Origin of the sequence: Rhizobium giardinii bv. giardinii H152, assembly GCF_000379605.1 — a bacterium.
In the GTDB taxonomy this organism is placed as follows: domain Bacteria; phylum Pseudomonadota; class Alphaproteobacteria; order Rhizobiales; family Rhizobiaceae; genus Pararhizobium; species Pararhizobium giardinii.
On sequence record NZ_KB902668.1, the window covers coordinates 57264 to 114934 of the forward strand.

General features: G+C 61.8%; 49 protein-coding genes, 1 other RNA gene and 1 pseudogene (1 of these 51 only partly in view). 37 read left to right on the forward strand and 14 right to left on the reverse strand.

From position 1 onward, the window contains the following. The first annotated feature begins 115 nt into the window (after positions 1–115). Complete coding sequence (locus A3AY_RS0114840) at positions 116–808, forward strand: ParA family protein (protein ID WP_018326443.1); 693 nt, start codon at positions 116–118, stop codon at positions 806–808. A 76-nt stretch (positions 809–884) separates the two neighbouring features. On the opposite strand, the gene A3AY_RS0114845 is transcribed toward A3AY_RS0114840, so the two are convergent. The 4 genes from A3AY_RS0114845 to A3AY_RS0114860 form a co-directional block, all read right to left on the reverse strand. Continuing rightward, a complete protein-coding gene (locus A3AY_RS0114845) occupies positions 885–1133 on the reverse strand; it encodes a hypothetical protein (RefSeq protein WP_018326444.1) in 249 nt (82 codons plus the stop codon). Beyond that, positions 1133–1336 carry a hypothetical protein gene (locus A3AY_RS0114850; protein ID WP_018326445.1) on the reverse strand — a complete coding sequence of 68 codons (204 nt, stop codon included), beginning with the start codon at positions 1334–1336 and terminating at the stop codon, positions 1133–1135. The genes A3AY_RS0114845 and A3AY_RS0114850 overlap by 1 nt, the downstream gene beginning before the upstream one ends. A gap of 102 nt (positions 1337–1438) precedes the next feature. Further along, positions 1439–2728 (reverse strand): NAD(P)/FAD-dependent oxidoreductase, encoded by a 1290-nt coding sequence (locus A3AY_RS0114855; RefSeq protein ID WP_026203459.1) that lies wholly within the window; start codon positions 2726–2728, stop codon positions 1439–1441. Positions 2729–3083: 355 nt separating this feature from the next. Then, positions 3084–4490, reverse strand: a complete 1407-nt coding sequence (locus A3AY_RS0114860; RefSeq protein ID WP_051108354.1) for a L,D-transpeptidase family protein — start codon at positions 4488–4490, stop codon at positions 3084–3086. A 174-nt stretch (positions 4491–4664) separates the two neighbouring features. Here A3AY_RS0114860 and A3AY_RS0114865 point away from each other — a divergent pair, with 174 nt between their 5' ends. Next, positions 4665–5519, forward strand: coding sequence for a DUF4432 family protein (locus A3AY_RS0114865; RefSeq protein ID WP_018326448.1), 855 nt, complete (start codon positions 4665–4667; stop codon positions 5517–5519). Between the two features lie 75 nt (positions 5520–5594). Next, positions 5595–5933 (forward strand): protein tyrosine phosphatase family protein, encoded by a 339-nt coding sequence (locus tag A3AY_RS0114870; RefSeq protein ID WP_018326449.1) that lies wholly within the window; start codon positions 5595–5597, stop codon positions 5931–5933. A 57-nt stretch (positions 5934–5990) separates the two neighbouring features. On the opposite strand, the gene A3AY_RS0114875 is transcribed toward A3AY_RS0114870, so the two are convergent. Beyond that, a complete protein-coding gene (locus A3AY_RS0114875; RefSeq protein ID WP_018326450.1) occupies positions 5991–7637 on the reverse strand; it encodes a thiamine pyrophosphate-binding protein in 1647 nt (548 codons plus the stop codon). Positions 7638–7784: 147 nt separating this feature from the next. Next, positions 7785–8720: an alpha/beta fold hydrolase gene (locus A3AY_RS0114880; RefSeq protein ID WP_018326451.1), complete on the reverse strand. Its 936-nt coding sequence runs from the start codon at positions 8718–8720 to the stop codon at positions 7785–7787. Between the two features lie 209 nt (positions 8721–8929). Between A3AY_RS0114880 and A3AY_RS0114885 the strand changes: the two genes are divergently transcribed. From A3AY_RS0114885 to metF, 4 genes are all read left to right on the forward strand, one after another. Then, on the forward strand, positions 8930–9667 hold the full coding sequence (locus A3AY_RS0114885; RefSeq protein ID WP_018326452.1) for a ribonuclease T2: 738 nt from the start codon (positions 8930–8932) through the stop codon (positions 9665–9667). Positions 9668–9759: 92 nt separating this feature from the next. Continuing rightward, positions 9760–11409 (forward strand): energy-dependent translational throttle protein EttA, encoded by a 1650-nt coding sequence (gene ettA, locus A3AY_RS0114890; RefSeq protein WP_018326453.1) that lies wholly within the window; start codon positions 9760–9762, stop codon positions 11407–11409. Between the two features lie 169 nt (positions 11410–11578). Further along, positions 11579–12607, forward strand: a complete 1029-nt coding sequence (locus A3AY_RS35360) for an ArsR/SmtB family transcription factor (RefSeq protein ID WP_051108352.1) — start codon at positions 11579–11581, stop codon at positions 12605–12607. A 1-nt stretch (position 12608) separates the two neighbouring features. Then, a complete protein-coding gene (gene metF, locus A3AY_RS0114900) occupies positions 12609–13535 on the forward strand; it encodes a methylenetetrahydrofolate reductase [NAD(P)H] (RefSeq protein WP_018326455.1) in 927 nt (308 codons plus the stop codon). Positions 13536–14043: 508 nt separating this feature from the next. Here metF and A3AY_RS0114905 read toward each other — a convergent pair. Then, the gene (locus tag A3AY_RS0114905) at positions 14044–14979 is read right to left on the reverse strand and encodes a DMT family transporter (protein ID WP_018326456.1); all 936 of its coding nucleotides are present in this window, start codon (positions 14977–14979) and stop codon (positions 14044–14046) included. Between the two features lie 183 nt (positions 14980–15162). Here A3AY_RS0114905 and A3AY_RS0114910 point away from each other — a divergent pair, with 183 nt between their 5' ends. Further along, entirely contained in the window at positions 15163–16479 is a 1317-nt protein-coding gene (locus A3AY_RS0114910; RefSeq protein WP_018326457.1) for a cation:proton antiporter, read from the forward strand. Here A3AY_RS0114910 and A3AY_RS0114915 read toward each other — a convergent pair. The 4 genes from A3AY_RS0114915 to A3AY_RS0114930 form a co-directional block, all read right to left on the reverse strand. Continuing rightward, positions 16466–17674 (reverse strand): lytic murein transglycosylase, encoded by a 1209-nt coding sequence (locus tag A3AY_RS0114915; protein ID WP_018326458.1) that lies wholly within the window; start codon positions 17672–17674, stop codon positions 16466–16468. The genes A3AY_RS0114910 and A3AY_RS0114915 overlap by 14 nt on opposite strands. A gap of 220 nt (positions 17675–17894) precedes the next feature. Beyond that, positions 17895–18695, reverse strand: coding sequence for a glycoside hydrolase family 25 protein (locus A3AY_RS0114920; RefSeq protein ID WP_018326459.1), 801 nt, complete (start codon positions 18693–18695; stop codon positions 17895–17897). Positions 18696–18903: 208 nt separating this feature from the next. Beyond that, complete coding sequence (locus A3AY_RS0114925) at positions 18904–19566, reverse strand: class I SAM-dependent methyltransferase (protein WP_018326460.1); 663 nt, start codon at positions 19564–19566, stop codon at positions 18904–18906. Further along, positions 19563–20813, reverse strand: coding sequence for a BtaA family protein (locus A3AY_RS0114930; RefSeq protein WP_018326461.1), 1251 nt, complete (start codon positions 20811–20813; stop codon positions 19563–19565). The genes A3AY_RS0114925 and A3AY_RS0114930 overlap by 4 nt, the downstream gene beginning before the upstream one ends. A 323-nt stretch (positions 20814–21136) precedes the next feature. Here A3AY_RS0114930 and A3AY_RS0114935 point away from each other — a divergent pair, with 323 nt between their 5' ends. After that, positions 21137–22486 carry a serine hydrolase domain-containing protein gene (locus A3AY_RS0114935; RefSeq protein ID WP_026203462.1) on the forward strand — a complete coding sequence of 450 codons (1350 nt, stop codon included), beginning with the start codon at positions 21137–21139 and terminating at the stop codon, positions 22484–22486. Positions 22487–22529: 43 nt separating this feature from the next. Here A3AY_RS0114935 and A3AY_RS0114940 read toward each other — a convergent pair whose 3' ends face one another. From A3AY_RS0114940 to A3AY_RS0114950, 3 genes are all read right to left on the reverse strand, one after another. After that, entirely contained in the window at positions 22530–23528 is a 999-nt protein-coding gene (locus A3AY_RS0114940) for a lytic transglycosylase domain-containing protein (protein WP_026203463.1), read from the reverse strand. A 117-nt stretch (positions 23529–23645) separates the two neighbouring features. Further along, the gene (locus A3AY_RS0114945) at positions 23646–24281 is read right to left on the reverse strand and encodes a LysE family translocator (protein ID WP_026203464.1); all 636 of its coding nucleotides are present in this window, start codon (positions 24279–24281) and stop codon (positions 23646–23648) included. An 84-nt stretch (positions 24282–24365) separates the two neighbouring features. Next, complete coding sequence (locus A3AY_RS0114950; protein WP_018326465.1) at positions 24366–25580, reverse strand: pyrophosphate--fructose-6-phosphate 1-phosphotransferase; 1215 nt, start codon at positions 25578–25580, stop codon at positions 24366–24368. A 382-nt stretch (positions 25581–25962) separates the two neighbouring features. Between A3AY_RS0114950 and A3AY_RS0114955 the strand changes: the two genes are divergently transcribed. The 28 genes and pseudogenes from A3AY_RS0114955 to A3AY_RS0115090 all read left to right on the forward strand — a co-directional run. Continuing rightward, on the forward strand, positions 25963–26670 hold the full coding sequence (locus A3AY_RS0114955) for a J domain-containing protein (protein WP_018326466.1): 708 nt from the start codon (positions 25963–25965) through the stop codon (positions 26668–26670). Continuing rightward, a complete protein-coding gene (locus tag A3AY_RS0114960; protein WP_018326467.1) occupies positions 26667–27431 on the forward strand; it encodes an N-acetylmuramoyl-L-alanine amidase in 765 nt (254 codons plus the stop codon). Before A3AY_RS0114955 ends, A3AY_RS0114960 begins: the two co-directional genes overlap by 4 nt. Positions 27432–27661: 230 nt before the next feature. Beyond that, entirely contained in the window at positions 27662–28189 is a 528-nt protein-coding gene (locus A3AY_RS0114970; protein ID WP_018326469.1) for a lytic transglycosylase domain-containing protein, read from the forward strand. Positions 28190–28305: 116 nt separating this feature from the next. Beyond that, the gene (locus tag A3AY_RS0114975; RefSeq protein ID WP_018326470.1) at positions 28306–29496 is read left to right on the forward strand and encodes an NAD(P)/FAD-dependent oxidoreductase; all 1191 of its coding nucleotides are present in this window, start codon (positions 28306–28308) and stop codon (positions 29494–29496) included. Positions 29497–29568: 72 nt separating this feature from the next. Next, positions 29569–29967: RNase P RNA component class A (gene rnpB / locus A3AY_RS37070), an RNA gene on the forward strand. A gap of 422 nt (positions 29968–30389) precedes the next feature. Continuing rightward, on the forward strand, positions 30390–30830 hold the full coding sequence (gene mraZ / locus A3AY_RS0114980) for a division/cell wall cluster transcriptional repressor MraZ (RefSeq protein WP_018326471.1): 441 nt from the start codon (positions 30390–30392) through the stop codon (positions 30828–30830). Positions 30831–30844: 14 nt separating this feature from the next. Continuing rightward, on the forward strand, positions 30845–31876 hold the full coding sequence (gene rsmH, locus A3AY_RS0114985) for a 16S rRNA (cytosine(1402)-N(4))-methyltransferase RsmH (RefSeq protein WP_018326472.1): 1032 nt from the start codon (positions 30845–30847) through the stop codon (positions 31874–31876). A gap of 3 nt (positions 31877–31879) precedes the next feature. Continuing rightward, positions 31880–32278, forward strand: coding sequence for a cell division protein FtsL (gene ftsL / locus A3AY_RS0114990; RefSeq protein ID WP_018326473.1), 399 nt, complete (start codon positions 31880–31882; stop codon positions 32276–32278). Continuing rightward, on the forward strand, positions 32278–34023 hold the full coding sequence (locus A3AY_RS0114995; RefSeq protein WP_018326474.1) for a peptidoglycan D,D-transpeptidase FtsI family protein: 1746 nt from the start codon (positions 32278–32280) through the stop codon (positions 34021–34023). Before ftsL ends, A3AY_RS0114995 begins: the two co-directional genes overlap by 1 nt. 63 nt (positions 34024–34086) lie before the next feature. Beyond that, positions 34087–35547 (forward strand): UDP-N-acetylmuramoyl-L-alanyl-D-glutamate--2,6-diaminopimelate ligase, encoded by a 1461-nt coding sequence (locus A3AY_RS0115000; RefSeq protein WP_018326475.1) that lies wholly within the window; start codon positions 34087–34089, stop codon positions 35545–35547. 1 nt (position 35548) lies between these two features. Beyond that, on the forward strand, positions 35549–36982 hold the full coding sequence (locus A3AY_RS0115005) for a UDP-N-acetylmuramoylalanyl-D-glutamyl-2,6-diaminopimelate--D-alanyl-D-alanine ligase (protein ID WP_026203465.1): 1434 nt from the start codon (positions 35549–35551) through the stop codon (positions 36980–36982). Positions 36983–37104: 122 nt separating this feature from the next. Next, positions 37105–38205 (forward strand): phospho-N-acetylmuramoyl-pentapeptide-transferase, encoded by a 1101-nt coding sequence (mraY, locus tag A3AY_RS0115010; protein ID WP_018326477.1) that lies wholly within the window; start codon positions 37105–37107, stop codon positions 38203–38205. A gap of 6 nt (positions 38206–38211) precedes the next feature. After that, positions 38212–39603, forward strand: a complete 1392-nt coding sequence (gene murD, locus A3AY_RS0115015) for a UDP-N-acetylmuramoyl-L-alanine--D-glutamate ligase (RefSeq protein ID WP_018326478.1) — start codon at positions 38212–38214, stop codon at positions 39601–39603. A gap of 83 nt (positions 39604–39686) precedes the next feature. Further along, a complete protein-coding gene (ftsW, locus tag A3AY_RS0115020; RefSeq protein ID WP_018326479.1) occupies positions 39687–40841 on the forward strand; it encodes a putative lipid II flippase FtsW in 1155 nt (384 codons plus the stop codon). Between the two features lie 9 nt (positions 40842–40850). Beyond that, positions 40851–41975 carry an undecaprenyldiphospho-muramoylpentapeptide beta-N-acetylglucosaminyltransferase gene (gene murG / locus A3AY_RS0115025; protein WP_018326480.1) on the forward strand — a complete coding sequence of 375 codons (1125 nt, stop codon included), beginning with the start codon at positions 40851–40853 and terminating at the stop codon, positions 41973–41975. Then, positions 41972–43387, forward strand: coding sequence for a UDP-N-acetylmuramate--L-alanine ligase (gene murC, locus A3AY_RS0115030; protein WP_018326481.1), 1416 nt, complete (start codon positions 41972–41974; stop codon positions 43385–43387). The genes murG and murC overlap by 4 nt, the downstream gene beginning before the upstream one ends. Beyond that, positions 43384–44358, forward strand: a complete 975-nt coding sequence (gene murB, locus A3AY_RS0115035) for a UDP-N-acetylmuramate dehydrogenase (protein WP_018326482.1) — start codon at positions 43384–43386, stop codon at positions 44356–44358. Before murC ends, murB begins: the two co-directional genes overlap by 4 nt. Before the next feature lie 61 nt (positions 44359–44419). Beyond that, a pseudogene (locus A3AY_RS35365) lies at positions 44420–44773 on the forward strand (aquaporin); the annotation flags it as partial. Between the two features lie 311 nt (positions 44774–45084). After that, positions 45085–46011, forward strand: a complete 927-nt coding sequence (locus tag A3AY_RS0115045) for a D-alanine--D-alanine ligase (protein WP_018326484.1) — start codon at positions 45085–45087, stop codon at positions 46009–46011. Next, positions 45999–46931 carry a cell division protein FtsQ/DivIB gene (locus tag A3AY_RS0115050; protein ID WP_018326485.1) on the forward strand — a complete coding sequence of 311 codons (933 nt, stop codon included), beginning with the start codon at positions 45999–46001 and terminating at the stop codon, positions 46929–46931. Before A3AY_RS0115045 ends, A3AY_RS0115050 begins: the two co-directional genes overlap by 13 nt. Then, positions 46928–48259, forward strand: a complete 1332-nt coding sequence (gene ftsA / locus A3AY_RS0115055; protein ID WP_018326486.1) for a cell division protein FtsA — start codon at positions 46928–46930, stop codon at positions 48257–48259. The genes A3AY_RS0115050 and ftsA overlap by 4 nt, the downstream gene beginning before the upstream one ends. Before the next feature lie 91 nt (positions 48260–48350). Continuing rightward, positions 48351–50147 (forward strand): cell division protein FtsZ, encoded by a 1797-nt coding sequence (ftsZ, locus tag A3AY_RS0115060; RefSeq protein ID WP_018326487.1) that lies wholly within the window; start codon positions 48351–48353, stop codon positions 50145–50147. A 344-nt stretch (positions 50148–50491) separates the two neighbouring features. Next, a complete protein-coding gene (lpxC, locus tag A3AY_RS0115065; RefSeq protein ID WP_026203466.1) occupies positions 50492–51424 on the forward strand; it encodes a UDP-3-O-acyl-N-acetylglucosamine deacetylase in 933 nt (310 codons plus the stop codon). A 232-nt stretch (positions 51425–51656) separates the two neighbouring features. Next, positions 51657–52490, forward strand: a complete 834-nt coding sequence (locus tag A3AY_RS0115070) for an outer membrane protein assembly factor BamD (RefSeq protein ID WP_234913025.1) — start codon at positions 51657–51659, stop codon at positions 52488–52490. Positions 52491–52510: 20 nt separating this feature from the next. Beyond that, a complete protein-coding gene (gene recN, locus A3AY_RS0115075; RefSeq protein WP_018326490.1) occupies positions 52511–54184 on the forward strand; it encodes a DNA repair protein RecN in 1674 nt (557 codons plus the stop codon). 105 nt (positions 54185–54289) lie between these two features. Continuing rightward, on the forward strand, positions 54290–56449 hold the full coding sequence (gene ligA / locus A3AY_RS0115080) for an NAD-dependent DNA ligase LigA (protein ID WP_018326491.1): 2160 nt from the start codon (positions 54290–54292) through the stop codon (positions 56447–56449). Positions 56450–56556: 107 nt separating this feature from the next. Then, positions 56557–57201 (forward strand): DUF47 domain-containing protein, encoded by a 645-nt coding sequence (locus A3AY_RS0115085; RefSeq protein WP_018326492.1) that lies wholly within the window; start codon positions 56557–56559, stop codon positions 57199–57201. Continuing rightward, positions 57201–57671, forward strand: the 5' portion of a protein-coding gene (locus tag A3AY_RS0115090) for an inorganic phosphate transporter (RefSeq protein ID WP_018326493.1). 531 nt of this gene lie beyond the right edge of the window; only the first 471 of its 1002 coding nucleotides appear in the window; its start codon is at positions 57201–57203; the stop codon falls past the right edge of the window. Before A3AY_RS0115085 ends, A3AY_RS0115090 begins: the two co-directional genes overlap by 1 nt.

Genomic DNA, 57671 nt, shown 5'->3' on the forward strand with positions numbered 1-57671 from the left:
GTGTTTAGATTTTTTTAACCACGATCTGAAAGGTTTGATTAACCGGAGCGCGATGGATTTTGCGCTTTTCGGAGAGCCATGCCGGGGCTCGGACGCTCTTGAGACAGGAACAGCAATGCCAGTCATTACATTTGCAAACACCAAGGGCGGCGCGGGCAAGACGACGGCCGCGCTTATCCTCGCGACGGAACTCGCGCGCCATGGCGCGCGCGTCACCATTCTCGACGCCGATCCGCAGCACTGGATCTCCCACTGGCATGAAATTTCGGGAAAAGTCGCCAATATCGACGTCATTTCGAATGTGACGATAGCATCGTTGCAGACGCATATTCGCGAAAACCGGGCCACGACCGACTATTTCGTCATCGATCTCGCCGGCGCCCGCAACACCCTGATGGCTACTGCGATCGGCCTTTCCGATCATGTGATGATCCCGATCCAGGGCTGTGCCATGGATGCCAAGGGAGGCGCACAAGTGCTTGAGCTGCTCTGTCATCTGCAGGAAAGGGCTGGCATCCGGATCAACCATTCCGTCGTGTTGACCCGCGTCAACTCGCTGGTGACGACACGGGCGCTTCAGGTCGTGAAGCAGTTGCTGGCAGAGCGGTCCGTGCCGGTCCTCGATACGCCAATCATCGAACGCGCCGCGTTTCGCGATGTCTTCGACTGCGGAGGCACTCTTCAAACGATGGACCCGGGCCGGGTCAGCAACCTCGACAAGGCCTGCGAAAACGCCCGCGCCTTCGGCGACGAAGTGCGCAAGCTGGTTCCGCTGCGACAGGTCAGCCCGGCACGCCGGGCGGCGTGACTGCCCGACTGCAGTTCAAAACGCGCGGATCGATCTGCGCGGTTTGTCTTGTTGCGCAAGGCTGCGATGACGGATTTTAGCCGCGAAAATCATCGTCCTTCATCTTGCGCGCATCATAGTTCAGGTCCCATTCCTTGCCTGGCTTTTTCTGGCCGGGCGGGTTTTTATGGGCGGTCGCATCGTCCGATCCGGTGATGACACGAGGCTTTGCGCTGATAACGCCATTGTTGTCGCTGCGCCTCTTCGGCTTGGCGAACTGACCTTCGGCATCCTTGCGAATAACGCTTTTCCCGCCGGAGCGCGGCGGATTGTCCCGGGCGACCATCAGCGATCTCCCTTTGTCTTGCCGACGTCCGTAGCCTTGTTGCGGTCGGGATCGTTCAGGTTCTCGCCATGCGCATCGCGCGCCGTCGCGGGATTGTCCTTAGCGGGCAGATAACCGCGCGGCCGGGTCTCTTCGGGCCCTTCCCACCGCGGCGACTGTTCGGTTGTTCCTGCAGGGCCTGGTTTGGGTGTCTTCTGTTCCATATCTGGCTCCTTTCAATCCTCTTCCTCAACAGGACAGCCGGAGAAAGGTTCCATTCGGTTGGAAAAGACGAATAACGGCGTTCGATTTGCCGGATATTCCGATCAGAAACGACGGTCGATGAAGTGCTTGGCCTGGGCGCCGGCGTGGTAGAATGCCGACTTGAGGTTGCGCCATGGATCGGGTGTCACCGGTTTTTCGGCCAGCGGCAGCGCATTCGGCTCTCCGGTGACGTGATCGCCAAGCGCCCGGCCGAAGACCGTGCCCGGGGCGATGCCGCGGCCGTTATAGCCGCTGATCGAAAACACGTTCGGCGCCATCACATGCATCTGCGGCAGGTGGTTGGTGGTCATGCCGATGCGGCCGTCCCACCAGTATTCCAGCCGGAGATCGCCGATCATCGGGAAAAGCTTGCGCAGCGAGCGTTTGACGAAGGCGAGGTGCGTACCTTTCGCCAGCGCGTCCAATCGGCCGATGCTGCCGAAGATCAGCCGGTTCTGCTGGTCCATGCGGAACGACGTCATCACAAGGCCGGTGTCCCAGCAGCCCTGCCGCTCCGGCAGGATGCCGCGGGCAATATTGTCGCTGAGCGGCTCTGTGGCGAACTGGAAATAGGGCAGGATTGTCAGTTCTTCCGTATGGGCGGTCCAGGGTGTGCGCTCAATGAGCTTGCCATAGGCATTGGTGGCAAGGATCACGCTTTTCGCGGTGATCGAGCCGCCCGGCATCGTCAACTTCCAGCTGTCCCCTTTGCGCTCCGCGGCGAGCAGCGGCGTCTCGGTATAGATTTCGGCACCGGCGGCGAGTGCGGCGCGGGCAAGGCCGCGGGCATAGGCGAGCGGCTGGATCGTGCCGGCGCGCCGGTCGAGCAGGGCGCCGGCGAATCCTTCCGCACCCGTCAGCATATTGGCGTGCTCGGCGGACAGCACCTCGACGGGCGCCCCGAATTTCCTCCACTGCGTCTCCCGATCCCTGAGTTCGGCCAGGCCTTCGGCGCCGACCGCCATGTGCAGCGTGCCGTTGCGCACCGCCTCACATTGGATCTCGTGCTTGGCGATCAGGTCGTAGACGACGGACGGCCCGTTGCCGAGTTCTGTGAGCAGACGGGTACCGGCTTCGGCGCCAAGCGTCGCAATGAGATCGTCGGGTTTCGTCCACATGCCGGCATTGACGAGACCGACATTGCGGCCGGAACCGCCGAAGCCGATCATCTTTGCCTCGGCAACGGCGACTTTCACGCCCTTTTCGGTGAGATGAAGGGCTGCCGAAAGACCGGTGAAACCGCCGCCGATCACCGCGACGTCGACGGTGATGTCGCGTGCCAGCGGCCGGGTTTCGGGAGCCGCAGGCGCCGTGGCATGCCAAAGGTTGGGAAGGGAGCGTTCGGCGGCCATCGCGGCATTCCTCGGTCTGTCGAAATTGAACTTACTTTCTTCCGACAGATAGAGCATTGCTGCAATGTTTTTTAATGATGAAACATGATGAGGTCATGAAGCGCAGGGATGTGAAAAAACCGCTCAAACGGCTGGGGCCGCGGTGCTCCAAGCTACGCACCGCGACCCCCTATTCCATCTCCCGAAAGTGTGCCCAATATCTCTCTGGCCGAGTGGCGCGCAGCCCTCAGTGAATGTTTTCGTGCTGAAAACCGTCAGGCGCGCTATTGGATGACCCCAGCGCTCCAGATACCCCTTATTTCTAACAGGTTTTGAGCACCTTTACTCCCCCAAATGGAGGAGGATGTCGATTTTTTTAATCGAGGAATTCGACGGTGGTCCCGACGCTGACCATCTTGGCGAGCTCTGTCGCATCCCAATTGGTCAGGCGTACGCAGCCATGGCTTTGGGTCTTGCCGATCTTCGAGGGTTCCGGCGTTCCGTGAATGCCATAGGTCGGCTTCGACAGGGCGATCCAGACCGTGCCGACAGGGCCATTCGGGCCGGGCTGCAGGGTTAGTACCTTGTCATTCTCACCCTGCTTGAAGTTGATTTTCGGATTGTAGGTATAGCCGGGATCGAACGCGATGCGATCGACCTGCACGGTGCCCGAGGGAGATGGGGTGTCGGACGAACCGATCGTTGCCGGATAAGCGGCAATCAGTGTGCCGGCCTCGTCATAGGCAAAGACCTGCTTGCGGTATTTGTCGGCGACGATGCGGGTAACCTTGCCCTTCTTCATTTCCCCGGGGTTGATCACCTTGATGATCGTGCCGGGAATCGTGAAATCGACGCCGGGGTTCAACTCCCGAAGATAGGCTTCGTCCATGTGGAACTTTTCGCCGAGCATTTCCACCGTAGAGGTGAAGGACAGATGCGGCAGAGCAGCCTTGTGCGCATAGTCTTCCGGAATGGCGGCGACATAGGGGCCGGCGGCATCTGCGGCCGTGATCGTATAGGTCGTGATCGGCAGTCCGCCGGAGAAGCGCAGCCGTTCCATGATGTCGTCGGTATTGTTCGGGTCCAGTGTCTCGCCCGTCGCCTGCTGCCAGGCCTCGATCGCCTTGGTGACGTTCGAGCCGCTCTTGCCGTCGATCACGCCCGGAGAAAATCCTTCGCGGTCGAGAAACACCTGCAGGGCCGTGATTTCGGCGCTGGATTTCTTCGTGATCTGCGCGGCCGGGGGCAGGGTCTGGCGTTCTTCCTGCGGCAGGGCTTCCATGTCGTTCTCGTCCAGAGACGCCGGATACTCGTTCGGCAGTGCCTGACGCTCGACGCTCGGCGGCGTTGCATCGCGATAGTCGGGGATGGAAGCGGTCACGTCGCCGGGCTCGGAAAACCCTTGTTCGGGATATTCCTGCTCGGAAAAACCAAAGCCCTGGTTGGCGTAGGTGTCGCGGCTCATCTCGCGGCGGCGGATTTCGTTGCGTTGCCTTCCGCTGCCCATCACGGTCGCCACGATATTGCCCCAGGAATCGACCAGGACGGTGCGGCCACGCCGGTCGCGCATCATCTGCACGTCGCCTCCGGGCAGATAATCGAGAATGTCGCCCTCCGGCGTGACGAGAACCGCATTGGCCGGCAAACGGCCGAAGCTGTCCTGCGCCTTTGCGGTAGTGGCAAGGGCGAGTATGCTTGCGGCAGCGAGGAGGGCAATTCCGGTTCGGGAAACAAGCGTCACGATGAAACCTATAGTCTGGCGGTTGTGGTCGGGCCTACAAATCAAATGGGACGGTAATATGAATAAACTGAATTCATCATGAACAGTTCCCTAAAATCCATTTAATTCGGTGGGTTGCCGGTTTCAAGCAGAAGATTTGATGCTTTCTTTGCGGTAGATTCGCGGGACTGGATTGCCGGCGGTTCTCGCCGACTCATGCGCCGGGGGAGATGCTCGATGCCGATCACGATGTCCAGGAGGGATCAGGAGGCGGAATTCCAGATCCTGCTCGATCGCCAATCGGCGCTGGATATCGGTGCATTTGTCGTCGACGGCGTCGATATTTCCCCCGGTGCCGCTATTCCCTCGGACGGTGACCGGCGCATCGATCAGGCGCTGCAGGGCTTCTTCTTTACCTGCGGTCCAGATCATATCCGCCATCCGGAACCGGTCGAGGGTTTCGATGACGGGCGAAGGTTTCCGTTGCACGGCTCGCTTTGCGGCACGCCGGTGCGGCGCACGGAAATGCCGGCCCCGGGCGAGCCGCCGGGATGTTTTGCCGAAACCGAAGTTCTGCTCGCCGACGGCGGAACGGCGCTGGTGACACGACGCTGGGCAATCAGCCGGGACGAAGCAGAAGTCTTGCTGTCGGACCGTGTAACCAATACGGGGGCCAAACCGTTCGCTCCGATGCTGATGTACCACATGAACATAAGCGGCTCGATGCTCGGGGAGGACACGCATATCGGCGGGACAATGTTCGGCGACGAGCGGCAACCATGGCGGTTCGGAGAGGGCGATAGCGCGCATTTCTGTCTGCCGGCCGCGAAGACGGCGGATGACGGCTGGGCGCAGGTGAGCCTCGGTCCGTTCGACGCCTTGTCCGGCCGCTCGGTGATTGTCAGGTTTTCGACCGTAACCCTGCCGTTCCTGCAGATGTGGCGATGCCAGCGCGGGACGGCCGACGTCATTAGCATCGAGCCGGTGTCCCACCGGATTGCCAAACGGACCGATCTTGCTGCTGCGGGTGAAATGCCGATGCTCGCACTGGGCGAAACGGTGGATTATGCACTGGCGTTCCAGATCCGGTGAAACCGGCTTTCCGATTGACGCCTTAGGCTGGCGGTCTTACATCAGTCCGGACACCATTTTCAGGAAGGTTTTTCCATGGACATTCGCCAGATCAACGATGAATATTCGGTCACCGGACAGATTTCCGTCGAAGACCTCGATACGATCAAGGCGATGGGATTCAAGTCGATTGTCTGCCACCGCCCGGACTTCGAGCAGCCGGATCAGCCGCAGTTCGAAACCATCGCCGCCCGCGCCAGGGAGCTCGGCCTCGACATCACCCATATCCCGGTCGGCCCGATGGGCGTGACGGCAGATGCGGTGCGCGAGATGGTCGATGCGCTGGATACGTTCGAGAGGCCGATGCTCGGCTATTGCCGCTCCGGCGCCCGCTCGACCAATGTGTATCAGCAGACCCAGCACATTCGCGGCTGACGAAGCCTTGTGAACGGCACGCGTCCTTGCGATCGCACGCCGCTTGCACCTGTGCGGCTAGCCGTTTCTGATCTGGCTCAATGTCCGCGTCGGCGTGATCGCCTCCGGATCGAGCCTGATCTCGATGATCGACGGCTTGCCGCTCCTGCGCGCGCGCTCGAAAGCGCCGGCAAATTCCTGCGTCTTTTCCACGCGCTCGCCATGTCCGCCAAATGTGCGGGCATAGGCTGCAAAATCCGGATTGGTGAGATCGGTTCCACTCACCCGCCCGGGATATTCCCGCTCCTGATGCATGCGAATCGTGCCGTAGATGCCGTTGTTGATGACCAGCGTGATGATCGGCAGGTTATAGCGGACGGCGGTTGCGAATTCCTGTCCGTGCATCAGGAAGCAGCCGTCACCGGCAAAGCAGATCACCTCGCGTTCAGGAAACAGATGTTTTGCCGCGACGGCGGCCGGCAGGCCATAGCCCATCGAGCCCGATGTCGGCGCAGCTTGCGTGTTGAAGCGGCGGAAGCGGTGGAAGCGATGCAGCCACGTCGCGTAATTGCCGGCACCGTTGGTGAAGATCGCATCCTCGGCCGTGTTCGCCTCGATGTATTGCATGATCGGTCCCATCTGCACATCGCCCGGGCCGGTTTCCGGTGGTGTGGACCAGGCCAGGTAAGCCTCATGCATCGCCGTGGTGCGATCGTGCCATGACGGCGGGGCGGCGGGCTTCAGGTCGTCCAAGGCAGCTGTGAAGTCGGCTGGCGCCGCCGCAATCGCCAGGTCCGGACGGTAGACGCGGCCGAGTTCGCCGGCGTCTGGATGGACATGCACCAGCGTCTGGCGCGGGTAGGGCACGTCAAGCAACGTATAGCCGGACGATGGCATTTCGGAGAAGCGGCCACCGATCAAAAGCACAAGGTCCGCCTCGCGGATTTCCTTGGCGAGCGTCGGATTGATGCCGATGCCGACATCGCCGGCATAGTTCGGATGAAGATGGTCAAACAACATCTGGCGGCGGAAGGAGCAGCCGACCGGCAGCGTGTACCGTTCCGCAAATGCCTGGAATTGCCGGATGGCCTGTTCGCTCCAGCGCGTACCGCCGAGAATGGCGATCGGGCGCGCGGCCTTAGCCAGCAAGCCTTCGAGCGTCTTGATCTGGCCGCTGCCGGGATGACTTTCGACAGGCTGATAGGGTTTGGCGGCCGGCGCCTCGGTCTTCTGTGTGAGCATGTCCTCCGGCAAGGTAAGTACCACCGGGCCGGGGCGGCCGGAGGTTGCGATGGCGAAGGCGCGGGTGACGAATTCGGGTATGCGTGCGGGATCGTCGATCTCGCCAACCCATTTGGCGATTTCGGTGAAGGCGCGACGATATTCGACTTCCTGAAAGGCCTCGCGCTCGCGCGCGTCGCGCTGCACCTGGCCGATGAACAGGATCATAGGGATCGAATCCTGGCGGGAGATATGCAGGCCCGCGGATGCATTCATCGCACCCGGTCCGCGGGTAACCATGCAGATGCCCGGTTCGCCGGTAAGACGGCCCCAGGCATCCGCCATCATCGCCGCACCGCCCTCCTGGCGGCAGACCACCACGTCTATGTCGGTATCGTAAAGCGCATCGAGCACCGCCAGATAGCTTTCGCCCGGAACGCAGGAAATCCGCTGGACGCCATTCGCCTTCAGCGCCTCGACGATCAGTTCCCCGCCTGTCTTCATATCCGCTCCTCCCAAAGCTCGTGAAACATGTTTTGTCAATTTGATCGGTTCCGGACCGGCACCGTCGATCCTGCGGTCAGAGGCCGGACGCGATGAACATTGCGCTGACTGTAAATTTTGCCGCAATGTCGGTCATCCACGCCGTCGTTATGTCCGCCGCCCCACCACTGTCAGGCACCAGCCGGCAAAATCCCGCATGGCGCTGTCGCGTTCCGTTTCATTCAGCGTTTCATGGCGCATCGTTGGATAGACCACCATCGTCACGCCCCGAAGGCCCACGGATACCATGCGCCTGGCCAGCCACTTGATTTCCCGGGCGCCATTGGTAGCGGGATCCTCGCCTCCGCCGACAAGATGGATCGGCAGGTTCTGAGGCAGCCGCCGCAACCGCTCCCGCCTTGCGCCGCGGAACGTAAGTTCGAAGAGGTCGATCCACAACGAGACACTGGCGTCGAAACCGCAGAGGGGGTCCTCGACATACTTTGCCACTTCCGCGGCATCGTGCGACAGCCAGTCGAACGCGGTGCTGGGGTTGGCAATAGACCGGCCCCAGGCGCCGAAGGTCAGTTTCGGTAGAACCCCGCTTGGGACATCCGAGCCCTTCAGCATCTTTTCGGCACCGAGAATGACCTGCGCGGCGCGGCCGGCAGGACCCGGATTGAAGTTCGAATTCCACACCGCCAGGCCATCATAGAGGCCAGGATCGGTCTCTGCGGCATTGAGCGCGATCAGTCCGCCCATCGAATGACCGAACAGGATAAGTGGAAGGCCTGGATGATTGGCGGCCGCCATGTCGCGCATTGCCCTAACATCGGTCAAGACCTTGTCGATGCCCTGCCGGTGTGCATAGCGACCGAGCGGCGCATCGCCGGCTTTGGTTGCGCCATGGCCGCGATGGTCGTGCGCATAGACGTGAAAGCCGTGCCCGGCCATGAATTCGGCAAACCGAGCATAGCGGGCGGAATGTTCGGCAAGCCCGTGGCTGATGATCAGCACGCCTTTTTCCGGCGCAACTGCCGGTGAGCGGCGCCAGGCGAGCGCGGCTCCGCTCGGGCTTTGCAACGTTTCGACCTTGGCAAACACGCCAATCCTCCCAGGCGAAGTTCCAGCACGTCCCCGCTATCAACTTGATTTGTCAGCGAAAGGCAATCTCTGCTTGGTGCTCGTTTCGCATCAGGTCAGGAAAGTTCGGGCGGATATAGATTCAGGGTTGCATTTTTCCCGTTTTAGTCACTAAATGATCATGTTTTGTTCTTGTTTTTGGAGGGCTTTCGATGCAGGGGAATATCTTTATGCGCTTTCTCAGCCGTGCGGGACTTGCCGTGCTGGCGGTCATGATAGCATTTCCGGTGCTTGCCGATGACAAGGAGGCGCCGAGCGGAAAAACGCAATATATTCTCGCCGTCAGCTGGCAGCCGGGTTTCTGCGAGACGCGGCCGAAGCGCAAGGAATGCGTCGGGCTGACGGCCGAACGCCACGATGCGACGCATTTCTCCCTGCATGGTCTCTGGCCGATGAAGAAGAGTTATTGCGGTGTCGCGGCAGATATTCGGGCGCGCGACAGGAAAGGTGACTGGCTGGAGCTGCCGCAACTGGCGATGGCTGAGGAAACGCAGGCGAAACTTTTGATCGCCATGCCGGGAACGCAATCGGGCCTCGACCGGCATCAATGGCTGCGCAGCGGCACCTGCCAGGGCGGCACGGCGCAGGACTATTTCGCCATGCAACTGCGTCTTCTCGACGAACTCAACGGCTCGGCGGTGCGAACCCTGTTCACCGCTCGCCTCGGACAAGAGGTGACGGAAGGCGAGATCAAGCAGGCCTTCGACACGAGTTTCGGCAAGGGGGCCGGCGAACGCGTGCGGATGCGCTGCCAGAAGGCGGGTGATCGAAGTGTGATCACCGGATTGACGATCGGGCTTTCCGGCGATGTCTCGGCCGGTGCTGGCCTGTCGCCTCTGATCCTGGCTGCCGCCGATACCGATTTTAAATGCGGCAGGGGGATCGTTGACGCCGCCGGCGTTCAATGAATGGCTGAGGCAAAGCCTGTTTCTTCATTGCTCCGCCGGGATAATTCGCCTACATAGCGGGCAAAATCCCATTCCGTCGGAGCAGTCTCTATATGGCACGTCAATTCATCTATCATATGTCCGGGCTGAATAAGTCCTACGGCACCAAGAAGGTGCTGGAGAACGTCAATCTGTCGTTCTACCCGGATGCCAAGATCGGTATCCTCGGCCCGAACGGCGCCGGTAAGTCGACCGTGCTGCGCATCATGGCCGGCCTCGACAAGGAATTTACCGGCGAAGCCTGGGTCGCCGAAGGCGCCACCGTCGGCTACCTGGCACAGGAGCCGCAGCTCGACCCAACCAAGACGGCGATGGAAAACGTCATGGAAGGCGTTGCCGACAAGACGGCCATCCTCGAGCGCTACAACGAACTGATGATGAACTATTCCGACGAGACCGCGGAAGAGGGCGCCAAGCTCCAGGACATCATCGATGGCCAGAACCTCTGGGATCTGGAAAGCCAGGTCGAAATGGCCATGGACGCGCTGCGCTGCCCGCCCGGCGATGCCGACGTGACGAGCCTTTCGGGTGGTGAGCGCCGCCGCCTGGCGCTCTGCAAGCTGCTGCTGTCGAAGCCGGACCTGCTTCTGCTCGACGAACCGACCAACCATCTGGACGCCGAAACCATTGCCTGGCTGGAAAATCATCTGCGCCAGTATCCGGGCGCCGTGATGATGATCACCCACGACCGCTACTTCCTCGACAACGTCACGGGCTGGATCCTCGAACTCGACCGCGGCCGCAGCATTCCCTACGAAGGCAACTACTCGGCCTACCTGCTCGCCAAGGCCAAGCGCATGGCCCAGGAAAACCGCGAAGAAGCATCCCGCCAGAAGGCGATCAGCCGCGAGCAGGAATGGATCGCTTCCAGCCCGAAAGCCCGTCAGGCCAAATCAAAGGCGCGTATCAAGGCCTATGACGAACTGGTCGATGCCGCCGATAAGATGCGTCTCGGCGATGCGCAGATCATCATTCCGATCGGTGAACGTCTTGGTCAGGTCGTCATTGAAGCGGAGAACATCACCAAGGGTTACGGCGATCGCGTGCTGATCGACAACCTGTCGATCAAGTTGCCGCCGGGTGGCATCGTCGGTGTCATCGGACCGAACGGCGCTGGCAAGACGACCCTGTTCCGGATGATCACCGGTCAGGAGAAGCCGGATAGCGGCACCTTCCGCATCGGCGATTCCGTGAAGCTCGGCTATGTCGACCAGAGCCGCGATGCGCTGGATGGCAACAAGACCGTCTGGGAAGAAATTTCCGGCGGCGCCGAAGTCATCAAGCTCGGCAAGCTCGAAATGAACTCGCGCGCCTATTGCGGCGCCTTCAACTTCAAGGGCACGGACCAGCAGCAGAAGGTCGGCAACCTCTCAGGCGGTCAGCGCAACCGCGTTCACCTGGCCAAGATGCTGAAGGCCGGCGGCAACGTCCTGTTGCTCGACGAACCGACCAACGATCTCGACACCGAGACACTGGCGGCGCTGGAAATCGCGCTGGAAAATTTTGCCGGCTGCGCCGTGATCATCAGCCACGACCGCATGTTCCTCGACCGTCTTGCCACGCATATCCTCGCCTTCGAGGGCGATAGCCATGTCGAATGGTTCGAAGGCAACTTCGAGGATTACGAGAAGGACAAGATCCGCCGCCTCGGCCCGGAATCGGTCAATCCGAGCCGCGTCAGCTACAAGCGTCTGACCCGGTAGGGACAAGCCCACGCGCCGCCTTTTCGGCGTGTTCGGATATGTGAACCGGAAGGCGGCTGCATTTGGCCGCCTTTTCCATTTGTGGACGTTGCGGCATTGCGCCACATTTCATCTTGCGGCACCTGCGAAAATCACATAAACATATCTTTATGTGTTGATGAGGGTCGCAATGGCGAGAGAGCAAGGGCTTGGACTGGACGCGTTGGTGGACGTCCTCAAGGCGGCGGGAGAGCCGACGCGGATGCGTCTGCTCGCCTTGCTGGCTGCCGGCGACCTGACCGTCACCGATCTTACCGAAATTCTCGGACAATCGCAGCCCCGAATTTCCCGCCACCTGAAACTGCTCGCAGAAGTGGCGCTGATCGATCGCTACCAGGAAGGTGCCTGGGCCTATTTCCGCCTAAAAGGCGAGGGGGCGGGGGTCGCCCTGGTGCGCGATCTCCTGGCCGCTTCCAGCGTCTCTGATGCGGTGTTGACGCGCGACGCTGAGCGGCTGGCGGCATTGAAGCAGGCGCGCTCGGAGAAGGCGCAGGCCTATTTCAGCCGCAATGCCGCCGAATGGGACGAATTGCGCCGCCTGCATGTCAGCGAGGCGGATGTCGAGGCGGCGCTGAAAAAGGTCGTCGGCACTGAACCGGTTGATGGGCTGCTCGATCTCGGCACCGGCACGGGGCGCATTCTGCAACTGTTCGAAGGCCTCTACCGGCGCGGCGTCGGCGTCGATGCCAGCCGCGACATGCTGGCCGTTGCCCGCGCCAATCTGGATCGGGCCGGCATCACCAAGGCTTCCATCCGGCATGGTGATATCTTCAACCTGCCGCTGGACGGGCGCCAGTTCGACCTGGTCACAATTCATCAGGTTTTGCACTTTCTGCAGCAGCCGGAAGCGGCGATCGCCGAGGCCGCCCGCATGCTGTCGCCCGGCGGCCGGCTGGCGATCATTGATCTCGCCCCGCACGCGCTAGAATATCTGCGCGACGACCATGCCCATATGCGCCTGGGCTTTTCGCGCCAGACCATGGCGGAATGGCTGGAGAAGGCCGGGCTCAGTGTCGAAGAGGTCGTCGATCTAGCCCCGGAAAAGGACCGCGACCGCCAGTTGACCGTGACCATATGGCTAGCCCGCGACCAGCGGCAGACCACCGTCGCGGATTTATCCGAGGGCGGCAAAGCCCTAGCCTATGCCGGGAGACCATGACATGCCGATACACACCCTTTACCCGGCCGAACGCGGCAATCTGAGGCTCTCCTTCGAATATTTCCCCCCCAAGAATGACGAGATGGAAACGCAGTTGTTCCAGACCGTCGAGAATCTCGCTGCCTTCAATCCGGCATTCGTGACGATGACCTATGGCGCCGGCGGCTCCACAAAGGCGCGTTCCCTGACGGCCGTGCGGCGGATGATCCACGAGGCCGGCTTTCCGAACACGGCCGCCCATCTGACCTGTGTCGGCGCCGCCAAGGATGACGTCGATGCGATCGTCAGCGAGTTCATCGACGGTGGGGTTCGGCATTTCGTCGCCCTGCGCGGTGATCCCCAGGGCGGGATCGGCGCTCGCTACGAGCCCTTTCCCGGTGGTTACGAAAACGCGGCCGCGCTGGTCGCGGCGATCCGGGGCAGAGGCGACTTCGAGATTTCCGTGTCCGCTTATCCGGAAAAGCATCCCGAAAGCCCGGACGTCGCCACCGATATCGATATGCTGAAGCGCAAGGTCGACAGCGGCGCAACCCGCGCACTGACCCAGTTCTTCTTCGACAACAATGATTTCGAGCGCTATCTCGAACGCGTGCGGCGCGCCGGTATTACCATCCCCGTCGTTCCGGGCATCCTGCCGATCAACAATCTGACGCAGGTCAGCAAGTTTGCCGGGCTGTGCGGTGCGCGGATTCCCGAGGTCGTTGTCGCCCGCTTGGCCCATCTCGACGAGAGCCCGGAGGAGCGCTTCAAGGAAGCAACCCATATTGCTGCCGAGCAGATCGTCGATCTCGCCCGTCGTGGTGTCCGCGATTTCCATGTCTATACCATGAACCGGTCGCCGCTCGTCGCTGCGGTTTGCGATCTCGTCGGGTTTGAGCGGGCCGCGCCGGCTGCGGCCGCGTCCCGCGCAGCGGGTGCTGCAGCGTAGGCGGATTGCATCGGCATCCGGACAGAAAAAAGCCCTTGAGACCGGAGGGTTTCAAGGGCTTTGTCGTCTGGCAGCGTTGCTTTGCCGTGCTCGGTGGAGCGATTAGCATGCTGCAATTGGTTTACGGTATTATAGTCCTTCTTTACCGATTGGACTGTTCGCCTGACGTTTTCAGATGAAAAGCATGGTTGCTACGAAAACGAACGCTGCACTTATCATGAGGACATTCAAAGAATGTGTAATTCCCATAACCGGCCCTCCTTGCGTTAACGCACGAAACATAGGGTGAAAATGTCACGGGTGAAAGAAAAAGTTATGCTGCGGTGCGGTACCTAGTGCTTAAAAAACCGTTATGCACAAGGTTAAGCCGCTGAATAACAACGATTTTAGACGTCGCCACATTTTTTTCACAATGTCTTCGATTTGGTTAATGTAACGCACTGAAATGCGCTGTGAGTGACCGAAAAGAGACATTTCCGCTCGGCACGAACGCCGAATCCGGTCCTTTTCAAGGTCGACGCAAAGGCAGGATGCGGCCGTCCAGCACCACCAGTCCGGCGGCGATCAGCAGCATGCCGGCGACGTCCGTCGGCTCGAGCGTTTCCCCGAGGAACAGGAAACCGAGCAGGATCGCGCTGGGCGGCACCAGCAGCGTCACCAGCGAGGTGTTCGTCGCACCCGCACGGCTCATGATGCGAAAGAACAGGATATAGCCGTAGGCCGTGGAGATCAGCGCCAGGGCAAGCACCGCGAGGACGGAGGTGATCGGCGGCGCCGGCAGTTGCCATGGCGTGTCGATGACCAGGGCGAGCGGTAACATGATCAGCGTCGATGCGGTCAGCTGCCCGGCCGCGGTCACGGGCGCCGCCAGTCCCCTGAAGCGCTTGCCGTATGTCGCGGCGAAACCATAGCTGATTGCGGCAATGACCGGGAAAAGCAACGCCCAGAGCGGGATGTTGCTGCCGGACTGCATCAGCCCGGGCAGGGCGCTCGGTCCGATCAGCACGGCCGTTCCGGCAAGGCCAAGCAGGCAGCCGGATATCTTTGCAAGGCTCAGCTTCTCGTCATGCGTCAGCGCATTGGCGATCAAGACGGTCCAGACCGGCGTCGTGGCGTTGAGGATGGCGGCGAGGCCGGCCCCGATCTGCGTCTGGCCAAAGAAGATGAGCGTGTGTGGAATGGCATTGTTGATCAGCCCGAGCATCAGAAATTGCGGCCAGCGGGCTTTGAGTTCGCTGTAGATGTCGTAACGGCCGGACACATAGATGTGCAGCGCCAGGGCCGCGAGCGCCACGCGCAATAGGACGAGCGTCAAGGCCGGCACATGCTGGATGGCGATGCGCGCAAAGAAGAACGAGCCGCCCCAGATCAGCCCCAGCAGCGCCAGAAGGCCCCAGGTGGCCGGTGTCATCCGGTGCTGCAAACCATCCGTTTTTGCGTGCATGCGACTTGACCTTCCCCTGCCTCATTCGGAACATACCGAGGGGTAAGGCTTGAAGCGGGATTTATCCACCCGATTCTTGAGCTTGGCCATCGACGCGAGGACGATCCGCTGGAGCCACTGACGACACAATCCATCGCCGCTGCCGCGCATGAGGGGCAGGGGCTTATTCCCATCGCGATCGTCGTGGCGGTCGCAGCGCTGCTCGGGCTGGGCTTTCTGCGCCTGCGCCAGCCGCCGTTGGTCGGCTTCATCCTGGCGGGCGTTGCGCTTGGGCCGACGGGGTTCGGCTTCATCTCCTCCAGCGGCAACGTCACACTGCTTGCCGAGATGGGCGTCGTCGTCCTGTTGTTCTTCATCGGCATGGAGCTCTCGATCAAGGCCTTCGTGCTCAGCCTGCGGCAGGCGCTGCTTGTCGCCGGCGGCCAGGTTATCGCCGCCATCGCAGCCGCCGGGCTGATTGCCTTGATGATGGGGGCAAGCCTGGCGGAAGGGCTGATCCTCGGCTTCGTCATCGCCATGTCGTCCACCGTCGTTGCCATGAAGATGCTGGAGGATATGGGCGAACTGCGCAGCGAAACCGGGCGAATTGCCGTCGGCGTACTGATCGCCCAGGATATCGCCGTGGTGCCGATGCTGATCCTTGTTTCGAGCCTGGGTGGCGAGGACATGCGGATCGCCACGATCGCAGTGAAGATGCTGATCGCCATTACCATCCTTGCCGCCTTGCTATGGTGGTTCGGCCGGCATGGGAAACTGAGGATTCCGTTCAGCGAGGCGGTCGAGGACAAGGTCGAGATCCTGGCGCTCGGGGCACTTGCCGTCTGTTTCGGCGCGGCGGCGATTTCCGGCCTTGCCGGCATGTCGCCCGCCTACGGCGCCTTTCTGTCCGGCATCGTCATCGGCAATTCCACCTTGCGCAGCCGCGTCATCCCGGTGATCGAGCCGATCCAGAGCGTGCTGCTGGTGGTGTTCTTCCTGTCGATCGGGTTGCTGATAGACCTGACCTTCATCGGCGAAAATTTCTGGTCGGTCCTCAGTGCCGCGCTGATCGTCATTGCCGCCAAGACGGTGCTCAACATCTTCCTGCTGCGAAAGACCGGATCGTCACCCCAGATCGCCTTGATCGCCGGCCTGTCGATGGCGCAGATCGGCGAATTCTCCTTCGTGCTGGCGGCTGCCGGCCTGAGCGCAGGCGTGCTGCAGTTCGATACCTACAAGGTCGCAATCGCCGTTACCGCCGTCACGCTGCTGGTATCGCCGGTGTGGGTCAGCGTGATGCACCGGCTGGAGAACATCGCTTCCGAACATCTTTCGACCTACCGCAAGGCGTTTGCGATCGCCTATGCGCGCGAACTGAGCGAGGTGTCGAAGGGAGGGGCAGCGCTTGCGGATGCCCGTTGGTCGCTTCGCCTGCGGTACCGCGCGTTGCGGCTTGCCCGCCACCACCGGCGGCGGGCGCGTTTGCGCGGCGAGCGCGAGGCAGACGCTAAAGAGCGTTGAGAACCGTTTCCGTCGCCCAGCCGTCAGCCGGCAGGCCAAGGCGCAGCTGTTCCTTCTGCAGCGCGGCGCGCGTGCCGGAACCGAGGATGCCATCGATCTTGCCGACGTCGTGGCCCATCGTCTGAAGTTTAACCTGAAGCGCCTTCATGCGCTCGTCACTCAATCCCTGTTCAGGATTGCCGCTCTCATAGGGCGGCGCGCCGGCAAGGCGGGTGGCGAAATAGGCAGCAGAGGTCGTGTAGATGAATGACTGGTTCCATTCGAGATAGATGTTGAAATTCGGGTAGGTCATGAAGGCAACGCCATGGCGTCCCTGCGGGACGACGACCGAGGCGGGAAGCTGCGAAAATGTGGTATTGCCGTCGCGCGGCTTGACGCCGAGGGCGAACCAGTCGCCGGCGGTCATGCCGGACTGCAAGCCGGTCTTCTCCCACGGCAGGTTTTCCGGCAGGCTAACCTCCTGGATCCAGGGCTGGCCGGCCGTAAAGCCAAGGCTCTTGATGAATTTCGCGGCCGTCAGGATCGCGTCTGGCGAGCTCTGCTTGAGGTTCACATGGCCGTCGCCATCGCCATCCACCCCTTGCGCGATGATGTCTTCCGGCAGCATCTGCACCTGACCGATTTCTCCGGCCCAGGCGCCCGTGGTGGTTGCCGGGTCAAGATCGCCGTGCTGGACCATCTCGATGGCGGCGATCAGCTGCGGCCGGAACATTTCCGGGCGGCGGCAGTCGTGCGCCAGCGTGACCAGCGCATTGCGGGTGTTGAAATCCCCCTGGACGGCGCCGAAATCCGTCTCCATCGCCCAGAAGGCGGTGATCACCGGGGCCGGAACGCCGAATTCGCTTTCCGCCCGCTCGAAGACCGCGGCATATTCCTTCATCTTCTTGGCGCCCGTATCCAGACGCCCCTTGCTGACGGTGCGTTGGGAGAAATCGGTGAAGCTCTGCTTGAAGACGCCCTGCGCGCGGTCACGGCTCAGTACCTTCTCGGAAATCGCAGCGCCGGCGAGCGCGCGGTCGACGGCTTCTGCCGGGATACCCTTGGCAATCGCCTCGGCCTTGACGCCTTGCAGGAAGGACGCGAGGTCGCCGCCGCAGGGCGCTGCCGGCGTCGTCGTTTGCTGCGCAAGGGCAGACGAGGTCAGAAGGGTGAGAAAGCCGATCGAAAGAACGGAGCGCAGGGTGCCGCGTGTCATCGCAAGTCCTTGTTGTCAGGCCGGGACTGGCCGGATGCGGCCCGCAAAAGAGCCGCGGTTGTTGGTGAATATGGAAGCCGCTGTCGCACGGCAATGGGGCGGAAAGAAGAAAACCGCCCCTGAAGCGCATCACGGCAAAATGGATAATTGGGTCCTTGTTTCCATGCATGTCGCTACCCGAAACCCGCCGCACACTGTTGGGCGACATTGCATTGGTCGCTCAATTCTCGGCTTGTTCGCGCGCTTTCGAAACGGCTGCCACCCAATTCTTCCAGTTCTTGGGCGACCCCGCAAAGACATTGATGTCGGCGTCGCCGTCAATGCCAGGGATGACGCCCGTGCTGGTATATTGCCAGAAGGCCCAGCGGCGCTGCGGGTAGATCTCCGTCGGGTGCTTGGCCACCGAACGAACCCAGAAATGATAGTCCTTGAACTGGCCGACAAGATTGTCGCGGTGGAAGTCAACCGAGGTGTAGATGATCGGGCGCTTGCCGTAATGCTGCTCAAGCCGGTCCATGAAGCGCTTCATTTCGGTCTGCACGGTCAGCGGCGAAGGCCGGTAGCGGCAGGTCTTGGATTCGCCGTTCCATTCGACATCGAGAACCGGCGGAAGATAGACCGCGTTCCTCGGCACATTGGCGATGAACCAGTCGGCCTGCTGATCGGCCGTCGAGCAGAAATAGTAGAAATGATAGGGCGCGTAGGGCAGGCCGGCGGCGCGGGCGCGCTGCCAGTATTCGTTGAACCGTGCGTCTACCCTGTCCTTGCCTTCCGTCGCCTTGATGAAGGCGAACGAAACCCCGGATCCCTTCACCTTGACCCAGTCGATATCGCCCTGCCACTTCGAGACGTCGACGCCGTGGATATTGTGATTATACGGCGTGCGTTCGCCGAAATCCTGCGGGTCCTTGTCCTGGAACTTGGGCGGGATCGATGCGGTGGAAACCAGATCGTAGTCGGTCGACGTGCAGCCGGAAAGAAGCGTCACAATAGGCAGAAGAGCCAGGAATAGCCGGCGCATGAGGTTCCCGTTCTGAAACGATCGACGATGATGCCTCACACGATGGTGCCCGCTGATGTGAATCCCCCGGAGGCGTGAGCCCCATATTCGCCACATCATGGTAAAAATTGAGTTAGTTTCAAGCCGCAATGTTGAAATGGCATTGCCGTCGCCGCCCGCCGGTTGATCCGACCTTGGCGCGGGAGCGTGATGCGCAGCCTGCGGCGGCTTATTTCGACGAGCGGGTATAGACGAAAAGCCAGGCATAGCCACGGCCGATCGGACGGAAGTCGACGGCATCGCCGAACCTCGCAGCGTTGGCCGTGAGCACGGTCACCATCGCCTCGCGCGGCGTCACGTGAAAGCGTTTCAGCCAGGCTTGGAGCAGGCGCTGGAACAGACGCGGCAGGCGTTCCTGCTGGCCGAAATCGGCGATATGGAGCGAACCGCCGGGATTGAGCGCCGCAATCGCCGCGTCGATCGCCTTTTCCCAGTCCGGGATCATCGACAGCGCATAGGAAATGACGATGCGGTCGAAGCCGGTTTCGCCGAATTCCGACGGCTGGAAATCGGTCGCGTCGGCGACGCGCAGAACCGTCTTCGTCCGCCCGGGCCTGCCCAGTTTCGCCTCGGCCGAAACGAGCATTTCAGCCGAGATGTCGAGCCCGAATAGGCGCGCCTGCGGAAAACGCCGGCCGATCAGCGCCAGATTGCGGCCGGTGCCGCAGCCGATTTCAAGCACGCTGCCGCCGGCCGGAACATCAAGCCCACGGATCAGCGTGTCGCGGCCGAAGAGGTAGTATTTGCGGGTCAGGTCGTAGAAATGCCGCTGCGTGCGGTACATCCGGTCCATGCGCTGGGCATGGCTGGCGCCGGTATCGATCGCCGTCATACCGTTTTCCTGTAGATATGGAAGCCGCCATAGATGGCAGAGCGATCCTTGAGGTTCAGGGCCTGCGACTTGTCCGCATCGTAGTGCCACTGGCCAAGCAGGGCCTGCGATACGCGGCCCTCCAGGATGCTGGCTTCCGCGGCCGTGCGGAAGATCACGACGGCGCCTTCCGCCGATGTGCGGGTAATTTCGCTCCACAGGTCATTGAGCTGGCGGTCGCTCATCCAATCCTGCGCATCGAGCAGGACGTAGCGGTCGACGGAACCGGCCGGCTTCTTCGCAAGAAGCTCGGTGAAGCTGGCGTGATGGACATGCACGCGTTCGGCATTGTTGCGGATCGTCTCGTGACGGCTGGCCTGCAGGTAGACCGGCAGTTCGCCTTCATGCGGCAGCGGATAGCGGCGGGCAAAGGCCTGCCAGGCGAAATAGTTTTCCTTCAGCGGGAAATGGCAGGAAAGCTTTTCGAGACGCTGGCGCAGCACGCCGGCCAGTGACTTTTCCTCGCTCAGGCTGGCAAGCTCGTCGAACTGTTGCGGCGGGATGCCAAGCCCGAACAGCGAGCTCTTGCGGCTGGTGATCCAGCGGATCACCGGGCGGTCGAACAGGGGCGCCAGCCGCTCATCGAAGAACTGCCGCTGTTCGCGCATCGAGCGGGCATCGGCAAGCTCGCTCGGATCGACGCCGTGCAAGCGCGCCAGAAGATGACCGAGGCTGATGAAGCGGCCGAGCAGGCCGGTGCGGTAGATGTTCTTGCCGAAAACCCGGATGCGGCGTTGGCCAGTCAGGCCGCGGCTGTTCCAGTATTTGCGTGTCGCGGTGTCGAGCTTGGGCGCGAGGAACATGTCGAAGGCCTGGACGTTGCTGGCAACATCGTGCCGGGCAAGGAAGCGAACGACATCCCCATGGGCGGGCAGGTGGCGGAAAGCGGCAAGCTTCAGCCGGTTGAGCGCGATATGATGTGGATTGAGATCAACGACGTCGATGCGCTCGGGTGCGGCAGAGAGATAGGCGAGCATGTTGCAGCCGCCCGACCCGATGGTGACGATATGGTGTTCCGGCCGGATCTGCATGGCGGCCATGTCGACAGCCGGGTCCTCCCAGATCTGCGGATAGACGAGACCGGTGAAAAGCAGTCCGAAAAGACGTTCAGACAGACCGTCGAGCGTAAGCGCCTTGTGCTGGATCAACGCGGTTTTAAGCTTGTGGTTCTTTTTGCCATAGCCTGCATCGGGGGCGAGATCGGTCATGTCAGCCTGCCATCTGTTGAAGTTGGAAGGCTTCTAAGACGAGTCCGCTACACTTTGATGACGGAGGGCTTATACAAATTCCGGTTCACAAAAATCGCTTGCGTTTGCCTAATCGCCGGCGGCGCGAATGACGTGAATGGTCGGTTCCCATTCCGGGTCGGTTTAAGCCGCGGACGTGATCGCCAGTTTGTGCTACCAACAGGCGAGATAGCGGCGCGATCAATAGGTTAGAAACAATTCTCGCACCAAAGTGATTGCCATAAACCCTTCCTAAAAGCATGAAATCCTGTTTTTGTGGCGGTGGCGAAGCAAGGGCGGTGCGTATGCGCAGAAGATTGTTGTGGCTTGCGGGCTCGGTGTCGGTTGCCGTGGCGGCGATTGCCGGCTGGCTTGTCGTCATGCCGCCAGAACTGCTGCGCGTCGGCGACAGCTATGCCGCCAAGATTGTCTGCTCCAGTGTTTTCCTGGCCGGCCGCGACGCCGATGAGGTGCTGGCCGAGGACGTCCAGGCGCCCGGGCATCCGCTCCTGCGCCTCGTGCGCATATCGGTCGATGAAACCCGCAAGGCGGTGACAGCCCGCATGTTCGGCTTTGCCGCTCCCGGCCATGCGATCTACCGCGAGGGTCTCGGATGCACCAACGTCACTGAAGGTGAGTTCGCCGCATTTCCGGGCAACCGGCAGCTTCGCCGCAGGCCGCCGCAATCCGATGAGGGCAAACCCTGGCCCGACGGCAGCGGTGCGAACGTCAATCCCGCGGTGCAGACGCTGCTGACCGATCCGCAGCTTGCCGGGCCCGGCATGCGCGCTATCGTCGTCGTCAAGGACGGGAGAATCGTTGCCGAACGCTATGGCGAGGGTTTCAACAGCGCTACGCCGCTGCTTGGCTGGTCGATCACCAAGTCGGTAACGGCGGCGCTGGTCGGCTTGCGCATCAGGGAAGGGCAGATGGCGCTTGATCGTACGGAGTTGCTGCCGCAATGGCGAAACGACCCGCGCAGCCAGATAAAGCTCGGCGATCTTCTGGCTATGCAGAGCGGACTTCAGTTCAACGAGGATTATGGCGATGTGACCGACGTCACCCGGATGCTGTTTCTCGAGGGCGACATGGCGAATTTCTCGGCTTCGAAACCGCTCGAGGCGCAGCCAGGCGAGCGCTTCAACTATTCCAGCGGCACGTCGACTATTCTTTCGCGGCTCTGGATGGACAGCTTCGACAGTATCCGCGAGGCGCTCACCTTTCCGCGCGCGGCGCTGTTCCGGCCGCTCGGCATGACGAGCGCGGTGCTGGAGCCGGATGCGCACGGCACGTTCGTTGGCTCCTCCTACATGTACGCCTCGGCACGGGACTGGGCCCGGTTCGCTCTCTTCCTGTTGCAGAACGGCAGCTGGAAAGGCGAGCAGATCCTGCCGCCGGATTTTGTCACGTTCATGCGTACGCCCACGAAGGCATCAAACGGGCGCTATGGCGCAGGACATGTCTGGACGAAGTTCGGCAAGGATGGCGGCCCGCCATTGCCTGCGGATGCCTACTGGCTGCAGGGGCATGACGGGCAGACCGTGATGCTTTCCCCGTCGCTTGGGCTTGCCGTGGTTCGTCTCGGGCTCACGCCAGCGAGCCTGGGCTATGACGTGCGTATGCTGGAGGCAAAAGTCGTTGAGGCGGTCAATTGAGCGCCCCTGAAGAAATCCGGCGACTTCGGCCAGCTTAAGAGGCTTACTTCATGCCCAGCGTTTCAAGCAGGCCCTTGCGCTTGGCGTGGTAATAATAGCCGCTGGCATAGAGCTTGACGGCGCCGTCGTTCTGGTTGTCGGCCACCATCCAGGCGCCGGCCAGATACTTCGTCGCATATTTCAGGTTGGTCTCGGCATCGAACAGGCCTTCAGGCGGACCTTCGTAACCGAGGCCCTTGGCCGTGTTGTAGCGGATCTGCATCAGGCCGTAATTGCCGGCATTATAGGCGCGCGGATTATAGGTGCTTTCGCGCTTCACGACGCGATGAACCAGCTCCTCCGGAATATTGTTGAGCTTCGCATAATAGGCGATCAGGCGGTCGAGTTCAGGACGCGAACTGGTCGGCTTTTCCGCGCCGGTCAGCGACGCCAGCATCTCCTTGGCACCGCCCAGTGCCGCCGCCGCGATCGACGGTTTTTGCACCGGCACGATCATGCGCTTGGCGACCAAGGTCTCGAGACCAACCGGTTCGCCGGTGTCGAAATCCGATTCCATCGCGGCCATCATCATGCCTTCGGGAATCTGCGGCGACAGGGCAGTGGCGGTGGCGGTCTGGTCCGCGGTCGCCGGGACCATGGCCATTGCCGTCTGCGGCAGCGCCGATGGGGTCGCGGCCTGCGCCGTCACCTGCGGGGTGACCAGCGGATTTGCCGTCGGGACGGCGACGGCCATCCGGGTGGCAGCCGGAACGCCTTCATTGCTCGCGCCGACCGGTGTTGCGGCCGGATTCTCGCCGGGCTTCATCATCGCGGTCTCGGCCGCAAGCGCCGCGGCCGTCGCGGTCGCTGCGCCGTCGGGGGTCGGCAGAGCGTAAGCCGTCATTTCCGTTCCGGGCTTCGGCAGTGGCGTCACCGTCTGCACCGCCATCAGTTGCTCCATCGGGGTTCGCTCGACGCTAGAGCATCCGCCAACGAGGGTCACCGAGGCCAGAGCACAGGCCGCAACAGCCGGTTTTGAAACGGAAAAACGGAAATTTGGCATGCTGTCGCTTTCGTGCTGTCAGGCCCCGCAGCCCCCTGCAAATCAGCAGCCAAGAGCCGCCATCTATGAATCTTCATTAACTCATGGGGCAGGGAACCGCAAGCACGGGACGCCGTTTCAGGCGCCGGCACGCCGCAGGCCAGCCGTCAGAAGGCCGGCGCCGATCAACAGCGAGCCGCCGGCGCGGTTGACGATGGTCTGAACTTTCGGCTTTCGAATCGTGCTGCGGGCGGCCGAAGCCATCAGCGCATAGGCCGTTGCATTGATCGCCGCGAGCACCAGAAATGTCGATTCGAAGATCAGCATCTGGCTGAACAGCGGACGGCCGAGATCAAGGAACTGCGGCAGGAAGGCGACGAAGAAGACGATGCTTTTCGGGTTCAGCGCCGTGACCACATAGGTGTGCAGGAAAATCCGCAACGGTTTCTCGGCCGGCACTGTCATCGTCCCGTCAGTGGTTTCGGTCGCGATCGGCGTGCGCCACAGCTTGATGCCGAGCCAGACGAGATAGGCGGCACCCACCCATTTCAGAACGGTAAAGATCGCCGCCGACGTTGCCAGCAGTGCGCCGAGGCCGAGCATGGAGGCGGTCATCGCCGTGAAATCACCGAGAGCGACGCCGGCAACCGTGGCGCGTGCAATCTTGCGTCCGTGTCCGAGCGCGTAGGAGATCACCAGGAGAATGGTCGGGCCGGGGATAGCGAGCAGGATGGCCGAGGCGGCGGCGAAGGCCAGCCAGTGTTCGATCGACATGAAAAAGGCTCCGTCTGGACGTGGCGTTCCATCGAGGAAGCCATGCGCAAACGGAGCCGTCAATAGGCATTTCCAACCGGCGAATCAGGCCGCCGGAGACCATTTCTGGCCGATGACATCCATCACTTCGCCGAACCACTTGACCGAGGTGTCGAAATGCTTGCCGCCGCGGATGCGCGGGAATTCGATTGTCCGCAGCCTGCCGCCCTGATCCTCGTCGTGACCGGTGACGCCGGAAACCTTGTTCAGCGCGCTTTCGACGGCAAGATCGACCATGCCCTGGATAAGACGCAGGTCATCGCCGTTGGCCGGTGCCGAGCGCGCGTAGTAGCCGGATTTCTGCACCATCGAGCGTTCGGCGCCAAGCAGGGCCGCGAACTGCTTGGAGAACCAGCCCCCGACATTGATCGTGTCGATCTTCACATGGCCAAAGGCGTCGCGCTTGATTGCCTCGCCGGCAGCCTCGCGCTCGGCAACGACGGCGTCAAGGCATGCGCCTTCGCTGACGAACAGGGTGACGAAGCCCGCCTTGTCCATCGTGGCGCGCAGACGCGACGCCTCGGCTTCGAGGTTGAAGGCGGTTTCGGGCAGGTAGAGCCCGTCGATGTTCTTCATCTTGGCGTTCATCATGAAGCCGTCGACGAACTCCTTGTCGTCGGTCATCTGGATGTAGGCACGGGCGGTGGCGGCGGTCAGCCAGCCGCAGTGACGACCCATGACTTCATGCACGACGAGGGTGCGCGGAGCAGCACTCTGCTCGTTGCTGACATGGTCGAAGAACTTCGCGCCGTATTCTGCGGCTGTCCAGGCACCGAGCGACTGGCGGATCGGCACCACGTCGTTGTCGACCGTCTTGGGCAGACCGACGACGGTGAGGTCGTAGCCATTGGCGCCGAGGTAGGCGGCGAGATCGGCTGCCGTCGTATTTGTGTCGTCGCCGCCGATCGTATGCAGAATGGTGATTCCATCAGCAGCAAGCTGCTCGGCAGCAACCCGCAGGGGGTTCTGGCCGTCCTTGACGAGGCCGCGCTTGACGCAGTCCGCGGCATTGGTGAGCTTCACGCGGCTGTTGCCGATCGGCGAGCCGCCATGGCGGTGCAGGATAGGGGCCTTCTCGCGCATGTCGCGGGTGATTTCGATCCGGTCGGCAAGAAGCAGACCCTGATAACCGGAACGATAGGCAACCAGCTCGATATCCGGCGCGATGTCGGTGTAACGTTCGATCAGGCCACCGACGGCGGAGGACAGGCAGGGGGCGAGGCCGCCTGCGGTCAGCATTGCAACTTTCTGTTTGGGCATGGATGTCTCCTCGGGATTTCGGCAAGATCGTTCGAGGTCTCTCTAGCGCAAATCCCGTGGAAGTTAAATGACATCCCGTCACTGAGGCAGAGGCGCAGGCTTATCCGATGCGCGCCTTGCGCCCGAGCGCCAGACCTGCATGCGACGGCCACCCACCTGATGGAAATAGTGAGGTGCCATCACAAATTCGTCATCTGGGCCGATTCGGCGGGTTCCATGCCTTGCAATCTGCGTCAACATCTGTTCAAGCTGCTCCATAAGCCGCCCGCCTATTGCGGCCGCACCGCTGTGTCTGCCTCTTCGCACTCGTCCATGGGCGCTTTGCCCGTGCTGCCGCTCCCGAAAGCAATGTGGATCAGCAATGATGGGAAAGAACGTGCCTATGTCACTTTGGGATCGCATCCTCAGCATCGTCACCGCGGCGGGCAACGCGCTTGCCGGCGTGGTCGAGGCGGTCCGGACGCTGTTTGAAGGTGACCCGGAGACGCGCCGCAAGGTGGCTTTTTCGGTCGCCATGATCGCACTGTCCGCCAAGATGGCAAAGGCCGACGGCGTTGTGACAGAGGCCGAAGTGTCCGCCTTCCGGGATATCTTCAAATTTCCGAACGATCAGGCGCAAAACGTTGCGCGGCTCTACAATCTTGCGCGCCAGGACGTCGCCGGTTACGAGGCCTATGCGGAAAAGATGGCGTCGCTCTGCGTTTCCTGCGAGCAGCATTGTCCGGTGCTGGAAGATATCATCGACGGGCTTTTCCATATCGCCAAGTCGGATGGCGCCCTGCACGAAAAGGAGATCGTGTTCCTGAGGCGCGTCGGTGAAATCTTCGGCATGGACGAAGAGCAGTTCCAGGAAATCCTGGCGCGACATGTTCATCCGTCCGGTGCCAATCCTTACGAAGTGCTCGGCGTCTCGCCGAAGGACGACTTTTCGATCATCCGCACGCGCTACCGCGTGCTCGTCTCGGAGAATCATCCGGACATGCTGGTTGCGCGCGGCGTGCCGGAAGAATTGCACGCGATCGCCAATGATCGCATGGCGGCTCTCAATGCCGCCTATGAGGCGATCGAGAAAGAACGCCGCGCTGCATGACGCACTTCGCCTGTGACTATGCGGCCGCGCGCGCCGTGCCATCGCCCAACCATGGCGAAAGGGCAGGCGGCCTGAAACCGGACATGATCATCCTGCACTACACCGGCATGGAGACGGCGGCTGCCGCGCTCGACTGGCTCTGTCGTGAGGAAAGCCAGGTTTCCTGCCACTATTTCGTCCATGAGGATGGGCGAATCGATCAGCTCGTTACCGAGGATCGTCGCGCCTGGCACGCCGGCAAGAGCGTCTGGAAGGGCGAGACAGACATCAATTCCCGTTCGATCGGCATCGAAATCGCCAATGCCGGTCACCTCGGCGGACTGCCGGATTTCCCCCCGGCGCAGATCGAAGCGGTCGCCGAATTGTGTCGGGACTGTGGCAATCGCTGGTCTATCGCCCCTGAACGGGTGCTTGCGCACAGCGATGTGGCTCCCATTCGCAAGGTGGATCCGGGAGAAAAATTTCCCTGGGAAGTGCTCCATTCGCGGGGCGTCGGCCACTGGGTTGCGCCAGCTCCGATCGGCGGCGGACGATTTTTCCAAAAGGGCGATCAGGGCCAGCCAGTCGAAGCGGTTCAGACGATGCTGTCGCTCTATGGCTACGGAATTGAAGTGACAGGCATTTTTTGCGAGACGACGGAGGGGGCGGTTGCCGCCTTCCAGCGCCATTTTCGCCGGGCCCGGGTCGACGGCATCGCCGATATTTCGACACTCGATACACTCCACAGGCTCCTGTCCGCGCTGCCGAATTTCAGCCGCTGAGCGGACTTGCCGAGGCGGTTTTTGAAGACCCGCCTGGAGCCCTCCTGTTACAAAATTTGTGCACTGCCACATGATCGTCAAGATGCCGGGGTCTTTTGCGGCCGTACCGAATTGCAGGTGATTTCGAGGCGCATCGCCTCTTCCTGCTGATGACGAAGATCGGAATGCAAGACGGCAGGGCGGGGTGCGCCCAGATGCTGCTGTGCCCGAAAGTGGAGATTTCAAGCTAAATGAGACTATCGCATCTTGCTGCGACTGCGGCATGCTTCTGCATGCTCTTTTCCGGGGTTGAAACGTCATATGCCGAGGGCATAGACAAGACCATCACTTCCTCCATCACGCCAGCCACGAGAACCACGGGTTATCCTGCGCCGGGCGCCTCCCTCGAGACGACGACCTATAGCGGCCTCATCCAGGTCTATGCAAAGCAATACGGCGTTCCGGTCGATCTCGCCCACGCGGTCGTCAAGGTCGAAAGCAACTTCAATCCCAAGGCACGCGGCAGCGCCGGTGAAATCGGCCTGATGCAGATCAAACCGGCGACGGCCCGGATGATGGGTTATACCGGGGGCAAGGGTGGCCTGTTCGATCCAGAGACGAACATCAAGTTCGGTATGAAATACCTGGCCATGGCGCATGAACTGTCCGGCGGTTTCACCTGCGGCACGATCCTGCGCTACAATGCCGGTCACGGCGCCACGAAGATGAATCCGGTGTCGCGCCGTTATTGCGGCAAGGTCCAGAGCATCATCAACTAATATTAAGCGCTTCGGATGTCGGACCAGGTTTTGAGTACCGACATTTTTGAAGTTCGCAGATGCCAGCCGGCAAGTGCCATGCTATCTCCGTCGGATCGTTTTCAAGGACGGCAGGAATGGCGAGAACTTTCGATTTCATCATTGTTGGCAAGGGCATGATGGGCGCGGCCGCCGCCCGCCATCTGGCCCGCAGCGGCGCCAGGATTGCGCTGATTGGACCGGACGAACCGGAAACCTGGCAGAGCCACGACGGTGTGTTCGGCAGCCACTACGACAACGGTCGCATTACGCGCACGATCGATCCCGATCCCGTGTGGGCCCTTTTGGCCCGGCGGTCCATCGAGCGTTACGCCGAGATCGAAAACGAGAGCGGCGTCGACTTCTACAGCGAAACCGGTTGCCTGATCGCGGCCCCGCTGCCGGGTGGCGAGGACGGCTATCTCGACAAGGTCATCTCCGCCCGCGACCGCCTCGGCGTCGACGCACCGTTCGTCGAGGAACGGGATCTTGCCGATCAATTCCCCTGGTTCCGTTTTCCTGTCGGTTACGGCGGCGTGTTCGAACCCCGCAATGCCGGGCATATCAACCCGCGGGCGCTGGTACGGGCGCAGGTGGCTCTTGCCGAAAGGGCCGGCGTCACGATCGATCGTTCGGAAGTCGTCTCGGTCGAGGAGACCGCGCAAGCCGTCGTGGTCGGCACCGCGCGGGGCGCATCGTATACCTGCGGCCGCGTGCTCATTGCGGCTGGCGGGTTTTCGATTTCCAGACAATTATTTTCCCGGCCGCTCGATCTTGTGGTCAAGGCCCGGACGGTTCTGTTTGCCGAGGTGGCAGACGACGATCTGCCCCGGTTTGCCGGAATGCCATCTCTGATAGGGTCCTCGCCGCGGCAGGACGAGAGCTATTACCTGCTGCCGCCGATCCGCTACCCCGATGGCAAGTCCTACATCAAGATCGGTGGCGATCCGAGCGACATCAATCTTGGCAGCGAGGGTGAGGTGCGGGCCTGGTTCCGTCGCGGCGCAAATCAGGCAGCAGCCGACCATATGGCAGGCTTGCTGTCTCGTGCCATGCCTACTTTCAGGCCGGTATCGCTCAAGTGGAGCCCTTGCGTTACGACCTTCACCCGTCACGGTTACCCCTATATCGGCTTTTCCGGATCGGATCGCATCGCCGTCTTGACTGGCGGCAATGGCATGGCGGCAAAAAGCTCGGACGAGATCGGGCGGCTCGGGGCGTTGCTGCTCGAGAACGGCCAGTTGGAAACGTCGGAATACCAGACGGATTTTTTGGTCTGCTACCGGTAGAAATGTGGGCGGCGAGGCCTTATTTTCTTTTGCCTATGGCAATTGGCGGATGCGTCGGCTATGCACCGCCTGCCAGTTGGCCGGGCAGCCGCTCTCCGCTAGGGCCGAAAGGCTGCGGGGGGAGGAAAGTCCGGGCTCCACGGAAAAACGGTGCCGGATAACGTCCGGCGGGGGCGACCCCAGGGAAAGTGCCACAGAGAGGATACCGCCTGCTTCCCAGCAGGTAAGGGTGAAAGGGTGGGGTAAGAGCCCACCGCGCGCATGGCAACATGGGTGGCAAGGCAAACCCCACCGGGAGCAAGACCGAATAGGGATGACGTGGACCGCGCAAGCGATCCGGCCTTTTCCGGGCCAGTCATCCGGGTGGGTTGCAGGAGGCAGCGCGCAAGCGTTGTCCCAGATGAATGGCTGCCACGTTCCGGCTTTCGGGCCGGGGCCATACAGAACCCGGCTTATAGGCCAACTGGCAAATTCTCCTTTTTCCTGATCCCGGCGATCGCGATTTCAGAAATCGCGTATCCGCTTGAATGATTATTATTTTTATATATTGCTAAGATTTAAAATAATCATTTTTCCGGCGGCGATTCGACAGTGAATCCAAAGCGTTGAGGTGGCTGTTGTAACCATTTGTTAAACTTAACGGTCTATCAATATTTGCTGACGACGCGTGCTGAAATAGAGCAAATCCCATTGACGCCCATATGGTCCCATGTTATCCCAATCATGCACAAAACACGGGCTGATTCAGGCCGATTCACCGCAAGTCTCGGGACCTCCCTTCGGAGGGTTTTCGAACGGGCATGTCGCCCGCTGGTGGAGTGTTGTGCCTTGTTTTGAGGGTGTGTGCGGGCCGTTGGGGCTTGCACGTTTAGCGGAAACGGCAGTATCGCGTCATGAACCGCTTCCTGTCGCATGCGACAAACCGGATCGATGCAAAGGGGCGGGTTTCCGTTCCTTCGATGTTTCGCTCTGTTCTGTCGGCGCTCGATATTCGGGAGCTTTATTGCTTTCAGGATTTCGTCTTTCCGGCTATCAGCGCCGGCGGTCCGGAATTGCTGGACCGTTTCGAAAGGCAGATCGGCGGCGAGGATCCGTTTTCGCCGCAGGCCAATCAGATGTCGCTCTTGATTCATGGGGGCGGGGTCTTCATGAAGCTCGACCAGGAAGGCCGATTGATGGTTACGGATTTCATCCGCGACTTCACTGGCATCACCACGGAGGTAACCTTCGTGGGGCGGGCGGATCATTTTCAGTTGTGGGCGCCGCAAGTGTTTCTGGAACGCCAGGCGGCGGCGCGGGAAGAACGCAGGTTGCGAGGTCAGCGTTCGGACTAGAGTGGAGAGGCGGAATGATGGCGGATCAAGGCGAAGGCTTACCCGATGCCGATGCCGATGGCGGACCGGTCCGCCACATTCCGGTTCTTCTCCCAGAGGTGCTTGCGAGCCTCGATCTCACTCCCGGCAAGATCATTCTCGATGGTACCTTTGGTGCTGGTGGTTACACCTCGGCCATTCTGGCGGCCGGTGCCGATGTGATCGCGCTCGATCGCGATCCGGCGGCCATTCAGGGCGGGCAGTCGCTGGTTGAGGCCAGCAAAGGTCATCTCACCCTTATTCATTCGCGGTTCTCCGATCTTGCGCGTTATGCTCCCGAAGGCGGGCTCGACGGTGTCGTGCTCGATATCGGTGTTTCCTCCATGCAGATCGACGAGGCCGAGCGTGGCTTCTCCTTCCAGAGGCGCGGTCCGCTCGACATGCGCATGTCGTCGGACGGGGTTTCCGCGGCAGACGTCGTCAACCGGGCGAAAGTTTCGGACCTCACGCGCATCTTCGGCTTCCTCGGCGAGGAGCCGCAGTCGGGCCGCATCGCCCGCGCCATCGAAAAGCGCCGGCTTGAAGAGCCTTTCGTCACGACGCGGGATCTTGCGGGGCTGATCGAGATCGTTACGCCGCGCAAGGCGAAGGACAAGATTCATCCTGCCACGCGCGTCTTCCAGGCGCTGCGCATCTTCGTCAACGACGAACTCGGCGAGCTTGCCAGGGCGCTGTTTGCGGCTGAGCGCGTGCTGAAGCCCGGCGGGCGGCTGACCGTCGTCACCTTCCACTCGCTGGAAGACCGGATCGTCAAGAAATTCTTCCAGGATCGCGCCGGCAAGGCCTCCGGTTCCCGTCACATGCCGCTGGTGCATGAGCGTGCGGCAACCTTCGCACCAGTTGGCAAGTCTATGGTGGCGGCCAGTGAAGACGAAGCGTCCAGCAACCCGCGCGCCCGGTCCGCCAAGATGCGGGTTGGCGCCCGCACCGATGCCCCGCCTCAGGCAGATGATCTGTCCATATTCGATTTGCCGAACCTGGCGAGCCTTGGAAAGATTGGGGGTTGAGACATGTTGCGTACCTTTGACATCGTCCTGATCGTCGTCATGACGGCCGCAGCGACCGTCACCTACACGATCAAGCACCAGGCGGAAAACAAGCTTGAAGAAGTGCGCAAGCTCGAGGCCGGGATCAAGCTCGAGGAAGACACGATCGACCTGCTGCGTGCCGACTGGGCTCTGCTCACCCAGCCCAATCGCCTTGAAAAGCTGGTGACCGTCTATCAGCAGGACCTGCAGCTCGCGCCGACCGCCTCGACCCAGCTTGCCCGTCCCGAAGAACTGCCGATGCTGAAGGCCGATCTGCCGCCGCCGCAGGACGTTCTCGAAGTCATGGGGCTGGCCAAAAGCAAGTCGAAGAAGCCGGCAGCAAAGACGGATAACATTGAAACAGGTTCGGTGGCGCGCTGATGTCTTTTCTTTCCCGCATCATGGTCGTCAAGAGCAAGGCCCATTTCTCCGCCGGCGGCAACAATCATCCAGGCGATCTCAGCATCCCGTTCCAGGGAACCCGCAAGAAGAGCAGCAATCAGGCCAGAAGCCGTGTCGCGATCGTCATCGTCAGCTTCGCGGCAGTCTACTGCGTCATCGGCGGCCGCCTCGTGCAGTACGGTCTGGCGAAGCCGGACACGGTTTCCAGCATCGGCCGCGCCGACAACCTGATGGCCTCGCGCCCGGATATTCTCGACCGCAACGGTGAGATCCTGGCAACCGACATCCGCACGGTCTCGCTCTATGCCGAGCCGCACAAGATCGTCGATGCCGACGAGGCGGTCGAGCAACTGTCAACCGTCCTGCCCAATCTCAACGTCGCGGAAATCTACAACAAGCTGAAATCCAAATCGCGGTTCCAGTGGCTGCGCCGCCAGCTCACGCCGAAACAGCAGAGTGAAATCCTGGCGCTCGGCATTCCCGGCATCGGCTTTCGGCCGGAAAAGCGCCGCTTCTATCCGGGTGGCGCCACAGCCTCGCATATCGTCGGCCACGTCAATGTCGACAACCGCGGCATCGCCGGCATGGAGCGATGGATCGACAATCAGGGGCTGGCCGATCTTGCCGCCATCGGCATGACCAGCGATGCGAAACTCGAGCCGGTCAAGCTCTCAATCGACCTGCGTGTGCAGAACATCCTGCGCGATGTCGTCGTCGATGCCATGGGTAAGTTCAAGTCGCTGGCCGCAGGCGGCGTGGTGATGGATGTGAAGACCGGCGAAATTCTCGCCATGGTGTCCTATCCCGATTATGATCCGAACAAGCCCGCCGATGGCGCCAAGGAAGGCTGGATGAACCGCATGTCGAACGGCACGTTCGAGATGGGGTCGACCTTCAAGTCGTTTACGACCGCGATGGCGCTCGATTCCGGAAAGGTGACGTTGAAGGATAGCTTCGATGCCCGCTTCCCCATTCGCATCGGCGGCTTCACCATCAAGGATTTCCACGGCAAGCATCGCGTTCTGACCGTGCCGGAAATCTTCCAGTATTCATCCAATATCGGAACGGCCAAGATGGCCGATATCGTTGGCATCGCCGGTCACAAGGAGTTCCTGACCAGGATAGGCCTGCTTTCCAAGATGCAGACCGAACTGCCCGAAGTGAAGACGCCGAGCCAACCGCGCGAATGGAAGAAGATCAACTCGATCACCATCTCCTTCGGTCACGGCGTCTCCACGACGCCTTTGCAGACCGCAGTGGCGGGTGCCGCCCTGTTGAACGGCGGCCATCTCATCGAACCGACCTTCCTGCCGCGCACGGCGCAGGAGGCAGAGGCCGCCTCGACGACCGTCATCAAGAAATCGACCAGCGACGATATGCGCTTCCTGTTCCGCTGGAACGCCGTCAATGGCTCCGGCAAGAATGCGCGCGTGCCGGGCTACAATGTCGGCGGCAAGACCGGGACCGCAGACAAGGTTGTGAACGGCCGGTATTCGAACGCGGCCAATTTCAACGCCTTTCTGGCCGGCTTCCCGATTGATGATCCGCGTTACGTGGTTCTGACCTTCATCGACGAGCCGAAAACCGACAAGGGCAATGGCGCAGCACTTGCAGGCAACACCGCAGCCCCGATGGTTCGCGACATCATCAGCCGCTCTGCGCCGCTTCTCGGCGTCGAGCCGAAGTTCGGTGAAGACGGTTCTGCCTTGCTTGTGTCTTATTGACCATGGAATGACAACGCGGAGGATTCGCCGCCCGGCGGGTCGGTATAACTGAAAAGTGCATCCATGAAGATCAAAGAGCTGATCGGGAAGGATTTCCCGGAAATTGCCGCGCAGTTGAACGCCGCCGCCGGCGATATCGACATTGCCGCCATCACCGCCGATAGCCGGCAGGTCGTTCCCGGGGCGCTGTTCGTGGCGCTCTCGGGTAGCAAGGCGGACGGCAAGGCCTTCATCGATGACGCGATAGCGCGCGGCGCCGCAGCCGTGGTCGCAGGCGCTAAACTCTCGAATGATGCCTCAATACCGGTTTTTGCCGCCTCGGCGCCTCGCCGCGTGCTTGCGCTTGCCGCCGCAAATTTCTACGGGCGCCAGCCGCAGACGATGGTGGCGGTAACCGGGACGGCCGGAAAGACGTCGGTCGCCTCGTTCACCCGCCAGATCTGGGCCCATTGCGGCCACGCGGCGGCCATGATCGGCACCACGGGCGTCATCGCGCCCGGCCGCAACGATTACGGCTCGCTGACGACACCGGATCCGGTGTCCTTGCACAAGCTGCTCGCGGAACTGGCCGATGCCGGCGTCACCCACGCGGCCATGGAAGCATCGAGCCACGGGCTCGACCAGAGCCGTCTCGACGGGGTGCGCCTTGCCGCCGCCGGTTTCACCAATCTCGGCCGCGACCACATGGACTACCATCCGACCGTCGAGGACTACATGGCCGCCAAGATGCGGCTGTTCGACGGTGTGCTGCCGAAAGGATCGCCGGCGGTGATCTTCGCCGACGACGCCTGGTCGGCGGCGGCGATCACGGCAGCCAGGGCGGCCGGCCACGAGGTTCTGACCGTCGGGCGCAAGGGCGACTATCTGAGCCTGAAGCGCGTCGAGCATTTCCGCCACAAGCAGATCGCCGAGGTTCACGTCGGCGATGAGATTTTCGAGGTGCACGTACCGCTGGCCGGCGACTTCCAGGTCTCCAATGCGCTCGTTGCCGCCGGTCTCGCCATGGCGACCGGTGTCGATGCCAGGGCGGCGATGGCGGCGCTCGAACAGCTTCAGGGCGCTTCGGGCCGTCTCGAACTGGTCGGCCATACCAGGGATGGCGCGCTCGCCTATGTCGACTACGCCCACAAGCCGGATGCGCTGGAAAACGTCCTGACATCCGTCCGTCCGTTCACGACCGGACGTATCATCCTGGTCTTCGGCTGCGGCGGAGACCGAGACAAGGGCAAGCGGCCGATCATGGGCGAAATTGCAACGCGGCTTGCCGACGTGGTGATCGTCACCGACGATAATCCTCGCTCGGAAGTTCCCGCAACCATTCGCAGCGAAATCATGGCGGAGGCCAGGGGCGCCACCGAAATCGGCGACCGCGCGGAAGCGATCAGGGCTGCCGTCGCCATGTTGACATCCGGCGATACGCTCATTGTCGCCGGCAAGGGGCATGAGGAAGGGCAGACGATCGGCTCCGTTACCCTGCCTTTCTCCGACCATGCCGAGCTCCGAAAAGCATTGGGAGGTCAATGATTTGAGCTTTCTCTGGACAGTAAGCGACCTGATGGCGGCCATGCACGGCCGCCCGATGGGGAACCTGCCTGAAGGCATCACCGGCATCTCGATCGACAGCCGCTCCATCGCCAAGGGCGAAGCTTTCTTTGCGATCAAGGGCGACCGGGTCGATGGCCACGACTATGCCGGGATCGCGATCGCCAATGGCGCAGCGCTGCTCGTCGTCAGCGAAGCAAAACTGCCGGCGCTCGGGCGGCTGACCGCGCCGATGATCGTCGTCGACGACGTGCTGGAGGCCATGGTGCGGCTCGGCTGTGCGGCGCGCGACCGCAGTGCCGCCAAGATCATCGCCGTCACCGGTTCCGTCGGCAAGACCACGACCAAGGAGATGCTGCGTCACGTACTCTCGCCGTCGGGCCGCGTGCATGCATCGGTCGCCTCGTTCAACAATCACTGGGGCGTGCCGCTGACCCTGTCGCGCATGCCGGAAAACACCGATTTCGGCATCTTCGAGATCGGCATGAACCACGTCGATGAAATCCGGCCGCTGGTCAATATGGTCCGTCCGCATGTGGCGATCATCACCACGATCGCGGCGGCCCATCTCGGCAATTTCAAGGATCTCGGCGAGATCGCCTCTGCCAAGGCGGAGATCATGGAAGGCCTCGTTGACGACGGCCACGTGATCCTCAACCGCGATAACGAGCAGTTTGACACGCTGGAAAAAGCGGCAACCGCTCTGGGCGTTGCCCACGTGCACAGCTTCGGGAGCAGCGCGAAGGCCGATTTCCGCATGGTGGAGTTTGCAGGGGGGGCGGAAGGGGCGGTGCTCTGGGCGGCGATCGGCGGCAGGACGCTGGAGATCCAGCTGGGCGCGCCGGGCCGCCATATTGCGGAGAACGCCTTGGCGGCGATCGGCGCTGCGGCTCTCGTCGGGGCGGATGTGGATGCCGCGGTTGCGGCTCTTGCGACTTTGCAGCCGGAGAAGGGGCGGGGCGCAAGGTACCGCCTGCCGATCGGATCGGGTTCCTTCGTGCTGATCGACGAAAGCTACAACGCCAATCCGGCATCGATGCGCGCCGCGATCGCGCTCCTCAAGGATACCGAACTGCCCGAAGGCGGGCGCCGTATCGCCATTCTCGGCGACATGCTGGAAATGGGCGAATTCGCGGGCAGGGTTCACGCCGAGCTTGCTGTGCCGCTGGTCGAAGCCGATATCCGCGACGTTTGGCTTGCCGGACCGGAGATGGCGCATTTGCGCGATGCGCTGCCTGAGGATGTTCATGTCGAATACCGTGAAACGGTCGATGAGCTGAAGCAATTTGCGCTCGGCTCGATCGCGGCCGGCGACGTGGTGATGATCAAGTCGTCGAAGGGGACCGGTTGCGGCAGGATCGTTGCGGCTTTGCTTGAGAAATATCCGCCTTCATCCGGGACGGGGCACGCCGAATAAGGCTGGGACAAGGCTTTTGCGGCGCTGTTCCCTGCTGACACTTTTGATACTTCGCAGCTATTCTTCCATTCGGTGATTCTGATGGATGACACCTGCAACGAACCTTTGGGGAAAGGTCCCTTATGCTCATCTGGCTTGTCGAACTGGCGGACCATTTTCAATTCTTCAACCTCTTCCGGTACATCACCTTCCGTACCGGCGCCGCCCTGTTCACATCGGCAATCATCGTCTTCCTGTTCGGACCACGGATGATCTCGTCGCTGCGCGTCCGCCAGGGCAAAGGCCAGCCGATCCGCGCCGATGGGCCGCAGACGCATTTCAAGAAGGCCGGCACGCCGACCATGGGCGGCCTGATGATCCTCGCCGGCATCGTCTGCAGTTCGCTGCTCTGGGCCGATCTGTCCAGCGTCTACGTGGTTTCGACTTTGCTCGTGACGCTCGGTTTCGGCGCCATCGGATTTTATGACGATTATCTCAAGGTGACGAAGCAGTCGGACAAGGGCTTCTCCGGCAAGGCTCGTCTGGGTATCGAATTCGTCATCGCCGCCATTGCCGTCTTCTTCATGATGCGGACCGCATTGTCCGCGGGAACGAGCGGCTCGACCTTCGGCTCGTCGCTGACATTCCCGTTCCTCAAGGACTTCACCCTCAATCTCGGCTATTTCTTCATCCTGTTCGGCGGTTTCGTCATCGTCGGCGCCGGCAATGCGGTCAACCTGACCGATGGCCTCGACGGGCTTGCCATCGTGCCGGTGATGATTGCCGCCGCCTCCTTCGGCGTTATCGCCTACCTTGCCGGTAACGCGGTGTTTGCAAACTACCTGCAGATCCATTTCGTCCCCGGCACCGGTGAACTCGCCGTCATCCTCGGCGCCGTCATCGGCGCAGGTCTCGGGTTCCTCTGGTTCAATGCGCCGCCGGCGGCGATCTTCATGGGCGATACCGGTTCGCTCGCTTTGGGCGGTCTGATCGGCACGGTCGCCGTCGCCACCAAGCATGAGATCGTCATGATCATCATCGGCGGCCTGTTCGTCATCGAAACCCTGTCGGTGATCATCCAGGTCTTCTGGTTCAAGCGCACCGGCAAACGCGTCTTCCTGATGGCGCCGATCCACCATCATTTCGAGAAAAAGGGCTGGACCGAAAGCCAGGTCGTCATCCGCTTCTGGATCATCGCGGTCATCCTCGCGATGGTCGGCCTCGCGACCCTGAAGCTGAGGTGAAGGCCGATGATCCCGGTCACGACATTCCAGGGTAAGCAGGTCGCGCTTTTTGGCCTCGGCGGCTCCGGCCTGGCGACGGCGCAGGCGCTGGTCGCCGGTGGCGCCAAGGTGACGGCCTGGGACGATAACCCCGATAGCGTTGCCAAGGCGATTGCCGAGGGTGTGGGTACCGGTGATCTGCGACAGGCGGACTGGAGCGCCTTTTCCGCCTTCGTTTTGTCGCCGGGCGTTCCGCTCACCCATCCGAAGCCGCACTGGACCGTCGATCTTGCCCATGCAGCCGGCGTCGAGATCATCGGCGATGTCGAACTCTTCGTGCGCGAACGGCGCGCCCATGCCCCGGACTGCGCGTTCATCGCCATTACCGGGACCAATGGCAAGTCCACCACGACAGCGCTGATTGCCCATATCCTGAAGACGAGCGGGCGTGATACGCAACTCGGCGGCAATATCGGCACGGCTGTTTTGACGCTCGATCCACCCAGGAGCGGCCGTTTCTATGTCGTCGAATGCTCGTCCTACCAGATCGACCTTGCGCCGACGATCAATCCGTCCGCGGGCATCCTGCTCAACCTGACGCCCGATCATCTCGACCGGCACGGCACGATGCAGAATTATGCCGATATCAAGGAACGCCTTGTTGCCGGGAGCGAGGTTGCCGTTGTCGGCGTCGATGACGGCTTTTCCAGTCTGATCGCCGACCGCGTCGAGCGCGCCGGCACGAAAGTCGTGCGGATTTCGCGGCATCACGTGCTGGCGGATGGTCTCTATGCCGAGGGCAGCCGGATCGTGCAGGCCGTTTCCGGAGCAACCAGCCTGTTTGTCGATCTCGATGGCATCCAGACGCTGCGCGGCGGTCATAATGCCCAGAACGCGGCGGCTGCAATTGCCGCCTGCCTTGCCGTCGGCGTTTCGCTGGCAGACATCGTCAAGGGGCTCTCCTCCTTCCCTGGCCTCAAGCACCGCATGCAGCCGGTCGGTCGCAAGGGGCAGGTGGTTTTCGTCAACGACAGCAAGGCGACCAATGCGGATGCGGCAGCGCCCGCCTTGTCGAGCTATGAGCGGATCTACTGGATCGCCGGCGGTGTGCCCAAGGAAGGCGGGATCACGACACTGTCGCCGTTCTTCCCGAAGATCGCCAAGGCTTACCTGATCGGCGAGGCTGCGCCCGCTTTCGCCGCGACACTGGGTGAGGCGGTACCCTTCGAGATTTCCGGGACCTTGGAGCAGGCCGTGGCCCATGCCGCAGCCGACGCCGCGAAGGACGAAGCGGGGCCATCCGCCGTCATGCTCTCCCCGGCTTGCGCAAGTTTCGACCAGTATAAGAACTTCGAGGTCAGGGGCGATGCTTTCGTCGGCCATGTGGCTGCGATCGACGGCGTGACGATGCTGATATGAGGCCGCACCTTGCGGATTATGAGGGCCGATAGCCCTGATGAAGACGGATTGGCGCCGGACGCGCCGTTGAAGGGGACGAAGAGATGGTAAGCCGTGCCGAACGTGGCCCCGTGGCCGACTGGTTCTGGACGATCGACAGGTTCTTCCTGGCGACCTTCATTCTGTTGATGGGGATCGGCTTCATGCTGTCCTTCGCCGCAAGCCCGGCGGTGGCCGAGCGGCTCAATCTCGACAGCTTCCACTTCGTCAAGAGGCACGCCGCGTTCCTTCTGCCGTCGCTTGCGGTGATGATCGGCATCTCCTTCCTCTCGCCGCGGCAGGTGCGCCGGACGGCGATGATCCTGCTCCTCGTCTCGCTTGCCCTCATGGTGCTTGCCTTGTTCTTCGGTGCCGAGGTCAAGGGATCCCGTCGCTGGATTTCGCTGGCTGGCCTGTCGATCCAGCCGTCCGAATTCATGAAGCCGGCCTTCGTCGTCGTCTGTGCCTGGCTGTTTTCAGAGCATGCGCGCCAGCCGGAAATTCCAGGCAATCTGTTCGCCATCCTGCTTTACGGCATCGTCGTCGCTCTGCTCGTGGCGCAACCAGACCTTGGCCAGACGATCCTGACGACGGCCGTGTGGGGCGGCATGTTCTTCATGGCGGGCATGCCATGGCTCTGGATCGTCGTGCTCGGCGGCTCGGCGGTCGGGGGGCTGGTGGTCGCCTATACGATTTTGCCGCACGTGGCTGGTCGTATCGACCGGTTTCTGACCGGCGAGGGCGACACATTCCAGGTCGATACGGCGCGCGAGGCGATCATTCGCGGCGACTGGCTGGGGCAAGGCCCCGGCGAAGGCGTCGTCAAGCGGATCATCCCGGACAGCCATACCGACTTCATCTTCTCGGTCGCGGCGGAAGAGTTCGGCATCATCTTCTGCATGGTCATCGTGCTGATCTTCGCCTTCCTCGTCATGCGCGGTCTTTCCCATGCCTTCCGTGAACGCAACGATTTCACCCGCTTCGCCGTTGCCGGCCTCGTGCTGCAGATCGGCATCCAGTCGATGATCAATATCGGCGTCAACCTGGAGCTCCTGCCGGCCAAGGGCATGACCCTGCCGTTGATCTCCTATGGCGGTTCCTCCATGGTGGCGATCTGCGTGACGGCGGGCTTCATCCTGGCGCTGACCCGCCATCGCCCGGAAAAACGTGCCGTCGAGCGCAGCCTGTTCCGCTCGGGCATGGGCGTTCCGGCGGAGTAAGGACTGACCATGAGTAAAGGCATCATCATGCTTGCCGCCGGCGGCACCGGCGGCCACCTGTTTCCTGCGGAAGCGCTGGCGCACGAGTTGAAGGCGCTCGGCTATTCCGTCCATCTGGTGACGGACAGCCGGGCGGAGCGCTATGCGGGAAAATTCCCGGCCGATGAAATCCATGTCGTGCCCTCGGCGACGATCGGCTCGAAGAATCCCCTGAAGGTCGCTGGCTCGCTGTGGACGCTCTGGTCCGGCATGCGTATCGCGCGCCGATTGATGGCAAAGGTGCGGCCGAAGGTCGTCGTCGGTTTCGGCGGCTATCCGACGATTCCGCCACTGCTGGCCGCAACCGGCATGGGCATTCCCTCGATGATCCACGAGCAGAATGCGGTCATGGGCCGGGCGAACAAGGCACTCGCCAAACGCGTCAAGGCAATTGCCGGCGGTTTTCTGCCGGAAACGAATGGCCCTTATGCCGCAAAGACCGTGACGACGGGAAATCCTGTTCGGCCGGCGGTATTGGAAGCGGCCAAGGTGCCGTATCAACCGTCGGGTGAAGGCGAAGAATTCCGCCTCGTCGTCTTCGGTGGCAGCCAGGGCGCGCAGTATTTTTCCAAGAGCGTGCCGACGGCAATCAGCCTGCTCGACGACAGCCTGCGGGCGCGGCTTCGCGTCACCCAGCAGGCCCGCGCCGAAGACATGCCCATGGTCGAAGGCTGCATTGCCAAGCTTGAGATGAGCGCGGACATTGCACCGTTCTTTACCGACATGGCGGAGCGGATCGCCAAGGCTCACTTGGTCATCTGCCGGTCGGGCGCTTCCACGGTGTCGGAGATAGCCGTGATCGGACGTCCGGCGATCCTGGTGCCTTATCCTTACGCGCTTGATCATGATCAGGCGGCCAATGCGGCCGCACTTGCGGCGACCGGCGGTGCCAAGGTGATCGCCCAGGCAGAGCTTTCGGCCGAAAAACTGAGCCGTATCCTGACGGAAGCCATGAACAACCCCGCCAAGCTCGCAGGCATGGCCGCAAGCGCCAAACAGGCGGGCAAACCGGATGCCGCACGCTTGCTTGCCGCCATGGTTGAAGCTATTGCCAGCGGTTCGACGATTGCACAGTTCAAGGAAACACGCTCATGAAAATGCCGCAGACGATCGGCCTGGTTCATTTCATCGGTATCGGCGGCATCGGTATGAGCGGTATTGCCGAGGTGCTGCATAATCTCGGCCACAGGGTGCAGGGTTCCGATCAGTCCGACAGCGCCAATGTCCAGCGCCTGCGTGACAAGGGTATCGAGGTCTTCGTCGGCCACAAGGCGGAAAACATCGGCGACGCCGAAGTCGTCGTCGTCTCGACCGCCATCAAGAAGAGCAATCCTGAACTGATCGCCGCGCGCGAAAAACTGCTGCCAGTGGTGCGTCGCGCCGAAATGCTCGCCGAACTGATGCGCTTCCGCAATGCGATCGCGATCGGCGGAACCCACGGCAAGACCACCACGACGTCGATGGTTGCATCGCTTCTCGAAGCCGGCGGGCTCGACCCGACGGTTATCAACGGCGGCATCATCAACGCCTACGGCACCAATGCCCGCATGGGCGAGGGCGAGTGGATGGTGGTGGAGGCCGATGAATCCGACGGCACCTTCCTGAAGCTTCCCGCCGATATCGCCGTCGTCACCAATATCGATCCGGAGCATCTCGATCACTACGGCAATTTCGATGCCGTGCGTGCCGCTTTCCGCCAGTTCGTCGAGAACGTGCCCTTCTACGGCTTCGGCGTCATGTGCCTCGATCATCCAGAGGTGCAGACCATGGTTTCGAAGATAGAGGATCGCAAGGTCATCACCTATGGCGAAAACCCGCAGGCTGACGTGCGCTATTCCAATATCCGCATGGATGGGGCGACGTCGATCTTTGACGTGGAAATCCGCCGCCGCCGCACAGGCCAGGTCATCAAATTGCCGGATCTGCGGCTGCCGATGCCGGGCCGTCACAACGTCTCCAACGCCACCGCTGCGATCGCCGTTGCCCAACGCCTTGGCATCAAGCCCGACGATATCGCCAAGGGTCTTGCTGCCTTCAGCGGTGTGAAACGGCGCTTCACCTTTACCGGCGAGTGGAACGATGTGCGCGTCTATGACGACTACGGCCATCATCCCGTCGAGATCAAGGCGGTCCTGAAGGCCGCCCGCGAGGCCTGCAAGGGCCGCGTCATTGCCGTGCACCAGCCGCATCGTTTCTCGCGGCTGCACAGCCTCTTTGAGGACTTTGCCGCCTGCTTCAACGATGCCGATACAGTGCTGCTTGCGCCTGTCTATTCCGCAGGCGAGGATCCGATCGAAGGGGTCAATTCGCCGGAACTCGTCTCCCGCATCAAGGCCGGCGGTCACCGCGATGCGCGCTTCATCGAAGGCCCTGACGCGATCGCGCCGATCGTCTCCGCCATTGCGCAACCGGGTGACTTTGTGGTTCTCTTGGGGGCTGGCAGCATCACTTACTGGGCTGCCGCCCTTCCGAAGGAACTCGCAGGTATTTCAGGAAATTCCGCATGAAACAGGTTGATGGTACAAAGCTGCTAGCCTCTCTCGGGGACAGCGTAAACCAACTGCGCGGGCGCCTGACGCCGGATGCGCCGATGGACCGCGTCACCTGGTTCCGTGCAGGCGGCCTTGCCGAACTGATGTTCCAACCGCATGACACCGATGATCTCGTCACCTTTCTGAAGCTGCTGCCGGACGAAGTGCCCGTCATGGTCGCAGGCGTAGGCTCGAACCTGCTCGTCCGCGACGGTGGCATAAAGGGCGTCGTCATTCGCCTTTCGGCCAAAGGGTTTGGTGATGTGGAGCTTGTCTCCGAGACCCGCGTGAAAGCGGGCGCGATCTGCCCGGACAAGAATCTCGCGGCCATGACGCTCGATCATGGCATTGGCGGTTTTCATTTCTACTACGGCATTCCCGGCTCGATCGGCGGTGCGCTGCGCATGAATGCCGGCGCCAACGGCGGCGAGACGCGCGACCGCGTGGTGGAGGTTCACGCGGTCGACCGCCGCGGCAACAGGCACGTGCTCACCAACGACGACATGGGCTATACCTACCGGCACTCTGCCGCCGCGAACGATCTGATCTTCACGCACGCGGTTTTCGAGGGTTATCTCGAAGACAAGGCCAAGATTCGCGCCGACATGGATGCCGTGCGCCAGCACCGCGAGACGGTTCAGCCAATCCGCGAAAAAACCGGAGGCTCCACCTTCAAGAACCCGGACGGCCATTCCGCCTGGAAGCTTATCGACGAAGCCGGCTGCCGTGGTTTGATGATCGGCGGCGCGCAGATGTCGCCGATGCATTGCAACTTCATGATCAATACGGGCCAGGCGAGCGGTTACGACCTTGAATATCTCGGCGAAACCGTGCGCCAGCGCGTTTATGAGACCTCGGGCGTCACGCTCGAATGGGAGATCAAGCGCATCGGCACTTTCATGCCGGGCTACGAGGTGAGGGAATTTCTCGGTCAACTGACGGCCTGAACCAACCTTTGGACGAAGAGAGACCGCCGCGGACCGATTCGCGGCGGTCTTTCGTTTTTGGGGCGGCTTCGCGGCGAATGGCTATGGCGAGCACTCGCCAGGCGGCTATTCGCTGACCGCGGCGCTGGTCATCGAGGTGCTGCTCACTGCTTTCTTCCTCTTCATCATCCTTGGTGCCACGAGCGGCCGCGTCCCGGCAGGCTTTGCGCCGATCGCCATCGGCCTGACGTTGACATTGATCCACCTGATCTCGATTCCGGTCACCAACACGTCGGTTAATCCGGCGCGGTCGAAGGGGCAGGCGCTCTTTGTCGGCGGCTGGGCGCTGCAGCAGCTGTGGCTGTTCTGGCTTGCTCCGATCATCGGAGCAGCAATCGGCGGCATCGCCTGGAAGGCTGTCGGCGAAGGCGAGTGACAGCTCGCAATCCCGACTTTGATCGTCTGCAGGGAGGCTTCGCGCAACGGCGGAGCCTTTCTCTTTGCAGGTGCCCTTACGAAAATCAGTTGCGTCGGACCTAACTCTCTGATTCCAAGCGATGAATCGAACAGGCCGTTGATTCGATAGCAAATATTTCATCCATCCTTGGAACGGGTTAACCAAAGTAAACGGTTCATTAACCATAATGCCGCTCTAGTGGGGTTGTGCCTGAGGGGTGCGACTCGCGAGCGTGAACAAGCTAGGCGCAAGCGGAAATTTGTAAGACTGGCGTAATGTCGGGGGTTTTTATGAGTGGTAAGCACGTCGCTGTCCTGATGGGCGGTTTTTCTTCGGAGCGGCCGGTGAGTCTGTCGTCCGGGGCTGCGTGCGCCGACGCTCTCGAGGCCGAGGGTTATCGCGTTACCCGCGTCGACGTCGATCGCAATGTCGCCTCCGTGCTTGCCGATCTGCGTCCGGACGTTGCCTTCAATGCGCTGCACGGCCCCTTCGGCGAAGACGGGACCATCCAGGGCATCCTCGAATATCTCGAAATCCCCTATACCCATTCGGGCGTCCTGGCGTCCGCGCTCGCCATGGACAAGGCGCAGGCCAAGCATGTCGCAAGTGCCGCCGGCATTCCGGTCGCCGAGGCGCGGATCATGGACCGCCACGATTTCGGCTCGCAGCACCCGATGAAGCCGCCTTATGTCGTCAAGCCGGTTCGTGAGGGCTCAAGCTTCGGCGTCGTCATCGTCAAGGAAGATCAGTCCCATCCGCCGCAGGTGATAACCTCCAGCGAGTGGCGCTACGGCGACCGCGTGATGGTCGAGCGCTATGTCTATGGCCGTGAATTGACCTGCGGCGTCATGGGCGACACGGCGCTTGGTGTGACCGAAATCATCCCGCAGGGGCACGCTTTCTACGATTACGATTCAAAGTATGTAAAAGGCGGTTCAAAACACGTCATCCCGGCCGATATTTTACCGAATATTTACCAAAAAATACAAACACTCGCAGTCAAGGCGCATCAGGCGATTGGATGCCGCGGCGTAAGCCGCTCCGACTTCCGCTTTGACGACCGTTTCTCTGAAGACGGAGAGCTCATCTGGCTGGAGGTCAACACTCAGCCCGGAATGACTCCAACCTCTCTGGTGCCTGAAATGGCGGCGCATGCCGGCCATACGTTCGGTGAATTCCTCAGGTGGATGGTGGAGGACGCGTCGTGTTTGCGTTGAAGGGCAGGAAGGCAGCAAGGGTGCGGGCTCCGCTAGAGGCGGCTGATCTCGACGGTCAGCGCGTTCTGCCGCGCCCGCTGCGCCGCGTCGTGCGCTTCCTCGTCAGCCTTGGAACCGGCCGCATTCATTTCGCTCCGCACACCGGCACCGTCTCGGCGCTGGCCTTCCTGGCGGCGACCGGGTTCTACGGCATGTCGCTCGGCGGCCACAGCCAGGATTTCGCCCAGACGACGACCACGGCGGCCGGTTTTGCGATCGAGGATGTCAAGGTCTCCGGCAATGAGCAGACCTCGGAAATCGATATCCTGCAGCAACTCGGCCTCGACGGCGCGACGTCGCTGGTGGCACTCGACATCAATGTCGCCCGCAAGCTGATCAGCGAAATGCCCTGGGTCGAGGACGTTGCTGTCCGCAAGGTCTATCCCGGTACGATCGAAGTCAGCCTCAAGGAGCGCAAGGCCTTCGGCATCTGGCAGCACGGCACGGACCTGTCGCTGATCGAAGCGAGCGGCAGCGTGATTGCGCCGCTGCGCGACAACAAGTTCGCGGACCTGCCGCTGTTCGTCGGTCGCGACGCCGAGACGGCTGCCGCCGAGTTCTACGAGCGTTTCTCGCAGTGGCCGGAAATCGCAAAGCGCGTCAAAGCCTATGTTCGTGTTGCCGGCCGCCGGTGGGACCTGATGCTCAACAACGGTATCACCATCAAGTTGCCCGAATACGATCTCGACCGCGCCATGCAGGTTCTCTCGACGATGGAGGAGGGGCAGCAACTGCTGGAACGCGATATCGCCGCGGTCGATCTGCGGCTGGAAGATCGCACGACGATACAGTTGACGCCCGAAGCCGCCGCCCGCCGGCAGGTGGTTCTGGAAGCGCGCACGAAGATGCTGAAGAAGCAGGAACAGGAGAACCGTACATGAGCCTTTTCGGTTCTTCCAACCTCGGTCTGCCCCGCCTGAAACCGCTTAATTCCAAGCGGTCTCATGTCGTTTCGGTTCTGGACATCGGCTCCACCAAGGTGGTGTGCATGATCGGCCGGCTCATGCCGCGCGCCGAAAGCCAGATCCTGCCGGGTCGCACGCATTCGATCGACATCATCGGCATCGGCCATCACAAGTCGCGCGGCATGAAGAACGGCGTGATCGCCGACCTCGACGCCGCCGAAAGTGTCGTCCGTCTCGCCGTTGACGCCGCCGAGCGCATGGCGGGCCTGACGATCGACAGCCTGATCGTCAACATCTCGGCCGGTCGCCTGCAGAGCGATGTCTACACGGCCTCCATCGATCTCGGTGGCCAGGAAGTCGATGCTGCCGACCTGAAGAAGGTTCTCGCCGCTGCCGGCCAGCAGTCGCAGCGCCAGGACCGCGTCATCCTGCATTCGCTGCCGACCGGCTTTTCGCTCGACGGCGAGCGCGGCATCCGTGATCCGCTGGCGATGTTCGGCGATTCTCTCGGCGTCGACATGCACGTTCTGACGGCCGAGCGGGCCGCTCTGAAGAACCTCGAACTCTGCATCAACCGGGCGCACCTGTCGGTCGAGGGCATTGTCGCAACACCTTACGCCAGCGGTCTCGCGGCGCTGGTGGACGATGAAGTCGAACTCGGCTGCGCCGCCATCGACATGGGCGGCGGCACGACGACGATCTCCGTCTTCGCCGAAGGCAAGCTGGTGCACGCCGACGCCGTTTCGCTGGGCGGCCATCACGTCACGACCGATCTGGCGCGCGGCCTTTCGACCCGCATCGAGGATGCCGAGCGGCTGAAGGTGGTGCACGGTTCGGCCCTGCCCAACAGCGCCGACGAACGCGATATCGTCTCGGTCGCGCCGATCGGCGAGGACGACCGCGATCAGCCGACGCATGTGCCGCGCGCGCTTGTCTCGCGCATCGTGCGCGCCCGCATCGAAGAGACGCTCGAACTCATCCGCGACCGTATCCAGCGTTCGGGCTTCAGCCCGATCGTCGGCAAGCGCGTCGTTCTGACGGGTGGCGCCAGCCAGCTCACCGGTCTGCCGGAAGCGGCACGCCGTATCCTGGCCCGCAACGTTCGCATCGGCCGCCCGCTCGGCGTGTCGGGCCTGCCGGCGGCGGCCAAGGGTCCGGCCTTTTCGACGGCAGTTGGCCTGATGATCTATCCGCAGGTCGCGGACATGGAAACGCATGCGTCGCAGGGCGGTCTGCTGTCGTCGCTCGCAGGAAACAACAGCCGTATCGCCCGCATGGGCCAATGGCTGAAGGAAAGCTTCTGATCCCTTCGGCGGAGCTGGCGGGATGCAATACTGAATTTAGTGATTTGGCCGGCTCGGCAAGGCGGCCAGAAACCAGGAAGGAACGGGTACAATGACGATCAACTTGCAAAAGCCGGATATCACCGAGCTGAAGCCTCGCATCACCGTCTTCGGTGTCGGCGGCGGCGGCGGCAACGCTGTCAACAACATGATCACGGCAGGCCTCGAGGGCGTCGATTTCGTCGTCGCCAACACCGATGCCCAGGCACTGACCATGACCAAGGCCGAACGCATCATCCAGATGGGTGTCGCGGTGACCGAGGGTCTTGGCGCCGGCTCGCAGCCGGAGGTCGGCCGGGCTGCCGCTGAAGAATGCATCGATGAGATCATCGATCACCTGAACGGCACGCATATGTGCTTCGTCACCGCCGGCATGGGCGGCGGCACCGGCACGGGTGCTGCTCCGGTCGTCGCCCAGGCGGCCCGCAACAAGGGCATCCTGACGGTCGGCGTCGTCACCAAGCCGTTCCATTTCGAAGGCCAGCGCCGCATGCGCCTCGCCGATCAGGGGATCGCCGAGCTGCAGAAGTCGGTCGACACCCTCATTGTCATCCCGAACCAGAACCTGTTCCGGATCGCCAATGACAAGACCACGTTTGCCGACGCGTTTGCGATGGCCGACCAGGTTCTCTATTCGGGCGTTGCCTGCATCACCGACCTGATGGTCAAGGAAGGCCTGATCAACCTCGACTTCGCCGACGTCCGTTCGGTGATGCGCGAGATGGGCCGCGCCATGATGGGCACCGGCGAAGCATCCGGCGAAGGCCGCGCAATGGCCGCCGCCGAAGCTGCGATCGCCAACCCGCTGCTCGACGAAACCTCGATGAAGGGCGCTCAGGGCCTGTTGATCTCGATCACCGGCGGCCGCGACCTGACGCTGTTTGAAGTCGATGAAGCCGCGACCCGCATCCGCGAGGAAGTGGATCCGGATGCCAACATCATCCTCGGCGCAACGTTCGACGAAGAACTCGAAGGCCTCATCCGCGTTTCGGTTGTGGCAACGGGTATCGATCGTACCGCCGCGGAGGTGGCTGGTCGCTCCGCTGACTTTCGTCCGGTAGCAAGGCCGATCGTTCGCCCGTCGGCTGCCATCCCGGCAGCTCCCGTCCAGCAAGCGCCCGTCGCCGTTCAGCCGCAGCCGGCACCGGTTGCCGTTCAGCCGGCTCCGGTCGTTCAGCAGGCGGTCGCTCAGGCCGCTCCGCAGACGTCCGACGACATTGCCCGTGCAATCCGCGAAGCCGAACTCGAACGGGAACTGTTCCTGTCGATGCCGCGCGGAGGTGCCGCCGCTCCGGTTCAGCAGGCGCAGGAAGAGTTCCGCCCGCAGAGCAAGCTCTTCGGCAGCGTTGCTGCGGTCGAGCAACCGGTCGTCCAGGCCGCTGCCCCGGTCCAGCGCACAGTCGAAACGGTGGCTTACCAGCCGCAGCCTGCCGTTCACGCTCCCGTTGCCCAGGTTCGTCAGGAGCCGATCGCTCCGGTGATCCGCCAGCAGGCCGAGCCGGTCCGCATGCCGAAGGTGGAAGACTTTCCGCCGATGGTGAAGGCCGAGGCCGAGCATCGCGCCCAGCCGGTGCCTCAGGAAGAACGCGGCCCCATGGGCCTCCTGAAGCGAATCACCAGTTCGCTCGGACGACGCGACGAGGAAGACCACAATGTCACGGCGGACATGACCACAGGCGCGCCGAGCGCCGCCTCGCAGCAGCGCCGCCCGCTGTCTCCGGAAGCAAGCGTCTATGCGCCGCGCCGGGCTGCTCCCCTCGACGACCGTGCCCGCGCCGTCTCGCAGCCGCGCGTGCATGAAGACGATCAGCTCGAAATCCCGGCGTTCCTGCGCCGTCAGTCGAACTGATTTTCTACCCGCCTTCCACCTTGCCGAAATGCCCGGGTTCGCGCCCGGGCATTTTTTATGGATTATCAATTATTTTCAGTGGTTAATGTTGTCCCTGACCAGCGTAACAAACCGAAACGAACAGTGATTTGGAATGACGGTCGCGTGCAACTATCTTCACACTTGGGACTGATGGGGCTGAACCGCGATTCGATGCATCGCTGGCTGCAGATTGGACCGGTTGGCGGTGCGTGGCGCTGCTTTCCGACTGTGTGACTTGCGGCGTTTGAAAGCGTGCGGCTCGGGTCCCCTGGAGAAATTCGGCGGCAGCGCCAGGAAGCATTTTGAAGGCGAGAAGCATGGGAATTGGAATTGGACTGCTTGGGTTTCAGACAACCATTGCAAACTCTGTAACTCTGAGCGGCACAGGCGTTCACTCAGGCGCCGAAGTAGCAATCACCTTCCATCCGGCGGAAGCCGATAGCGGTATCGTCTTCCAGCGGATGGACGGCGATCGGGCGATCAGTGAATTCAGGGCGGTGTCCTCGCAGGTCGGCAACACCGATCTCTGCACCGTTCTCGGCTTCTCACCTGCGACCTCGATCGCGACGATCGAGCATGTGATGGCGGCGATCTACGCGCTTAGCCTCGACAACCTTCTCATCGAAGTGCATGGCGCCGAGATGCCGATCATGGACGGCAGCTCGGCTCCCTTCATCGAGGCGATTGAACAGACGGGCCTCAGGGCCCTTGCCGTCAAGCGCCGCTATATCCGTATCCTTAAGCCGGTCCGCATCGAATCGGGCTCTTCCTGGTCGGAATTCACGCCCTATGACGGCATGCGCTTCGAAGTGGCGATTGATTTCGATTGCCCTCTGATTGGCCGTCAGGACTGGAAGGGCGACCTCACGCCTTCGGTCTTCAAGACCGAACTGTCGCGCGCCCGCACCTTCGGTTTCATGCGCGATGTCGAGCGCATGTGGGCGGCAGGCCGCGGTCTTGGCTCATCGCTCGAGAATTCGGTCGTCATCTCTGACGACGACACGGTGATCAACGTCGAGGGGCTGCGCTACAAGGACGAATTCGTGCGCCACAAGACGCTGGATGCGGTGGGCGATCTTGCCCTGGCCGGTATGCCGTTCATCGGCTGCTACCGTTCCTATCGCGGCGGCCACAAGATGAACGCGAACGCACTGAAGGCTCTGATGAGCGATCCGACGGCTTATGAAATCGTCGAGACTGCAACTCGGCGCCAGCGTGCAGCCCAGCGCGAAGGGATGGCCGTCAACGCTCCGTAAGTCGGATTCGGTTCTGCGGAGGCGGAAAACCGTTGCTGATTTTGCCAAAAGCCGGTCTTTCGACCGGCTTTTTCATGATCCCGTCGCCACAAAATTGCGTTAATCGATCGCCATGACGTTGCGGTCTTGTTGCATCTTGATCTAAAACGCGGTTCATAGGCGGCGGTATTCTTACCGCTGTGCGAGTTGGGATTTACGAATGGTATTTGCAGGCCAGTTTGAATTGAAGAAGATGGCGCGTGTCGCCGTCGTCGCGCTTGCGGCTTCCGCGACCAGTGTTCTGGTAACCGCCTGCCAGAACGATCCCGACATCGATATCACCAAGCTGGCTGCGGAAACGGATCCGCCGGATGTCCTCTACAATCAGGGCCTTGCCAACCTGAATGCCGGCAAGACGACTGAAGCGGCGCGCAAGTTCGACGCGATCGACCAGCAGCATCCCTTCTCGGAATATGCCCGCAAGGCGCTGGTGATGCGGTCCTTCGTCAACTACCGCAACGGCCAGTATCAGGACGCCATCAACGGCGCGACCCGCTATCTCAATCTCTATCCCGAATCCGAAGATGCGGCCTACGCGCAATACATCGTCGGCCTCGCCTATTCGAAGCAGATTCCGGCGGTGACGCAGGACCAGAAACCGGCCATGAGAACGATCGAGGCGATGCAGGCTGTCGTTACCAAATATCCGGATTCGGATTATGTCGAGGATGCCGAGGCCAAGATCCGCTTTGCCAAGGACCAGCTCGCCGGCAAGGAGATGCAGGTCGGCCGCTATTACCTCGAGCGCAAGGAATATCTTGCCGCGATCACGCGCTTCCGTACCGTGGTCGAGCAGTATCCCAACACCAACCAGGTGGAAGAAGCCTTGTCGCGGCTGGTGGAAAGCTATTTCGCCATGGGCATCACCAGCGAAGCGCAGACGGCGGCGGCGGTTCTCGGCCACAACTATCCGGACAGCCAGTGGTATGCCGATGCCTACAAACTGCTGCAGAGCGGCGGCCTCGAGCCGCGCGAAAGCGGCAATTCGTGGATTTCGCGCGCGGGCAAGAAAATTCTCGGCGTCTGAGCGAAGAGATTTGAACCAGGATGCTTTCACAGATTTCGATCCGCGATATCGTCCTGATCGAACGGCTTGACCTGTCCTTCGACGCCGGCTTGTCCGTGCTGACGGGGGAAACCGGTGCCGGAAAATCCATCCTGCTCGACAGCCTCTCGCTCGCGCTCGGCGGGCGCGGCGATGGTTCGCTGGTGCGTCACGGCGGCGACAAAGGGCAGGTGACGGCGGTTTTCGATGTCGGTATGGGCCATCCGGCTCGCATCATGATTCGCGAAAACGGCATCGACGACGACGGCGACCTGATTTTCCGCCGGGTGCAATCGGCCGACGGCCGCACCAAGGCCTATGTCAACGACCAGCCCGTTTCCGTCCAGCTGATGCGCCAGGCGGGGCAGTTGCTCGTCGAAATCCACGGCCAGCACGACGACCGCGCCCTCGTCGATACCCATGCCCACCGCACGTTGCTCGATGCCTTTGGCGGCCTTGCCGAAGAGGCGGAGAATGTCGCGGGCCTCTATCGCGTCTGGAAGGACGCCGAGCGCACGCTGAGGAAGCACCGCGAGAAGGTCGAGGCGGCCGCCCGCGAAGCCGATTATTTGCGGTCTTCGGTGGATGAACTGGAGACCCTCTCGCCGCAGGACGGCGAGGAGGACGATCTCGCCGAACGCCGTTCGCGGATGATGAAGGCCGAGCGCATCGCCGTCGATATCAACGAGGCGAGCGAATTCCTCAACGGCAATGCATCGCCGGTTCCGCTGATCGCCTCGCTGGTGCGCCGGCTCGAGCGCAAGAGCCACGAGGCACCGGGGCTTCTCGAGGAAACCGTTGAATATCTCGACACCGCGCTCAACCATCTCTCCGATGCGCAGATGGCCGTCGAGGCGGCACTTCGGAAAACCGAATACGATCCGAAGGAACTGGAGCGCGTCGAGGAGCGCCTGTTTGCCCTCAGGGCCGCCGCGCGCAAATATTCCGTGCCGGTAACGGCGCTTCCGGCACTCGCCGTGAAGATGATTTCTGACCTTGCCGATCTCGATGCCGGCGAGGAGAAGCTGAAGCAGCTCGACGCGCAGCTTGGCCTCGCCAAGCGCGCCTTTGATGCCGCCGCCGCCGCGCTCTCCGCCAAGCGCCACAACACGGCGACGGCGCTTTCGGAAGCGGTGATGGCCGAGCTTCCGGCCTTGAAGCTGGAGCGGGCCCGGTTCATGGTGGAGGTGACATCCGACCCGGACGCCGCAACGGCAGACGGCATCGACGTGGTCGAGTTCCACGTGCAGACCAACCCGGGGACGCGCCCGGGCCCGATCATGAAAGTGGCTTCGGGCGGCGAGCTCTCGCGTTTCCTTTTGGCGCTGAAGGTGGCGCTTGCCGATCGCGGGTCAGCGCCGACCCTGGTCTTCGACGAAATCGATACCGGCGTCGGCGGCGCCGTGGCGGATGCCATCGGCCAGCGGCTGAAGCGCCTGTCGAAGACCGTGCAGGTGCTCTCCGTGACCCACGCCCCGCAGGTGGCGGCGCGCGCCGCGACGCATCTGCTGATCTCCAAGGGGCCATCTGCGGAAAAATCCGAAGCCATCGCCACGCGCGTCGCCCGCATGGACGACAGGGCCCGCACCGAGGAAATCGCCCGCATGCTTGCCGGCGCCTCCGTGACCGACGAGGCGAGGGCGGCGGCCGTGAGGCTGCTGGCCGGTAACGTTTAGTTTTACGATCTGTTGAGGGGGAGGATCCCTCGAGTGTTGAGGGCTTCAACATCTTCCCATTCCTCGAAATTTCTCTAAAACGACTCCCAAAATAGGGAGCCCAGCATGTCGACCGAATCTGTTGCCGTTGAAGATCTGACGCTCGAAGATGCCGCTGCCGAGCTGGAGCGGCTGGCCAAGGCGCTTGCGCATCACGATGCGCTCTACCATGGCAAGGATGCGCCGGAGATTTCGGATGCGGACTATGACGCGCTGAAGCGGCGCAACGAGGAGATCGAGGCCAGCTTTCCGGAATTGATTCGCGCCGACAGCCCGTCGCGGAAAGTCGGGGCGGCACCTTCGGCGATCTTCCAGCAGATCACCCATGCCCGGCCGATGCTGTCGCTCGACAACGTGTTTTCCGACGACGACGTGCGGGATTTCATCTCCAGCGTCTACCGCTTCCTCGGCCTTTTGCCGGACAATTCCATTGCTTTCACCGCCGAGCCGAAGATCGACGGCCTGTCGATGTCCTTGCGCTACGAGAACGGCAGGCTCGTCAGTGCCGCCACGCGCGGCGACGGCACGACCGGCGAGAATGTCACCGCCAATATCCGCACCATCAGGGAAATTCCGCAGACGCTTCCGTCCGATGCCCCTGCGGTCGTCGAGGTGCGCGGCGAGGTCTATATGGCCAAGGGCGATTTCCTGGCACTCAACGAGCAGATGGCGGCAGAGGGCAAGCAGACCTACGTCAACCCGCGCAATACGGCAGCCGGGTCGTTGCGCCAGCTCGACCCGACGATCACGGCCAGCCGCAAGCTGAAGTTCTTCGCCTATGCCTGGGGTGAGATTTCCGAGATGCCGGCCGATACGCAGTTCGGCATGGTCGAGGTTTTCAAGCGCTGGGGCTTTCCGGTCAATCCGTTGATGCAGCGGCTGTCGTCGATCGAGGCGATCCTTGACCACTACAACGATATCGGCCTCAAACGTCCCGATCTCGACTATGATATTGACGGCGTCGTCTACAAGGTCGACCGGCTCGACCTGCAGCAGCGCCTCGGCTTCCGCTCGCGCTCGCCACGCTGGGCAACGGCCCATAAGTTCCCGGCCGAGCAGGCGTTCACCACCGTCGAGAACATCGACATCCAGGTTGGCCGCACCGGGGCGCTGACGCCGGTCGCGCGGCTGACGCCGGTCACGGTCGGCGGTGTCGTCGTCACCAATGCGACGCTGCACAATGCCGACTATATCGAGGGCATCGGCAATAGCGGTGAGCGTATCCGCGAGGAGGGGCACGATATCCGGATTGGCGACACGGTGATCGTCCAGCGCGCCGGCGATGTCATTCCGCAGGTTCTCGATGTCGTGATGGAAAAACGTCCGGCAACGGCGGAGCGCTATCGGTTCCCGAAGATCTGCCCCGTCTGCGGCAGCCACGCGGTGCGCGAGCGCAACGAGAAGACCGGCAAGCTTGATTCGGTGACCCGTTGCACCGGCGGCTTTGTCTGCCGCGCGCAGGCCGTCGAGCATCTCAAGCACTTCGTCTCTCGCAATGCTTTCGACATCGAGGGGCTGGGCTCCAAGCAGATCGATTTCTTCTTCGAGGCGGAGGATCCCGCGCTGTCGATCAAGACGGCGCCGGACATCTTCACGCTGGAGAAGCGGCAGAGCGAGTCGCCGCTCACCAAGCTCGAAAACATCGACGGTTTCGGCAAGGTCAGCGTTCGCAAGCTCTATGACGCGATCAACGACCGGCGGCAGGTGGCCTTGCATCGGCTGATCTACGCGCTCGGCATCCGTCATGTCGGCGAGACGACGGCAAAGCTCTTGGCGCGCTCCTATGGCAGCTACGCCGCTTTTTCCGAGGCGATGAAGGCCGCTGCGGATACGACGTCGGAAGCCTGGAGCGATCTCAACACCATCGACGGTATCGGCGAGGTCGTCGCCCGGGCGATCGTCGAGTTCTACAAGGAGCCGCGCAACATCGACGTCGTGTCGCGCCTTCTCGAACAGGTCACACCGCTTGACGCGGAGGCGCCTGTTTCAAGCTCGAGTCCGGTTGCTGGCAAGACTGTCGTCTTCACCGGCTCGCTAGAAAAAATGACGCGTGACGAGGCGAAGGCCATGGCGGAACGGTTGGGCGCCAAGGTTGCCGGTTCGGTGTCGAAGAAGACCGACCTGCTCGTCGCCGGCCCAGGCGCCGGTTCGAAACTGGAAAAGGCCCGTGAACTCGGCGTCGAAACCACCGATGAGGATGGCTGGTTTGTCCTGATCGGTGGGTAACTGCGCTCCAACGGCTTGAAGAGCTTCCCTTGCGCCGCTGTCTTCTCTATGTGGACCGTCAGATTTATGACAGTTTCGTGACAGTGGCGACGACGGGTGATTGAACAATGCTGGGTTGGTTTCGCAAGCTTTTGCCGCGCGAGGATAAGTTCTTCGAGCTTTTCGATGCGCATTCGCGCACTGTCGCCGGCGCCGCCGAGGCGTTGAAGGCTCTGCTTGCGGGCGAGGGCGATCAAGAGGCGCATTGCAATCGCATCATCGCGCTGGAGAACGAGGCCGACGGCATCACGCGCGAGGTGATGCTGGCCGTCCGTCGCAGCTTCATTACACCGTTCGACCGCGGCGACATCAAGGATCTGATCGAGTCGATGGACGATGCCATCGACATGATGCACAAGACGGTGAAGACCATCCGCCTGTTCGAGCAGAAAAGCTTCGATCCCGGCATGCGCGAGATGGGCGCCCTCGTCGTCGACGCCGCCCGGTTGATCGCCGAGGCGATCCCGCTGCTCGATCGGATGGGCACGAACGCCGCGCGCCTCAGCGCCATCGCCGAGGAGGTCACCCGCGTCGAGGAGCGTTCCGACGGCCTGCATGAAGAAGGTCTGAAGGACCTTTTCCGTCGTCACGGCACGTCGAACCCGATGGCCTATATCATCGGCAGCGAAATCTACGGCGAGCTTGAGAAGGTTGTCGATCGCTTCGAAGACGTCGCCAATGAAATCAGCGGCATCCTGATCGAGAACGTCTGATGGAGGCCACGCTCGCGCTTCCGCTGCTTGCGGGTCTGATCGGCATTGCGCTGTTCTTCGACTTCCTCAACGGCCTGCACGACGCGGCGAATTCGATCGCCACGATTGTTTCGACGCGCGTGCTGAGGCCGCAATATGCCGTGATGTGGGCGGCGTTCTTCAATTTCATTGCCTTCCTGTTCTTCGGCCTGCATGTCGCCGAAACCCTGGGCAAGGGGATCATCGACCCGGCGATCGTCAATCCGCAGTTGATCTTCGCCGCCTTGATGGGCGCGATCATCTGGAACATCGTCACCTGGATCTTCGGCATCCCGTCGAGTTCGTCGCATGCGCTGGTCGGCGGGCTGGTCGGTGCGGGCCTTGCGAGGACCGGCGGCGATGCGATCGTGCTCAGCGGTCTGTTGAAGACGGTCGGCGCGATCTTCATGTCGCCGATGATCGGGTTCTTCCTGGCTCTCATGCTCGTTCTC

Excerpts from the sequence above, each read along its gene's own strand:
- A3AY_RS0114935 (WP_026203462.1), top strand. The coding sequence starts at position 21,137 with ATGCGCAGAAGATTGTTGTGGCTTGCGGGCTCGGTGTCGGTTGCCGTG.
- A3AY_RS0114875 (WP_018326450.1), bottom strand. The coding sequence starts at position 7,637 with ATGAAGACAGGCGGGGAACTGATCGTCGAGGCGCTGAAGGCGAATGGC.
- A3AY_RS0114975 (WP_018326470.1), top strand. The coding sequence starts at position 28,306 with ATGGCGAGAACTTTCGATTTCATCATTGTTGGCAAGGGCATGATGGGC.
- murC (WP_018326481.1), top strand. The coding sequence starts at position 41,972 with ATGAAAATGCCGCAGACGATCGGCCTGGTTCATTTCATCGGTATCGGC.
- A3AY_RS0114930 (WP_018326461.1), bottom strand. The coding sequence starts at position 20,813 with ATGACCGATCTCGCCCCCGATGCAGGCTATGGCAAAAAGAACCACAAG.
- ftsZ (WP_018326487.1), top strand. The coding sequence starts at position 48,351 with ATGACGATCAACTTGCAAAAGCCGGATATCACCGAGCTGAAGCCTCGC.
- A3AY_RS0114945 (WP_026203464.1), bottom strand. The coding sequence starts at position 24,281 with ATGTCGATCGAACACTGGCTGGCCTTCGCCGCCGCCTCGGCCATCCTG.
- ettA (WP_018326453.1), top strand. The coding sequence starts at position 9,760 with ATGGCACGTCAATTCATCTATCATATGTCCGGGCTGAATAAGTCCTAC.
- ligA (WP_018326491.1), top strand. The coding sequence starts at position 54,290 with ATGTCGACCGAATCTGTTGCCGTTGAAGATCTGACGCTCGAAGATGCC.
- A3AY_RS0114905 (WP_018326456.1), bottom strand. The coding sequence starts at position 14,979 with ATGCACGCAAAAACGGATGGTTTGCAGCACCGGATGACACCGGCCACC.
- A3AY_RS35360 (WP_051108352.1), top strand. The coding sequence starts at position 11,579 with ATGGCGAGAGAGCAAGGGCTTGGACTGGACGCGTTGGTGGACGTCCTC.
- A3AY_RS0115000 (WP_018326475.1), top strand. The coding sequence starts at position 34,087 with ATGAAGATCAAAGAGCTGATCGGGAAGGATTTCCCGGAAATTGCCGCG.
- ftsL (WP_018326473.1), top strand. The coding sequence starts at position 31,880 with ATGTTGCGTACCTTTGACATCGTCCTGATCGTCGTCATGACGGCCGCA.
- A3AY_RS0114920 (WP_018326459.1), bottom strand. The coding sequence starts at position 18,695 with ATGCGCCGGCTATTCCTGGCTCTTCTGCCTATTGTGACGCTTCTTTCC.
- A3AY_RS0114885 (WP_018326452.1), top strand. The coding sequence starts at position 8,930 with ATGCGCTTTCTCAGCCGTGCGGGACTTGCCGTGCTGGCGGTCATGATA.
- mraZ (WP_018326471.1), top strand. The coding sequence starts at position 30,390 with ATGAACCGCTTCCTGTCGCATGCGACAAACCGGATCGATGCAAAGGGG.
- A3AY_RS0115070 (WP_234913025.1), top strand. The coding sequence starts at position 51,657 with ATGGCGCGTGTCGCCGTCGTCGCGCTTGCGGCTTCCGCGACCAGTGTT.
- rsmH (WP_018326472.1), top strand. The coding sequence starts at position 30,845 with ATGATGGCGGATCAAGGCGAAGGCTTACCCGATGCCGATGCCGATGGC.
- A3AY_RS0114955 (WP_018326466.1), top strand. The coding sequence starts at position 25,963 with ATGTCACTTTGGGATCGCATCCTCAGCATCGTCACCGCGGCGGGCAAC.
- A3AY_RS0114840 (WP_018326443.1), top strand. The coding sequence starts at position 116 with ATGCCAGTCATTACATTTGCAAACACCAAGGGCGGCGCGGGCAAGACG.
- ftsW (WP_018326479.1), top strand. The coding sequence starts at position 39,687 with ATGGTAAGCCGTGCCGAACGTGGCCCCGTGGCCGACTGGTTCTGGACG.
- metF (WP_018326455.1), top strand. The coding sequence starts at position 12,609 with ATGCCGATACACACCCTTTACCCGGCCGAACGCGGCAATCTGAGGCTC.
- A3AY_RS0114855 (WP_026203459.1), bottom strand. The coding sequence starts at position 2,728 with ATGGCCGCCGAACGCTCCCTTCCCAACCTTTGGCATGCCACGGCGCCT.
- murB (WP_018326482.1), top strand. The coding sequence starts at position 43,384 with ATGAAACAGGTTGATGGTACAAAGCTGCTAGCCTCTCTCGGGGACAGC.
- mraY (WP_018326477.1), top strand. The coding sequence starts at position 37,105 with ATGCTCATCTGGCTTGTCGAACTGGCGGACCATTTTCAATTCTTCAAC.
- ftsA (WP_018326486.1), top strand. The coding sequence starts at position 46,928 with ATGAGCCTTTTCGGTTCTTCCAACCTCGGTCTGCCCCGCCTGAAACCG.
- A3AY_RS0114995 (WP_018326474.1), top strand. The coding sequence starts at position 32,278 with ATGTCTTTTCTTTCCCGCATCATGGTCGTCAAGAGCAAGGCCCATTTC.
- recN (WP_018326490.1), top strand. The coding sequence starts at position 52,511 with ATGCTTTCACAGATTTCGATCCGCGATATCGTCCTGATCGAACGGCTT.
- A3AY_RS0114850 (WP_018326445.1), bottom strand. The coding sequence starts at position 1,336 with ATGGAACAGAAGACACCCAAACCAGGCCCTGCAGGAACAACCGAACAG.
- A3AY_RS0114960 (WP_018326467.1), top strand. The coding sequence starts at position 26,667 with ATGACGCACTTCGCCTGTGACTATGCGGCCGCGCGCGCCGTGCCATCG.
- A3AY_RS0114950 (WP_018326465.1), bottom strand. The coding sequence starts at position 25,580 with ATGCCCAAACAGAAAGTTGCAATGCTGACCGCAGGCGGCCTCGCCCCC.
- A3AY_RS0115085 (WP_018326492.1), top strand. The coding sequence starts at position 56,557 with ATGCTGGGTTGGTTTCGCAAGCTTTTGCCGCGCGAGGATAAGTTCTTC.
- A3AY_RS0114925 (WP_018326460.1), bottom strand. The coding sequence starts at position 19,566 with ATGACGGCGATCGATACCGGCGCCAGCCATGCCCAGCGCATGGACCGG.
- A3AY_RS0114970 (WP_018326469.1), top strand. The coding sequence starts at position 27,662 with ATGAGACTATCGCATCTTGCTGCGACTGCGGCATGCTTCTGCATGCTC.
- A3AY_RS0114915 (WP_018326458.1), bottom strand. The coding sequence starts at position 17,674 with ATGACACGCGGCACCCTGCGCTCCGTTCTTTCGATCGGCTTTCTCACC.
- A3AY_RS0115045 (WP_018326484.1), top strand. The coding sequence starts at position 45,085 with ATGAGTGGTAAGCACGTCGCTGTCCTGATGGGCGGTTTTTCTTCGGAG.
- A3AY_RS0114870 (WP_018326449.1), top strand. The coding sequence starts at position 5,595 with ATGGACATTCGCCAGATCAACGATGAATATTCGGTCACCGGACAGATT.
- murG (WP_018326480.1), top strand. The coding sequence starts at position 40,851 with ATGAGTAAAGGCATCATCATGCTTGCCGCCGGCGGCACCGGCGGCCAC.
- A3AY_RS0114845 (WP_018326444.1), bottom strand. The coding sequence starts at position 1,133 with ATGGTCGCCCGGGACAATCCGCCGCGCTCCGGCGGGAAAAGCGTTATT.
- murD (WP_018326478.1), top strand. The coding sequence starts at position 38,212 with ATGATCCCGGTCACGACATTCCAGGGTAAGCAGGTCGCGCTTTTTGGC.
- A3AY_RS0114940 (WP_026203463.1), bottom strand. The coding sequence starts at position 23,528 with ATGCCAAATTTCCGTTTTTCCGTTTCAAAACCGGCTGTTGCGGCCTGT.
- A3AY_RS0114865 (WP_018326448.1), top strand. The coding sequence starts at position 4,665 with ATGCCGATCACGATGTCCAGGAGGGATCAGGAGGCGGAATTCCAGATC.